This window comes from Turicibacter sp. GALT-G1 (assembly GCF_025594995.1).
In the GTDB taxonomy this organism is placed as follows: domain Bacteria; phylum Bacillota_I; class Bacilli_A; order MOL361; family Turicibacteraceae; genus Turicibacter; species Turicibacter bilis.
Window position 1 is genome coordinate 1 of record NZ_JAMQUS010000023.1, and the last position, 57,671, is coordinate 57,671.

At 34.8% G+C, this 57,671-nt stretch carries 57 protein-coding genes and 1 other annotated feature; of the genes, 7 read left to right on the forward strand and 50 right to left on the reverse strand.

The window, feature by feature from the left end; genetic code table 11:
* Positions 1-80: 80 nt before the first annotated feature.
* The 19 genes from tuf to ilvA all read right to left on the reverse strand — a co-directional run bounded on the left by tuf (position 81) and on the right by ilvA (position 21,042).
* Positions 81-1,265, reverse strand: a complete 1,185-nt coding sequence (gene tuf / locus NEH74_RS04070; protein WP_055243030.1) for an elongation factor Tu — start codon at positions 1,263-1,265, stop codon at positions 81-83.
* Between the two features lie 125 nt (positions 1,266-1,390).
* Complete coding sequence (gene fusA, locus NEH74_RS04075; RefSeq protein ID WP_055275529.1) at positions 1,391-3,463, reverse strand: elongation factor G; 2,073 nt, start codon at positions 3,461-3,463, stop codon at positions 1,391-1,393.
* A gap of 80 nt (positions 3,464-3,543) precedes the next feature.
* Positions 3,544-4,014: a 30S ribosomal protein S7 gene (gene rpsG, locus NEH74_RS04080; RefSeq protein ID WP_006784426.1), complete on the reverse strand. Its 471-nt coding sequence runs from the start codon at positions 4,012-4,014 to the stop codon at positions 3,544-3,546.
* Between the two features lie 38 nt (positions 4,015-4,052).
* Positions 4,053-4,475: a 30S ribosomal protein S12 gene (gene rpsL / locus NEH74_RS04085; RefSeq protein WP_055243034.1), complete on the reverse strand. Its 423-nt coding sequence runs from the start codon at positions 4,473-4,475 to the stop codon at positions 4,053-4,055.
* A gap of 198 nt (positions 4,476-4,673) precedes the next feature.
* Positions 4,674-8,399, reverse strand: a complete 3,726-nt coding sequence (rpoC, locus tag NEH74_RS04090) for a DNA-directed RNA polymerase subunit beta' (RefSeq protein WP_055243036.1) — start codon at positions 8,397-8,399, stop codon at positions 4,674-4,676.
* A 26-nt stretch (positions 8,400-8,425) separates the two neighbouring features.
* Positions 8,426-11,965 carry a DNA-directed RNA polymerase subunit beta gene (gene rpoB / locus NEH74_RS04095; RefSeq protein ID WP_256637861.1) on the reverse strand — a complete coding sequence of 1,180 codons (3,540 nt, stop codon included), beginning with the start codon at positions 11,963-11,965 and terminating at the stop codon, positions 8,426-8,428.
* Positions 11,966-12,091: 126 nt separating this feature from the next.
* Positions 12,092-12,685, reverse strand: a complete 594-nt coding sequence (locus NEH74_RS04100; RefSeq protein ID WP_055243040.1) for a class I SAM-dependent methyltransferase — start codon at positions 12,683-12,685, stop codon at positions 12,092-12,094.
* Between the two features lie 176 nt (positions 12,686-12,861).
* A complete protein-coding gene (gene rplL, locus NEH74_RS04105; RefSeq protein WP_055243042.1) occupies positions 12,862-13,227 on the reverse strand; it encodes a 50S ribosomal protein L7/L12 in 366 nt (121 codons plus the stop codon).
* 63 nt (positions 13,228-13,290) lie between these two features.
* A complete protein-coding gene (rplJ, locus tag NEH74_RS04110) occupies positions 13,291-13,854 on the reverse strand; it encodes a 50S ribosomal protein L10 (protein ID WP_055305253.1) in 564 nt (187 codons plus the stop codon).
* Between the two features lie 25 nt (positions 13,855-13,879).
* Positions 13,880-14,027 (reverse strand) — a sequence feature (ribosomal protein L10 leader region).
* A gap of 11 nt (positions 14,028-14,038) precedes the next feature.
* The gene (rplA, locus tag NEH74_RS04115) at positions 14,039-14,734 is read right to left on the reverse strand and encodes a 50S ribosomal protein L1 (protein WP_055243046.1); all 696 of its coding nucleotides are present in this window, start codon (positions 14,732-14,734) and stop codon (positions 14,039-14,041) included.
* Positions 14,735-14,813: 79 nt separating this feature from the next.
* Positions 14,814-15,239 (reverse strand): 50S ribosomal protein L11, encoded by a 426-nt coding sequence (gene rplK / locus NEH74_RS04120; RefSeq protein WP_055243048.1) that lies wholly within the window; start codon positions 15,237-15,239, stop codon positions 14,814-14,816.
* A gap of 122 nt (positions 15,240-15,361) precedes the next feature.
* The gene (nusG, locus tag NEH74_RS04125; protein WP_055243049.1) at positions 15,362-15,898 is read right to left on the reverse strand and encodes a transcription termination/antitermination protein NusG; all 537 of its coding nucleotides are present in this window, start codon (positions 15,896-15,898) and stop codon (positions 15,362-15,364) included.
* Positions 15,899-15,910: 12 nt separating this feature from the next.
* Positions 15,911-16,090: a preprotein translocase subunit SecE gene (gene secE / locus NEH74_RS04130; RefSeq protein ID WP_055243051.1), complete on the reverse strand. Its 180-nt coding sequence runs from the start codon at positions 16,088-16,090 to the stop codon at positions 15,911-15,913.
* Between the two features lie 23 nt (positions 16,091-16,113).
* Positions 16,114-16,263 carry a 50S ribosomal protein L33 gene (gene rpmG, locus NEH74_RS04135; protein ID WP_081448230.1) on the reverse strand — a complete coding sequence of 50 codons (150 nt, stop codon included), beginning with the start codon at positions 16,261-16,263 and terminating at the stop codon, positions 16,114-16,116.
* A 71-nt stretch (positions 16,264-16,334) separates the two neighbouring features.
* Complete coding sequence (locus NEH74_RS04140) at positions 16,335-16,937, reverse strand: sigma-70 family RNA polymerase sigma factor (protein WP_055243052.1); 603 nt, start codon at positions 16,935-16,937, stop codon at positions 16,335-16,337.
* Positions 16,938-16,955: 18 nt separating this feature from the next.
* Complete coding sequence (gene rlmB / locus NEH74_RS04145) at positions 16,956-17,810, reverse strand: 23S rRNA (guanosine(2251)-2'-O)-methyltransferase RlmB (protein ID WP_082417956.1); 855 nt, start codon at positions 17,808-17,810, stop codon at positions 16,956-16,958.
* Positions 17,810-18,232 carry a Mini-ribonuclease 3 gene (locus tag NEH74_RS04150; RefSeq protein WP_237297005.1) on the reverse strand — a complete coding sequence of 141 codons (423 nt, stop codon included), beginning with the start codon at positions 18,230-18,232 and terminating at the stop codon, positions 17,810-17,812. The genes rlmB and NEH74_RS04150 overlap by 1 nt, the downstream gene beginning before the upstream one ends.
* Positions 18,233-18,423: 191 nt before the next feature.
* Complete coding sequence (gene cysS, locus NEH74_RS04155) at positions 18,424-19,764, reverse strand: cysteine--tRNA ligase (protein ID WP_055275524.1); 1,341 nt, start codon at positions 19,762-19,764, stop codon at positions 18,424-18,426.
* Positions 19,765-19,827: 63 nt separating this feature from the next.
* Entirely contained in the window at positions 19,828-21,042 is a 1,215-nt protein-coding gene (gene ilvA, locus NEH74_RS04160) for a threonine ammonia-lyase (RefSeq protein ID WP_082411201.1), read from the reverse strand.
* A gap of 176 nt (positions 21,043-21,218) precedes the next feature.
* Here ilvA and NEH74_RS04165 point away from each other — a divergent pair, with 176 nt between their 5' ends.
* The gene (locus NEH74_RS04165) at positions 21,219-21,593 is read left to right on the forward strand and encodes a RidA family protein (RefSeq protein ID WP_055305255.1); all 375 of its coding nucleotides are present in this window, start codon (positions 21,219-21,221) and stop codon (positions 21,591-21,593) included.
* Positions 21,594-21,640: 47 nt separating this feature from the next.
* Here NEH74_RS04165 and NEH74_RS04170 read toward each other — a convergent pair whose 3' ends face one another.
* Positions 21,641-21,781 (reverse strand): hypothetical protein, encoded by a 141-nt coding sequence (locus tag NEH74_RS04170; protein ID WP_172676261.1) that lies wholly within the window; start codon positions 21,779-21,781, stop codon positions 21,641-21,643.
* 183 nt (positions 21,782-21,964) lie between these two features.
* Here NEH74_RS04170 and NEH74_RS04175 point away from each other — a divergent pair, with 183 nt between their 5' ends.
* Entirely contained in the window at positions 21,965-23,152 is a 1,188-nt protein-coding gene (locus tag NEH74_RS04175) for an MFS transporter (RefSeq protein ID WP_055305257.1), read from the forward strand.
* A gap of 22 nt (positions 23,153-23,174) precedes the next feature.
* On the opposite strand, the gene gltX is transcribed toward NEH74_RS04175, so the two are convergent.
* The 9 genes from gltX to NEH74_RS04220 all read right to left on the reverse strand — a co-directional run bounded on the left by gltX (position 23,175) and on the right by NEH74_RS04220 (position 31,240).
* Positions 23,175-24,611, reverse strand: a complete 1,437-nt coding sequence (gene gltX / locus NEH74_RS04180) for a glutamate--tRNA ligase (RefSeq protein ID WP_055243062.1) — start codon at positions 24,609-24,611, stop codon at positions 23,175-23,177.
* A 201-nt stretch (positions 24,612-24,812) separates the two neighbouring features.
* A complete protein-coding gene (gene ispF, locus NEH74_RS04185; RefSeq protein ID WP_055275520.1) occupies positions 24,813-25,298 on the reverse strand; it encodes a 2-C-methyl-D-erythritol 2,4-cyclodiphosphate synthase in 486 nt (161 codons plus the stop codon).
* Positions 25,299-25,316: 18 nt separating this feature from the next.
* A complete protein-coding gene (locus NEH74_RS04190) occupies positions 25,317-25,508 on the reverse strand; it encodes a hypothetical protein (protein ID WP_055243067.1) in 192 nt (63 codons plus the stop codon).
* A gap of 17 nt (positions 25,509-25,525) precedes the next feature.
* Entirely contained in the window at positions 25,526-26,023 is a 498-nt protein-coding gene (locus NEH74_RS04195; protein WP_055275518.1) for a DUF1700 domain-containing protein, read from the reverse strand.
* A 7-nt stretch (positions 26,024-26,030) separates the two neighbouring features.
* Positions 26,031-26,342, reverse strand: a complete 312-nt coding sequence (locus tag NEH74_RS04200; RefSeq protein ID WP_055243069.1) for a PadR family transcriptional regulator — start codon at positions 26,340-26,342, stop codon at positions 26,031-26,033.
* A 142-nt stretch (positions 26,343-26,484) separates the two neighbouring features.
* Positions 26,485-27,255: a PepSY domain-containing protein gene (locus NEH74_RS04205; RefSeq protein ID WP_055243070.1), complete on the reverse strand. Its 771-nt coding sequence runs from the start codon at positions 27,253-27,255 to the stop codon at positions 26,485-26,487.
* A 185-nt stretch (positions 27,256-27,440) separates the two neighbouring features.
* Entirely contained in the window at positions 27,441-28,118 is a 678-nt protein-coding gene (gene ispD, locus NEH74_RS04210) for a 2-C-methyl-D-erythritol 4-phosphate cytidylyltransferase (RefSeq protein ID WP_055243073.1), read from the reverse strand.
* A gap of 60 nt (positions 28,119-28,178) precedes the next feature.
* Positions 28,179-29,189 carry a class II fructose-bisphosphatase gene (gene glpX / locus NEH74_RS04215; protein WP_055243076.1) on the reverse strand — a complete coding sequence of 337 codons (1,011 nt, stop codon included), beginning with the start codon at positions 29,187-29,189 and terminating at the stop codon, positions 28,179-28,181.
* Positions 29,190-29,659: 470 nt separating this feature from the next.
* Complete coding sequence (locus tag NEH74_RS04220) at positions 29,660-31,240, reverse strand: FUSC family protein (protein WP_055305259.1); 1,581 nt, start codon at positions 31,238-31,240, stop codon at positions 29,660-29,662.
* Positions 31,241-31,508: 268 nt separating this feature from the next.
* On the opposite strand from NEH74_RS04220, the gene NEH74_RS04225 reads away from it, so the two are divergent.
* The gene (locus NEH74_RS04225; RefSeq protein WP_055305260.1) at positions 31,509-32,729 is read left to right on the forward strand and encodes a cation:proton antiporter; all 1,221 of its coding nucleotides are present in this window, start codon (positions 31,509-31,511) and stop codon (positions 32,727-32,729) included.
* Positions 32,730-32,761: 32 nt separating this feature from the next.
* Here the strand turns inward: NEH74_RS04225 and NEH74_RS04230 are convergent, their stop codons facing one another.
* The 3 genes from NEH74_RS04230 to radA are packed head-to-tail and all read right to left on the reverse strand — an operon-like array spanning position 32,762 to position 36,051.
* Complete coding sequence (locus NEH74_RS04230) at positions 32,762-33,781, reverse strand: DUF3221 domain-containing protein (RefSeq protein ID WP_055305262.1); 1,020 nt, start codon at positions 33,779-33,781, stop codon at positions 32,762-32,764.
* Between the two features lie 15 nt (positions 33,782-33,796).
* A complete protein-coding gene (locus NEH74_RS04235) occupies positions 33,797-34,630 on the reverse strand; it encodes a DUF4349 domain-containing protein (RefSeq protein ID WP_055305264.1) in 834 nt (277 codons plus the stop codon).
* 32 nt (positions 34,631-34,662) lie between these two features.
* On the reverse strand, positions 34,663-36,051 hold the full coding sequence (gene radA / locus NEH74_RS04240; RefSeq protein ID WP_055305266.1) for a DNA repair protein RadA: 1,389 nt from the start codon (positions 36,049-36,051) through the stop codon (positions 34,663-34,665).
* Between the two features lie 232 nt (positions 36,052-36,283).
* Here radA and hflX point away from each other — a divergent pair, with 232 nt between their 5' ends.
* A complete protein-coding gene (hflX, locus tag NEH74_RS04245) occupies positions 36,284-37,549 on the forward strand; it encodes a GTPase HflX (protein ID WP_055275505.1) in 1,266 nt (421 codons plus the stop codon).
* Between the two features lie 39 nt (positions 37,550-37,588).
* Here the strand turns inward: hflX and NEH74_RS04250 are convergent, their stop codons facing one another.
* The 10 genes from NEH74_RS04250 to lysS all read right to left on the reverse strand — a co-directional run bounded on the left by NEH74_RS04250 (position 37,589) and on the right by lysS (position 47,499).
* Positions 37,589-38,146, reverse strand: a complete 558-nt coding sequence (locus NEH74_RS04250) for a hypothetical protein (protein WP_262941117.1) — start codon at positions 38,144-38,146, stop codon at positions 37,589-37,591.
* A gap of 3 nt (positions 38,147-38,149) precedes the next feature.
* On the reverse strand, positions 38,150-38,659 hold the full coding sequence (locus NEH74_RS04255; protein ID WP_055305270.1) for an RNA polymerase sigma factor: 510 nt from the start codon (positions 38,657-38,659) through the stop codon (positions 38,150-38,152).
* A 404-nt stretch (positions 38,660-39,063) separates the two neighbouring features.
* Positions 39,064-39,393, reverse strand: a complete 330-nt coding sequence (locus NEH74_RS04260) for a hypothetical protein (protein ID WP_055243496.1) — start codon at positions 39,391-39,393, stop codon at positions 39,064-39,066.
* 96 nt (positions 39,394-39,489) lie between these two features.
* The gene (locus NEH74_RS04265) at positions 39,490-41,727 is read right to left on the reverse strand and encodes an EAL domain-containing protein (protein ID WP_055305272.1); all 2,238 of its coding nucleotides are present in this window, start codon (positions 41,725-41,727) and stop codon (positions 39,490-39,492) included.
* A 545-nt stretch (positions 41,728-42,272) separates the two neighbouring features.
* Positions 42,273-42,506 (reverse strand): LUD domain-containing protein, encoded by a 234-nt coding sequence (locus NEH74_RS04270; RefSeq protein ID WP_237252772.1) that lies wholly within the window; start codon positions 42,504-42,506, stop codon positions 42,273-42,275.
* A gap of 82 nt (positions 42,507-42,588) precedes the next feature.
* A complete protein-coding gene (locus NEH74_RS04275) occupies positions 42,589-43,302 on the reverse strand; it encodes a CBS domain-containing protein (RefSeq protein WP_055305273.1) in 714 nt (237 codons plus the stop codon).
* Positions 43,303-43,305: 3 nt separating this feature from the next.
* The gene (thpR, locus tag NEH74_RS04280) at positions 43,306-43,842 is read right to left on the reverse strand and encodes an RNA 2',3'-cyclic phosphodiesterase (RefSeq protein ID WP_055243493.1); all 537 of its coding nucleotides are present in this window, start codon (positions 43,840-43,842) and stop codon (positions 43,306-43,308) included.
* Between the two features lie 124 nt (positions 43,843-43,966).
* Positions 43,967-45,268, reverse strand: a complete 1,302-nt coding sequence (locus NEH74_RS04285; RefSeq protein WP_055275499.1) for an alpha-amylase family glycosyl hydrolase — start codon at positions 45,266-45,268, stop codon at positions 43,967-43,969.
* Positions 45,269-45,400: 132 nt separating this feature from the next.
* Positions 45,401-45,772, reverse strand: a complete 372-nt coding sequence (locus tag NEH74_RS04290) for a hypothetical protein (RefSeq protein WP_055305275.1) — start codon at positions 45,770-45,772, stop codon at positions 45,401-45,403.
* Between the two features lie 239 nt (positions 45,773-46,011).
* Entirely contained in the window at positions 46,012-47,499 is a 1,488-nt protein-coding gene (gene lysS, locus NEH74_RS04295; RefSeq protein WP_055305277.1) for a lysine--tRNA ligase, read from the reverse strand.
* Between the two features lie 348 nt (positions 47,500-47,847).
* Between lysS and NEH74_RS04300 the strand changes: the two genes are divergently transcribed.
* Positions 47,848-48,096, forward strand: a complete 249-nt coding sequence (locus NEH74_RS04300; RefSeq protein ID WP_055305278.1) for a TIGR03905 family TSCPD domain-containing protein — start codon at positions 47,848-47,850, stop codon at positions 48,094-48,096.
* Positions 48,097-48,123: 27 nt separating this feature from the next.
* Here NEH74_RS04300 and NEH74_RS04305 read toward each other — a convergent pair whose 3' ends face one another.
* From NEH74_RS04305 to hcp (NEH74_RS04335), 7 genes are all read right to left on the reverse strand, one after another.
* Positions 48,124-48,306, reverse strand: coding sequence for a hypothetical protein (locus tag NEH74_RS04305; RefSeq protein ID WP_055305279.1), 183 nt, complete (start codon positions 48,304-48,306; stop codon positions 48,124-48,126).
* Positions 48,307-48,422: 116 nt separating this feature from the next.
* Positions 48,423-49,637: a DUF438 domain-containing protein gene (locus tag NEH74_RS04310; protein WP_055305280.1), complete on the reverse strand. Its 1,215-nt coding sequence runs from the start codon at positions 49,635-49,637 to the stop codon at positions 48,423-48,425.
* 13 nt (positions 49,638-49,650) lie between these two features.
* Positions 49,651-49,878, reverse strand: coding sequence for a DUF1858 domain-containing protein (locus NEH74_RS04315; protein ID WP_055305281.1), 228 nt, complete (start codon positions 49,876-49,878; stop codon positions 49,651-49,653).
* 35 nt (positions 49,879-49,913) lie between these two features.
* Positions 49,914-50,216, reverse strand: a complete 303-nt coding sequence (locus tag NEH74_RS04320; protein ID WP_055305282.1) for a cupin domain-containing protein — start codon at positions 50,214-50,216, stop codon at positions 49,914-49,916.
* A 23-nt stretch (positions 50,217-50,239) separates the two neighbouring features.
* A complete protein-coding gene (locus tag NEH74_RS04325; protein ID WP_055305283.1) occupies positions 50,240-50,995 on the reverse strand; it encodes an FAD-binding oxidoreductase in 756 nt (251 codons plus the stop codon).
* A 19-nt stretch (positions 50,996-51,014) separates the two neighbouring features.
* Complete coding sequence (locus NEH74_RS04330; RefSeq protein ID WP_317452425.1) at positions 51,015-52,406, reverse strand: NADP-dependent glyceraldehyde-3-phosphate dehydrogenase; 1,392 nt, start codon at positions 52,404-52,406, stop codon at positions 51,015-51,017.
* A 347-nt stretch (positions 52,407-52,753) separates the two neighbouring features.
* Positions 52,754-54,427 (reverse strand): hydroxylamine reductase, encoded by a 1,674-nt coding sequence (hcp, locus tag NEH74_RS04335; RefSeq protein WP_238581274.1) that lies wholly within the window; start codon positions 54,425-54,427, stop codon positions 52,754-52,756.
* A gap of 319 nt (positions 54,428-54,746) precedes the next feature.
* On the opposite strand from hcp (NEH74_RS04335), the gene hcp (NEH74_RS04340) reads away from it, so the two are divergent.
* Both hcp (NEH74_RS04340) and NEH74_RS04345 read left to right on the forward strand, forming a co-directional pair.
* Positions 54,747-56,393 (forward strand): hydroxylamine reductase, encoded by a 1,647-nt coding sequence (gene hcp / locus NEH74_RS04340; protein WP_055305285.1) that lies wholly within the window; start codon positions 54,747-54,749, stop codon positions 56,391-56,393.
* A gap of 92 nt (positions 56,394-56,485) precedes the next feature.
* A complete protein-coding gene (locus NEH74_RS04345) occupies positions 56,486-56,650 on the forward strand; it encodes a ferredoxin (protein WP_202966276.1) in 165 nt (54 codons plus the stop codon).
* Between the two features lie 137 nt (positions 56,651-56,787).
* Here NEH74_RS04345 and NEH74_RS04350 read toward each other — a convergent pair whose 3' ends face one another.
* A complete protein-coding gene (locus NEH74_RS04350; protein WP_055305286.1) occupies positions 56,788-57,483 on the reverse strand; it encodes a Crp/Fnr family transcriptional regulator in 696 nt (231 codons plus the stop codon).
* Positions 57,484-57,671: the final 188 nt, after the last annotated feature.

Consider the following 57,671-nt stretch of genomic DNA (forward strand, 5'->3'; position numbering starts at 1 on the left):
CAGTTGACAAAGAGCCAAAATAAAAAAAGTCCTAGAGAATATATCTCTAGGACAAAAAGATTCAAATATTAGAATATCGATTATTCGATGATGTCTACTACTGAACCAGCACCTACTGTACGTCCACCTTCACGGATAGAGAACTTAGTTCCTTTTTCAACAGCGATTGGCGCGATTAATTCTACAGTCATAGCAACGTTGTCACCTGGCATAACCATTTCTACACCTTCTGGTAATTGGATAACTCCAGTTACGTCAGTTGTACGGAAGTAGAATTGAGGACGGTAGTTTCCGAAGAATGGAGTATGACGTCCACCTTCTTCTTTAGATAATACGTAAACCTCAGAAGTGAATTTTGTATGAGGTTTTACTGATCCTGGTTTAGCTAATACTTGTCCACGTTGGATTTCTTCACGAGAAATACCACGTAATAAAGCTCCGATGTTATCTCCAGCTTCAGCTTGGTCTAATAATTTACGGAACATTTCAACACCTGTTACAGTAGTTGATTTTGTTTCATGGTAACCGATGATTTCAACAACGTCACCAACTTTAACAACCCCACGCTCAACGCGTCCAGTTGCTACAGTACCACGTCCAGTGATTGAGAATACGTCCTCTACTGGCATTAAGAATGGTAAATCAGTTTGACGAGCTGGAGTTGGGATGTACTCATCTACAGCAGCCATTAATTCGTTGATTTTTGCTTCCCATTCAGGTTGTCCTTGTAATGCTAATAATGCAGATCCGTGGATTACTGGAACTTCATCACCTGGGAAATCGTACTCAGATAATAAGTCACGAACTTCCATTTCAACTAATTCTAATAATTCTTCGTCGTCTACCATGTCACATTTGTTTAAGAAAACAACTAAACGAGGTACACCAACTTGGCGAGATAATAAGATGTGCTCACGAGTTTGTGGCATTGGTCCATCAGCAGCAGATACTACTAAGATACCACCGTCCATTTGAGCAGCACCAGTGATCATGTTTTTAACGTAGTCAGCATGTCCTGGGCAGTCAACGTGTGCGTAGTGACGGTTGTCAGTTTCGTACTCAACGTGTGCAGTTGAGATAGTGATTCCACGTTCACGCTCTTCTGGAGCACCATCGATTTGGTCGTAAGCGCGAGCTTCTGCTTTACCTGATTTAGATAATACAGTTGTGATAGCAGCTGTTAATGTAGTTTTTCCGTGGTCAACGTGACCGATTGTACCGATGTTAACATGCGGTTTAGTACGTTCGAATTTAGCTTTTGCCATGCTAATATCCTCCTCTAAGTTACATTTTTTGTATTCAACATTTTTATTTTACAATACCGCTAATAAGAATGCAAGTATTACATTCTTATTAGCAGCGGATATATGAACACATCAATTAACAACGATTATCCACGATGTTTTTTGATGACTTCATCAGCGATTGATTTTGGAACTTGCTCATAGTGATCCATTTCCATTGAGTAGTTTCCGCGTCCTTGTGTGTTAGAACGTAATGCAGTTGCATATCCGAACATTTCAGATAATGGAACATATGCACGGATAACTTGCGCGTTACCACGAGCTTCCATTCCGTCTAAGCGTCCACGACGTGAAGTGATATCTCCCATTACGTCTCCTAAGTACTCATCTGGGATAACAACTTCTACTTTCATAACTGGTTCTAAAAGAACTGGTTTACATTTGTCATAAGCATTTTTTAATGCCATAGAAGCTGCGATTTTGTATGCCATCTCACTTGAATCGACATCATGGTAAGAACCATCGAATAATGTAGCTTTAACGTCAACTACAGGGAATCCTGATAATTGTCCATTTTGTAATGCATCTTTTAATCCTGCATCTACAGATCCGATGTATTCACGAGGTACAACCCCACCAACTACAGCGTCCACGAACTCGTATCCAGCACCTGGTTCTTGTGGTTCAAATTTGATCCATACGTGTCCGTATTGTCCACGTCCACCAGACTGACGTACGAATTTACCTTCAACGTCTGCAGCTTGAGTGAATGTTTCACGGTAAGCTACTTGAGGAGCACCAATGTTAGCTTCAACTTTGAATTCACGACGCATACGGTCAACGATGATGTCTAAGTGTAACTCACCCATACCTGAGATGATAGTTTCACCAGTTTCTTCGTCTGTATGAGTACGGAAAGTTGGATCCTCTTCAGCTAATTTTTGTAAAGCGATACCCATTTTATCTTGGTCTGCTTTTGATTTTGGCTCAACTGATAAAGAGATAACTGGTTCAGGGAATACCATTGATTCTAAGATAACTTCGTGATCTGGATCACATAAAGTATCTCCAGTTGTAGTATCTTTTAAACCTACAGCTGCAGCGATATCTCCTGCGTATACTTCAGAGATTTCTTGACGGCTGTTAGCGTGCATTTGTAATAAACGTCCAACACGCTCACGTTTACCTTTAGTTGAGTTTAATACGTAAGTTCCTGATTGGATTGTTCCTGAGTAAACACGGAAGAATGTTAACTTACCTACGAATGGGTCAGTCATAACTTTGAATGCTAATGCTGCGAATGGTTCTTCATCAGAAGCATGACGCTCAACTTCAGTTCCATCTTCTAATGTTCCTTTGATTGCAGGAATATCAGTTGGAGCTGGTAAGTAGTCAATTACAGCATCTAACATTAACTGAACACCTTTGTTTTTGAAGGCTGATCCACATAATACTGGGAATAATTCAACGTTGATTGTAGCACGACGGATCGCAGCTTTTAATTCTTCGATTGAAATTTCTTCACCTTCTAAGTATTTCATCATTAACTCTTCATCTAAGTTAGATACTGCTTCAATTAATTGATCACGATACATTTCTGCATCTTCTAAGTGAGCTGCATCGATTTCTCCAACTTGGATGTCAGTTCCTAAGTCATTTGTATACATGTATTGTTTCATTTCAACTAAGTCAATGATACCTTCGAAATCATCTTCAGCACCGATTGGTAATTGAATTGGAAGAGCGTTAGCTCCTAAACGATCATGTAATGTTTTTACAGAGTATAAGAAATCTGCACCTGTTTTATCCATTTTATTTACGAATACAATACGTGGAACTCCGTAAGTAGTAGCTTGGCGCCAAACTGTTTCAGTTTGAGGCTCAACTCCTGATTGCGCATCTAATACTGCTACCGCACCATCTAATACACGTAATGAACGTTCAACTTCTACTGTGAAGTCTACGTGACCTGGTGTATCGATGATGTTTACACGGTGACCATTCCAAGCAGCTGTTGTTGCAGCTGAAGTGATTGTGATACCACGCTCTTGCTCTTGAGCCATCCAGTCCATTTGAGAAGCACCATCGTGAGTTTCTCCGATTTTGTGGATACGACCAGTGTAGTATAAGATACGTTCTGTAGTTGTCGTTTTACCAGCATCGATGTGTGCCATGATACCGATGTTACGAGTGTGATTTAAAGAGAATTCTCTTGCCATGTTCCGTTACTCCTCTCATAGTGAAATACTAAACTTTTAGGATTACTAGAAATCCAGTAATCCTAAAGTTATTTAAAATATTACCAACGGTAATGAGCGAATGCTTTGTTAGCTTCAGCCATTTTGTGAGTATCCTCACGTTTCTTAACAGATGCACCTGTGTTGTTAGCTGCATCGATAATTTCGTTAGCTAAGCGTTGCTCCATAGTTTTTTCTCCGCGAGAGCGAGAGTATTGAACTAACCAGCGTAATCCTAAAGTGATTCGGCGCTCAGGACGAACCTCTACTGGTACTTGGTAGTTTGCCCCACCGATACGGCGAGCTTTAACCTCTAATACAGGCATGATGTTTTCGATAGCTTCTTCGAATACTTCCATTGGTTCACGACCAGTTTTCTCAGCAATGATATCGAATGCATTATATAAAATAGTTTGTGCAGTACCTTTTTTACCATCTTGCATGATGTTGTTGATTAAACGAGATACTAATTTAGAGTTATAAATTGGATCTGGCAAAACGTCGCGTTTTGCTACATGTCCTTTACGTGGCATAATTTAGCCTCCCTTCCATTTTATCGAAAAAAGTTAGATTATTTTTTAGCTGCTTTTGGTTTTTTTGTTCCGTATTTAGAACGACCTTGCATACGTCCATCTACACCTGTAGCATCTAAAGTACCACGAACGATATGATAACGTACCCCTGGTAAGTCTTTTACACGTCCACCGCGAATTAAAACAACGCTGTGCTCTTGTAATTTGTGTCCAATACCAGGAATGTATGCTGTTACTTCTAAACCATTTGTTAAACGTACACGGGCATATTTACGTAAAGCCGAGTTTGGTTTTTTAGGTGTCATTGTAGCAACACGAGTACATACCCCACGTTTTTGTGGAGAGTATAAGTTAGTTTGTTCTTTCTTTAAACTATTGTACCCTACATTTAAATGACGAGATTTAGATTTTGTTTCTTTACTTTGACGTCCTTTACGAACTAATTGGTTAATAGTTGGCATATTAGTCCTCCTCTCATAAACTTAGTCCACTTATCCAGGTGGTTCATTTTAGTTAGAAAAAGTAAGCTTTGCCCGAAAGCAAAACTCACTTTGTTTTTTTAAAAGCCTTTATTAATCTAACATTTTTTTAGAATAATGTCAACAGTTCAAAAAAGTTTTTAATATTTTTCAACAGTATTATTGGCTTTTTTTGATATCTTATTCATCTTCAGCGTCTAAAAAATCAGTTTCATCGAAATCTAATTCGATATCTAATTCATCTAAATCGTCTTCTAATGAAAGATTTACTAAATCATTTGATACTTTTGAATCCGAAGTTAAATCGAATGGTAAAATATCCTCTTCAACTTCATCTTCAATCTTATGTACCGGTTGAATATGATCTTCTCTTAAAACACCTGTTCCGGCTGGGATTAACTTACCAATGATAACATTTTCTTTTAATCCGATTAATTCATCCACTTTACCTTTGATTGCAGCATCTGTAAGAACGCGAGTTGTTTCCTGGAATGATGCAGCAGATAAGAATGATTCTGTTTCAAGAGATGCTTTTGTGATACCTAAGATTGTTGGAATACCTACTGCAGGGCGTTTCCCACGCATGATTGCAGCAGCATTTACACGCGTATAATGAGTCATATCAATTAATGATCCTGGTAAAATGTCAGTATCTCCACCGTCGATAACTTTAACTTTTTTCATCATTTGATGAACCATGATCTCAATATGCTTATCTGATAATTCTACCCCTTGTGCACGGTATACATTTTGTACTTCTTTTAAGATGTATGCTTGTACAGCGGCAACATCTTTAACACGTAATAATTCTTTAGGATCGATTGACCCTTCAGTTAACATGTCTCCAGCTAATACTTCATCACCTTCAGCTACTAATGGTTGTACCCCGTAAGGTAATAAGTAGTTACGGCTTTCTAATTTATTTGTTAATGTAATTTCATAACGGTTTTTAGTATTTGCCTTAATTGTAGTAATTACACCATCGATTTCAGCAATGATTGCACGTCCTTTTGGATTACGCGCTTCGAATAACTCTTGGATACGAGGTAAACCTTGTGTAATATCGGCTCCGGCTACCCCACCTGTATGGAATGTACGCATCGTTAACTGAGTACCTGGCTCACCGATTGATTGAGCAGCCATGATACCAACAGCTTCCCCAACTTCAACCTCTTTACCAGTTGCTAAGTTTTGACCATAACATTTTTTACATACACCTTTTTGAGCATTACATGAGTAAATAGTACGGATATCTACTCCTTCAATACCAGCATCGATGATAGCTTTACCTAATTCATCTGTAATATATACATTGCGTTCTGCAATCTTTTCTTTTGTTACCGGATGATAGATAGGTTTTGCTGTATAACGTCCAACGATACGATCAAATAATGTTTCTACTGTTTGACCACGTTGTTTTAATTCAGTGATATATTGTCCTTTATCTGTACCACAGTCATCTTCACGAACGATTACATCTTGTGCTACGTCTACTAAACGACGAGTTAAGTAACCTGAATCGGCTGTTTTTAAGGCTGTATCGGCTAATCCTTTACGGGCACCATGGGTAGAGATGAAGAACTCAGTTACTGTTAAACCTTCACGGAATGAAGATTTGATTGGTAACTCAATTGTTTTACCAGATGGGTTGGCCATTAATCCACGCATACCGGCTAACTGCGTAAAGTTCGATGCATTACCACGGGCTCCTGAATCACTCATCATGTAAATGTGGTTATCAGCAGGTAACTCATTCATTAATACGTGTTGAATTTCATCTTTTACTTTCGCCCAAACATCGATAACTAAACGATAACGCTCATCATCAGTTAATAAACCACGGTTATAGAACTCTTGGATTTGAGCAACTTTATCGTCACCTTGTTTTAATAAATCCTTTTTCTTAGAAGATACGACTACGTCAGCAACCCCTACAGAAATTCCGGCAACAGTAGAATACTTAAATCCTAAGTCTTTTAAGCGGTCTAACATACGTGATGTTTCAGTTGTTTTATAAATACGGAATACTTCAGAAATGATATCTCCTAAGAATTTTTTCTTGAATGGAGAAACAATTTTAACATCCGCTAAGTGTGCTTTAATATCTGTTCCCTTTTCAACGAAGTACTTAGTTGGTGTAGCACCTTGTAAGTTCGTCATTGTTGGCTCATTTAAGTAAGGGAATGTTTTAGGTAAAATACCATTGAAGATAACTTTTCCTAAAGTTGTGATGATATATTTGCTATTTTGCTCTTCAGTGAAAGTCATGTTATTTAATGCTTTAGCATCTAATGCAATACGAGAGTGTAATGTTACATATCCGTTTGCATAAGCCATCATTAATTCATTTGTATCTTTATAGATATTACCTTCACCAATTGCTCCTGCTTCCTCCATCGTTAAGTAGTAGTTTCCTAATACCATATCCTGAGATGGAGTAACGACTGGTTTACCATCTTTCGGGTTTAAGATGTTGTTTGCAGCAAGCATTAATAAACGAGCTTCAGCTTGTGCTTCTTGAGATAAAGGAACGTGAACCGCCATCTGGTCACCATCGAAGTCGGCATTGAATGCTGTCGTTACAAGAGGGTGAAGACGAATTGCGCGTCCTTCTACAATTTTAGGTTCGAACGCTTGGATACCTAAACGGTGTAATGTTGGGGCACGGTTTAATAATACTGGATGCTCACGAATTACGTCTTCTACAACGTCCCATAATGCATCATCCATGCGCTCAATCATTTTCTTAGCACTCTTAATATTTTGTGCTAAATCACGTTCTACTAATTCTTTCATAACGAATGGTTTGAATAACTCAAGAGCCATTTCTTTTGGTAATCCACATTGATACATCTTTAAGTCTGGTCCTACTACGATTACAGAACGTCCAGAGTAGTCAACACGTTTACCTAATAAGTTTTGACGGAAACGACCTTGTTTACCTTTTAACATGTGAGAAAGTGATTTTAATGGACGGTTTCCTGGACCGGTAACTGGACGTCCACGACGACCATTATCAATTAAAGCATCTACTGCTTCTTGAATCATACGTTTCTCATTGTTAATGATAATATTAGGCGCACCGATTTCTAAATAACGAATTAAACGGTTATTACGGTTAATAACACGACGATATAAGTCATTTAAGTCAGATGTTGCAAAACGTCCACCATCTAATTGAACCATTGGACGTAATTCTGGTGGAATTACCGGTAATACGTCTAAGATCATCCAATCAGGACGGTTTCCTGAATTACGGAATGATTCCACAACTTCTAAACGTTTGATAACTTTCCCACGTTTTTGACCTTGTGCAATTTTTAATTCAGAACGTAATTCTTTCGCTAATTTATCTAAATCTAATGATTCTAATAACTTTTTAATGGCTTCAGCACCCATACCTACTTGGAATGCATTCCCCCATTTTTCATATGCTTCACGATATTCTTTTTCAGTTAATACTTTTTGTTTAATTAAATCAGTTTTACCTGGGTCAATTACAACATAGTTTACAAAGTAGATAACTTCTTCAAGCTCACGAGGAGACATATTTAATAATAGTCCCATGCGGCTTGGAATACCTTTTACATACCAAATATGTGCAACAGGTGCAGCAAGTTCGATGTGACCCATACGTTCACGACGAACTTTTGCTACTGTTACTTCTACACCACAGCGATCACAAACGATCCCTTCGTGGCGAATACGTTTATATTTACCACAAGCACACTCACAGTCTTTTTGTGGACCGAAGATACGCTCACAGAATAATCCATCTTTTTCAGGTTTTAATGTACGATAGTTGATTGTCTCAGATTTTTTAACTTCACCATAAGACCATTTACGGATTGTATCTGAAGATGCTAAACCGATCTTCATATACTTAAACTTGTTAACATCTACCAAGGCGATTCCCTCCTTGCGTCTAATTATTATTCAACTGTTTCTGGAACAACGATTTGATGAGTTTTTACATTCTCAAGATCGCGGATTTCAATTTCATCTTTGTCATCAGATAAGATTTTAACATCCATACCTAATGATTGTAACTCTTTAACTAATACTCGGAATGATTCAGGGATACCTGGTTCAGGAACATTTTCTCCACGTACGATAGCTTCGTATGTTTTAACACGTCCTGTGATATCATCTGACTTAACTGTTAAGATTTCTTGTAATGTGTATGCCGCACCGTATGCTTCAAGTGCCCATACCTCCATCTCACCGAAACGTTGTCCACCGAATTGAGCTTTACCTCCAAGCGGCTGTTGAGTTACTAATGAGTAAGGTCCAATTGAACGGGCATGTAATTTGTCATCAACCATGTGGGCAAGTTTAATCATATACATAACCCCAACTGAAATTCGGTTATCGAATTTTTCACCTGTACGTCCATCATATAATACAGTCTTCGCATCTGGGTCCATACCAGCTTCTGCGATGATTGCTTCTAAGTCTTCAGTTTTAACACCATCGAATACTGGAGTTGCAACGTGAATTCCTAATTTTTTAGCAGCCATACCTAAGTGAATTTCTAAGATCTGACCGATGTTCATACGTGATGGTACCCCTAATGGGTTTAACATGATATCCACTGGTGTTCCATCTGGCATATATGGCATATCTTCTTGAGGTAAGATTTTAGAGATAACCCCTTTATTACCATGGCGTCCGGCCATTTTATCTCCCTCAGAGATTTTACGTTTTTGAACAATGTAAATACGAATTACTTCGTTTACACCTGGTGATAAGTCATCACCGTTACGACGAGAGAAGTATTTAACGTCATGTACAATTCCGTCTCCACCGTGTGGTACACGTAATGATGTATCACGAACTTCACGTGCTTTCTCACCGAAGATAGCATGTAATAAACGTTCTTCTGCAGTTAATTCAGTCTGACCTTTAGCAGTTACTTTACCTACTAAGATGTCATCTTCTTTAACTTCAGCACCGATACGGATAATTCCACGCTCATCTAAGTTTTTAAGAGCGTCTTCCCCAACACCTGGGATATCACGTGTAATTTCTTCTGGGCCTAACTTAGTGTCACGAGCTTCTAATTCATATTCTTCAATGTGAATTGATGTATACACATCATCTTTTACTAAGCGTTCACTCATGATGATGGCATCCTCATAGTTATATCCGTTCCATGTCATGAATGCTACAACGACGTTACGTCCTAAAGCTAATTCTCCGCTTTCCATTGATGAACTATCTGCTAATACTTCACCAGCATTAATATGATCACCTAGGCGAACGATTGGACGTTGGTTTAATACAGTACTTGAGTTTGAACGAACAAACTTAATTAATGGATAACGATCTAATCCTCCATCAGCATCACGACGAACACGGATTTGTTTTGAATCAACGTATTCTACTGTTCCGCTGTTGTGAGCAACTACTGCTTGCCCTGAGTCTTTTGCCGCTACATATTCCATACCTGTACCAACGAATGGGGCTTCAGGAATTAATAAAGGAATGGCCTGACGTTGCATGTTGGCTCCCATTAATGCACGGTTGGCATCATCGTGCTCTAAGAACGGGATACATGCTGTGGCAACAGATACAATCTGTTTTGGTGATACGTCCACGAAGTCAACACGTTCAGCAGGAACGATTAAGTTTTCACCACGATGACGAACAATTACTTTTTCAGGTAAGCAATCATTTGCATCTAAATCTAATCCAGCTTGTGCTACTACATAACGATCTTCTTCGTCAGCAGTTAAATAACGGATTTCCCCAGTTACTTGCATTTTTGTTTCTCCAGTTGCTTCATCAATAACTGGGATAACTTTACGATATGGAGTCTCAATGAATCCAAATTCGTTAACTTTTGCATAAGATGATAAAGAGTTGATTAACCCGATGTTTGGTCCCTCAGGCGTTTCGATAGGACACATACGACCGTAATGAGAGTAGTGAACGTCACGTACTTCCATTCCAGCACGTTCACGTGTTAAACCACCTGGCCCTAAAGCAGATAAACGACGTTTGTGCGTTAACTCTGATAATGGGTTAGTTTGATCCATGAACTGTGATAACTGTGAGCTACCGAAGAACTCTTTAATTGCAGCTGTTACAGGACGAATGTTAATTAAGCTTGAAGGTGTGATTCCTTCACTTTCTTGAATTGACATTCTTTCTTTAACAACACGCTCCATACGAGATAACCCGATACGGAATTGGTTTTGTAATAATTCACCTACTAGACGTAAACGACGGTTTCCTAAGTGATCGATATCATCTAAGTAACCTACTGAATCTAATAAGTTGAAGAAGTAACTTACAGATGCAAAGATATCTGAAGTAGTAATGTGTTTACACTCATCTTCTACATTTCCGATAATTTTTACAACTTGATCCCCTTCATTTACTCGTTGTGAATAAACTTCGAATTCTTGAACATAAGTTTGTGTTTCTTCTAAAGGATTCACTAATTCGACTTTTTTAATATTTAAACGATCAATTTTATCAGCTAATACTTCTTCAAAGATACGACGAGTAATTACTGTACCTTCTTCTACTAGTACTTCACCTGTCTCTGAATCAAAGATATCACTAGCTAATTTTTGATTTAATAAACGTTCTTGTGCACTTAATTTTTTGTTGAATTTATAACGTCCAACATGAGCTAAGTCGTATCGTTTAGGATCAAAGAAACGAGAAACGAATAAAGTTCGAGCACCATCGATCGTAGCATGCTCACCTTGACGAAGTTTTTGGAAGATTTCCATTAATGCTTCATCAGAGTTAACAGTTTGGTCTTTTTCTAACGTATTTAAGATATACTGATTTTCACCAAACATTTCGATGATTTGTTCTTTTGTTGAAAGTCCTAATGCACGTAATAAAACTGTAATTGGAATTTTACGCGTTCTATCGACACGAACATAAACAATGTCTTTTGCATCAAGTTCATACTCTAACCATGCACCACGGTTAGGAATTACTTGTGCAGCATATTTTTCTTTACCGCTCTTTTTATCAGTCTCTTTATTGTAGTAAACACCTGATGAACGGACTAATTGTGATACGATTACACGTTCAGAACCATTGATAACAAATGTTCCTGTTGGGGTCATTAAAGGGAAGTCCCCCATGTATACTTCGCTTTCCTTCACTTCCTTAATTGCGTGTGTTTCTTCGTCTTTAATGTGTAAACGAACCTTAACACGTAAAGGGGCAGCATAGTTAGCATCGCGTTCTTTAGCTTCTAAAACAGAATATTTTGGTTCTCCTAAGCTATATCCAACGAATTCAAGCGCTAAATTACCGTTATTGTCTTCAATTGGAGAAATGTCTTTGAACATTTCACGAATACCTTCATCAAGGAACCACTGATAAGAAGCAGTTTGAATTTCAATTAAGTTAGGGAGTTCGAGTGCAACATCAATTCTTGAGTAATTACGACGTTGTCTCTTTTTACCATATTGAACAATTTTCCCTGCCACGCGTTTCACCTCTTTGTTTGTTTATGTAAACTTTTGTTGTTTTTTTTATTCAACACCTAATGTATTTGACTTAGCACATGTAAAATACAAGCAGTATTAGGCATTTTATAATAATATCAAATTTTTTCAATAGTGTCAACGTCTGATAGACTTTAATATAAAATATCCTTTATCTTTGTCGACAACTTCACAATTCCCATAGACTTCTTCCATTTTCGCTTTAGCAGATGGAGCGCCTTGTTTTTTCTGTATTACTATCCAAAGTTCACCATTCTCAACCAAATATTCTTTAGCTTCTTCAATAATGGCGTGAACAACTTTTTTCCCTGCACGGATTGGAGGATTCGATAAAATAGCCGCGAATTCACCTTCTACACCATCATAGCAAAAGCTTTCATACATTGTTGCATTTGAAATTCCATTATCCTGTGCATTCTTTTTTGATAGTTCTAACGCTCGTTGATTAACATCTACCATATGAATATTTCGATTTACATAACTTTTAGCTAAACTCAAACCGATAGGTCCGTAACCACAGCCAACATCTAAAATATTCCCATCTACTTCTGGAACAGTAAAGCTTTCTACTAAAAGTCTAGAACCAAAGTCAACATCTCTCTTCGAAAAGACCCCAATATCTGTTGTGAATTTGAGTTTATGCCCTCTAAGTGTGTAAGCAAAGTCCTTTTCGTCCGAACGAGCATTAACATTGTTAGTATAATAATGCATGATCACAACCCCTTTTGATTTTACCTAAAAATTAGAGAATATGAACATTTTTACATGCTCTATTATTGCCATGTTAAAGTAAATTATTACATTATATGTTTATGAAATAAAAACCTGAGGCGATAAACACACTCAGGTTTTTATTTATATTTCAGCGAAACTTATATTAAAGTTAATTATTTAACTTCAACAGTAGCTCCAGCTTCTTCTAATTTAGCTTTTAATTCTTCAGCTTCTTCTGGAGAAACTTTTTCTTTGATTGGAGCAGGAGTTCCGTCTACTAATTCTTTAGCTTCTTTTAATCCTAATCCAGTGATTTCACGAACTACTTTGATAACACCGATTTTTTTAGCTCCAGCGTTTGTTAAGATTACATCTACTTCAGATGGTCCAGCAGCAGCTTCAGCTCCACCAACAACAGCTACAGGAGCAGCAGCAGTTACACCAAATTCTTCTTCGATAGCTTTAACTAATTCGTTTAATTCTAAAACTGACATTTCTTTGATCGCTTCGATCATTTCAGCAGCAGTTAATTTTGCCATTTTATTTTCCTCCTTCAAATTAGGGATTTTTCCCTTTTAGGTTAATTTTTTAAATTTCAAAAATTATTCAGCAGCAGCTTCTTCAGCCACTTCAGTTGTTTCAGCAGCAGCCTCAGCTACAGGTGCTTCAACACCAGCTTCTTTTTGTTCAGAAACAGCTTTAACAACACATGCCATATTGCGCATTGGAGCTTGTAATACAGAAAGTAACATAGATAATAAACCTTCGCGGTTTGGTAATTTAGCTAATTCCATAACTTGCTCTAATGAAGCAACAGATCCTTCGATTAAACCAGCTTTTAATTCTAAAGCTTGGTGTTCTTTAGCGAAGTTGTATAATACGCGTGCAGGTGCAACAACGTCTTCTTTAGAGAATGCAACAGCAGTTGGACCAACGAATGCTTCACCTAAACCTTCGAATCCAGCTTCAGTCACAGCACGACGAGAGATATTGTTTTTTAATACTTTAAATTCAACACCTTCAGCACGTAATTGTTGACGTAATTCAGTTACTTCAGCAACAGTTAATCCGCGGTAATCAACAACTACTAAAGAAGCTGATTCTTTGAATTGCGCTGCGTACTCAGCAACTAATTGAGATTTCATTTCGATTGCAGTAGCGCTCATTATTCACACCTCCTATGTTCGTTCTAAGTCCGTAGAAAAACCCTTTTACCCACTAAAATGTGGACAGAAGGGTGTAACTAAGGCATGAAAATAAATAATATATATATCCAAAACCTCGGTAGGATCATTAAGCCAAAGGCCCCTACTGTCTACGGTAATTCTATTCAATTATCAATAAGAAAAATTATTTTTCTAATGATTCAGATGCAACTTTGATACCAGGTCCCATAGTTGAAGAAACAGCGATGTTTTTCACGTAAGTTCCTTTAGCTGCAGATGGTTTAGCTTTTAAGATAGTATCAAAGATAGCTTTGAAGTTTTCAACTAATTTTTGGTCTTCGAAAGATACTTTTCCGATTGGAACATGTACGTTACCAGCTTTATCAACGCGGTATTCTACTTTACCAGCTTTGATTTCATTAACAGCTTTAGTAACATCCATTGTTACAGTACCAGTTTTAGGGTTTGGCATTAAACCACGTGGTCCTAAAACGCGTCCTAATTTACCAACTTCAGCCATCATATCTGGAGTAGCTACAACTACATCGAACTCCATCCAACCTTGTTGGATTTTGTTGATCATATCGCTATCTCCTACGAAATCTGCTCCAGCCGCTTCAGCTTCTTTAGCTTTTTCACCTTTAGCGAATACTAATACTGAACGAACTTTCCCAGTTCCGTGAGGTAATACCATAGCTCCACGAATTTGTTGATCCGCTTTACGTGGGTCAACTCCTAAACGGAAAGCTACATCTACAGTTGCATCAAATTTAGCAACATTAGTTTTCTTAACTAATTCAACAGCTTCTTCTACAGAGTATAAAGTAGTAGAATCAACTAATTTTTTGGCTTCGATGAATTTTTTACCTTTTTTAGCCATTCTAAGTACCTCCTAAATTGTGGTTAACGGAATCTCCTCCCACAGATTTAGGTTGTAATCTACAACCTAAAACGGTAGATTAGTCTTCTACAACGATTCCCATTTGTCTTGCAGAACCTTCAATAATACGCATTGCAGCTTCTACTGTATTCGCGTTTAAGTCTGGCATTTTTTGCTCAGCGATAGCACGAATTTGATCTTTAGTTAAAGTAGCAACTTTTTCCTTGTGAGGTAAAGATGATCCACTTTGAATTCCAGCAGCTTTCTTTAATAAGTCTGATGCTGGTGGAGTTTTTGTAATGAATGTAAATGAACGATCTTCATAAACTGTGATTACTACTGGGATAATACTTCCCATTTGTTCACGTGTACGTTCATTGAATTCTTGACAGAATCCTTGAATGTTCGCACCTGCTTGTCCTAATGCTGGACCTACTGGTGGAGCTGGATTTGCTTTTCCTGCAGGAATTTGTAATTTAACAATACTTTTTACTGCTTTTGCCACGCGACACACCTCCTCTAAGTCCGTGATGTGGTTATTTGGGTGTTTCACCCTCCCACTTGATATGAATCTCATATCAACTACGATAGTTTATCACCTTTTTTTATATTAGGCAAGATTTTTTTTTATTCGACTTCACAAATTTGTCCGAAATCTAATTCGACTGGTGTTTCGCGTCCAAATAAATCCACTAACACACTAACTTTACCATGTTCTTTGTCGATTGATTCGATTTTTCCAACTTGTCCTGAGAATGGACCAGCTGCAACTAATACTTGTTGTCCAACTTCGATATCTAATGATACTTCGACACTTGTAACACCCATCTTCTTAAGAATTGGCATAATTTCTTCTGTTGGAAGCGGAACTGGACGAGTTCCTTTACCACTTGATCCTAAGAATCCAGTTACACCTGGTGTATTACGAACCATGTACCAAGAATCATCTGTATCGATCATTTCTACTAAGACGTAACCAGGGAAAGTTTTCTTTAACTTTTCTTTACGTACACCGTCTTTGATTGTTACTTCTTTTTCTTCCGGAATCAATACTCGGAAGATTTTGTCTTGCATATTCATTGTTTCAATACGTTTTAATAAGTTAGTCATTACTTTATTTTCATAACCAGCATACGTTTGAACAACATACCAACGTTTTTCCACTATCATGACCTCCTACCCTAGTAAACTCATTACTTGGGAAATCACTAAGTCAACAGCAAAGAAGAAGATTGATAATACAACTACGAAGATTAACACTTGTAATGTATATGTTTTCATCTCTTTTTCTGTTGGCCAAGCAATCTTCTTTAATTCAGCAGACACACCTTTAAAAAACCCTTTTACCTGACTCATCATGTAGCCCCCCTATACTATTCTTATTTTGTTTCCTTATGCATTGTATGTTTTCCACAACGCTTGCAGAATTTTTTAACTACAAGACGCTCGCTGTGTGTTTGTTTATTTTTAACCGTTGAATAGTTGCGACTTAAACATTCGTCACAAGCTAAAATTACTTTTGTGCGCATTATTTGACCTCACAATTTTTATATCTTAACTTCATCTACTCTATCAAAAACAACCATCATTGTCAATAAAGCTAGCAACATTGCCCAGAAGATGAGTTTATTTTATTTAAATTCTTTAACTTACTTTTGCATCGACTCAAAGCATTATCTACTTTTTTAGGGGGCACACTCAGAATCGTTGCTATCTCAATATAATTATTATCTAATAAATAGTATTTCAAACACGTTTTTTCAAATTCAGATAAAATCCCCTTTTCTCTTAAAGCAAATTCGAGAAGTAGACGTTCATTCAAGGTGTTATGGTCTCTATCTAAATAATAATAGACTTGTGCCTCAGAAGCTATTGGTAAAACCGGATCACTATAATCAGTTAACAAATCTAAACCAGCGCTTCGTTTAGCTTTACGATATGCAGTCGTAATCGCATTTCGTACACATGTCATCGAATAAGAATAAAAACTAGCAATGGATGTTTCATCAAATGTATAAATCGATTTGATAAATGCCATTCGTCCTTCTTGAAAAAAGTCCTCGTAATCGAATCCAACTCCATAATAAGAAGAGGCGATTTTTCCAATTAGCGGCGAATATTTCTGGATGAGGATATCTAAAGCTGCTTCATTTTGTTCACGAACTAAGTATACCAACTCATAATCATTATATTCAACCTTCACCGTATTCCTCCTAAGACACTATTTAATAGGATTGCGTTTATTATAAATTTCGTACATTAATAAGGCAGCTGCCACTGATGCATTTAACGAAGTAACGTGACCACGCATTGGAAGATAAACTTTGAAATCACACGCTTCACGTACTAAACGACTCATTCCTTTTCCTTCACTCCCGATGACTAAACCTAACGGTAAACTAGCATCTAGTGTGCGGTAATCTTGTGCTTCACTCGCATCAGTTCCAGCAATCCAAAGTCCCGCTTCCTTTAACTGGTTAATTGCTACTGTTAAGTTAGCCACACAAGCCACTGGGACGTGCTCAATAGCACCCGTTGATAATTTAGCAACAGTGCTTGTTAATCCAACTGAACGGTCTTTACGAATAATAATTCCATCTACACCTGATGCATCAGCCGTACGTAAAATCGCTCCTAAGTTATGTGGATCCTCAAGACCATCTAAAATCAGAATGAACGCGGGTTCTTCTTTTTGAGTGGCCTTTTTGATTAAATCATTTAAAGGCATGTATGCATATGGCTCAACGATTGCTAAGACACCTTGATGATTTCCTTTAACATCATATTTATCTTTAGCCATTTGCTCAAATTTTTGCTTAGGTAATACTTTGCAAGAAATGTTTTGTTTCTCCACTAATTCCATTAATCCCGCATCATGTTGAGCAACCGCATCAGTAACAATCACTTCAAAGACTTTACGTTTTGATTCTAATACTTCATTCACCGTATTTTTTCCGTAAATAACTTCACGATTGCTATCTTTTTTAGAAATAGCTTTTCCTTCTTTTTTAGGAGCTTGTTTGTAATCACGTTTTGATGCTTTATCTTTTTTCGCACCTTTTACTGGTTTCGCCATTAGTTTGTCACCCCATCTTTAAATTCGATACTATAAGACACGATTTCATCTAATCGTTGTGCTTGTTCCGTTAAATATAAATACCCAATTAACGCTTCAAACGCTGTTGAATGGGTATAAGTTAACACATCCGTATTTTTAGGAACGGAACGACTTTTCGTATTACGTCCTTTTTTAACCACTTCTAATTCCTTCTCTGTTAAGAGATTTTGTTCTATTAAATAAGCTAAAGTCGTGGCTTGTGCATGAGCAGAAACATATTTGACTGCTAATTGATGCAGACGATTTGGTTTATTAATCCCACGTCTACAAAGCATCTCACGAACTTTTAAGTCATAGTACGAGTCTCCCACAAAGGCTAACATCGTACTATTCATTTGATTTACTTCCATCTTCTCACGCGCCTTTTCTAATATCGTCATTATTATACACTAAATCATTATCTTTTAACGAAAAAGCCAATTCAAACCGTGACTTTCACGAATTCGAGTCATTTCTACGAAAAACTCTAATCTTCTCTTCTAATAAATGGCACTAAACATGAACTCTTTTCTTAAATTCAATAAAAAAGACTCCATCCTTTCGAATGGAATCTTTATTATCATATCTCATTTTATAAAACATTTAAAGCCTGTAATTGTGCTCTTAGCTCATCTGCTTTCTTAAAGTCTTTCGCTTTGCGTGCTTCTTCCCAAGCTTTCATTAACTCGCGCTCTTCTAAAGTTAAACGTTTCTTACTTAAATCAAATCCAAAAATATAAGCCATATTTTGAAGTGTCATTAAGGCATATTTACAAGCTGCATCACTTGCTTTTGCACGCGTCATTTTATTAATTTCTTTAATCACACCGTATAAACTTGTAATCGCATTTGATGTATTGAAGTCATCTTCAAGTGCTAATGTAAATTGTTGCATTAAATTTTCAATCTCAGGAACGACCTCTCCTTCCACATCTAATGCTTCGGCTAAATCAAGTTTTAAATGTAATTGTTCAAACGTTGATTTAATTTTTTGCCACTCTTTAACTGCTAACTGAATATTTTCTTCTGTATAGTTAATTGGTTGACGATAATGAACTGATAACATGAATAAACGGAAGGCATTCGCATCAATTGCTTCAATTAAATCTTTAACATTAATCACATTTCCTAAAGACTTACTCATTTTTTCGTTATTTAAACCTAAACGTCCCACATGCATCCAGTAATTTGCTAAGCTATGACCATTCATACAGATTGATTGAGCAATTTCATTTTCATGATGAGGGAATTGAAGGTCTGTTCCGCCACCATGAATATCAATCTTACCGCCAAATTCTTTTCCGATCATAACCACACATTCCGTATGCCAACCTGGGCGTCCCGCACCCCAAGGCGAATCCCATGTGATTCCTTTATCAGTTTTTTTCCATAACACAAAGTCTAATGGGTTCTCTTTTTTAGAATCTTCTGCGATACGAGCTCCAACTTCTAACTCTTCAATTTTCTTTCCTGATAATTGACCATACTCACGTACTTTATCAATACGGAAGTACACATCTCCATCAACCGCATAAGCAAATCCACGCTCAACTAATTCATGAATGAACTGAATCATCTCATCCATATTTTCAGTTACTTTTGGCATTGAAGTGAATGGTAAAGCATTTAATAGCTGATTACATTCTAAAAAGTAATTTAAATATTTTTCAGCAATCTCTGCTTCAGTTACTTCTTCTTCAATGGCACGGTTAATAATTTTATCATCCACGTCTGTTACGTTTGAAACAAACTCAACCTCATATCCTAAATATTTAAAATAACGATGAACTAAGTCGAAAAATAATACAGGACGTGCATTTCCAATGTGAATATAGTTATACACGGTTGGTCCACAAATATACATTTTTACCTTATTTTCTTCAATCGGTTTAAATTCTTCTTTCTCACGCGTATACGTATTATAAATTAACATTGTGAGTCCAACTCCTATCTTTCTAGATGTTATCTTCATTTTAATATATTTCGATTAAAATGGCTAGTTAGTATACTCAATCTCATATCCTGTTTCAATCAGTTTTTGAATTAAGCGTTGTTTATGCTCAACATCTAGTGTTTCAACCACAACTGTCACTTCTAAGTCATACATTGATACACCTTCTCGATGACGACTTTGACGAATGACTACCACATTCCCTAATTCTTCGGCGATTGTGTTTAAAAAGGCACTTAATTCTCCGGGCTTATGATTAATGGACACTTTAATTTCTGTTCGTCGTCCAGTCGCAATCATTGCATGATTAATGATACTTTCAATTAGGTTAATATCAATATTTCCTCCAGAAAGAACAGCACCCACTTTCTGACCTTTAAGATCTAACTGACCTGAAAGCATAGCAGCAACTGAAACAGCACCCGCTCCTTCACAAACAAGGTTACAATTCTCGAGTAACAATAAAAAGGCTTGCGAAATTTCTGTTTCTGATACAGTCACAATCTCATCAACGTATTGTTGAATTAAAGGAAACGTTAAATCACCGGGTCTCCCAACCGCAATCCCATCTGCAATCGTCTTATTTACAGGAATTGATTCAATATGACCACTTCGAACTGACTCATACATTGAAGGGGCATTCTTTGTTTGAACACCAATGACTTTAATATTTGGATTAATGCTCTTAACGGCTAAAGCAATCCCTGACGCAATCCCTCCCCCACCAATTGGTACTAAAATAACATCTAAATCAGGTTGCTCCTTTAAAAGTTCAAGTCCAATCGTTCCTTGACCTGCAATAACATAAGGATCATTAAAGGGATGAACAAACGTTGCCCCAGTTGCTTCTTTAATTTCTAATGCTTTTTGATAAGCCTCATCGTAAACTTCTCCTTCTAAAACAACCTCACCCCCGTATTTACGTGTCGCATAAATTTTTGCAAATGGCGCACTCTTAGGCATGACAATCGTTGATTTAATTCCTAGCTTAGTTGCACTAATCGCAACACCTTGTGCGTGATTACCCGCACTTGACGCAACAACTCCACAAGCTTTTTCTTCATCTGATAAATGAATCATTTTATTATAAGCGCCTCGAATTTTAAATGATCCTGATTGTTGAAGATTTTCTAATTTTAAATAAACTTCTCCTCCTGTTAAATCGCTTAAAGATTCAGAGTAACAAAAATCAGTCTCTTTAATAATATTTCTAAAGTTTCTTGCCGCCTCTACTATCATTTGAAATGTTACAGTTTCCACTTCAATTCCCTCCATTAAACCACTTATCATTCATCCTATATTTTCCACTTATAATTTATCTTTATTGTATCACACAATATATCGAATCATAACTCTTAAAACCATTATATGGATATGTTATAATGAAAATGATAAGTGCATTTAAAAATCCCAATCATACTCAAGGAGGAAATCAAATGAAAGTTATTGCAACACCAAATGCCCCTCAAGCCATTGGACCTTACTCTCAAGCCATTGAAGCAAATAGAACATTATATATCTCTGGTCAAATCCCACTTGATCCACAAACGATGGAATTTGTATCTGATGAGATCGAAGCTCAAGCACATCAATGTTTAAAAAATATTCAAGCGATTCTAACAGAAGCGGGATATGGTTTAGAAAATGTTGTGAAATGCGGAATCTTCTTAGCAGATATGAATGATTTTGTTGTGGTTAACACGGTTTATGGGCAATATTTCTCTGAACATAAACCTGCTCGTGCTTGTGTTCAAGTGGCTCGTTTACCACGTGATGCCAAAATCGAAATTGAAGCAATTGCTGTTAAATAATTTAAAAGGAACCGTCAAACGGTTCCTTTTTTGGTTCTGTGGATAACTTATTTATTCTTTTCAATATATAGTTTTAATGCTTGATTAGCTCTGACTAAAGCCGTAAAGACTAACACCCAAAACCAAACAATCAAACCTAATACTCCTAATCCAATGATAGAGGTAAACAGTCCACCTATTAAATTCATCTTATTCTCTCCCCTCAATTTTTTTAAAACTACCTCATATATACTCACCCTTCTAATAAGATATTCACTTTTGATAAATTAAAAAAGAATTTTCAATGACATCCCTTACTTTTAGATGTTTTCTACATAAATTCCCTCCAAGAATCTAATCCTAATGAAGACACTAGATTTGGAGGTTAATATATGTCAAATAGACTTAAATTTCGTAAATATCTAGTCTTAGCCGCTTGTTTTTTAATCATGGCTGTTTCATTCAGTATTATCAATAACATTACGTCTTTATTTATCGATCCTGTGACAAAGCATTTAAGACTTTCGATTTCATCGTTTTCCTTTGTGTTTACGATTGGTGCCATTACAACAGCCTTGATGTCTCCTGTCATTGGTCAACTAATTTCGAAAGTTCCACTTAAAGCCATCATGTCACTAGGTGCGATTCTAGCCGGTGGCGGCTTTTTCTGTTATTCGTTGGCCACTGAGATTTGGATGTTCTATGTGATTGCTGTTATTGTTGGAATCGGAACATCGTGTTTAACAGTCATTCCTATTTCGACTGCTATAACACACTGGTTTGAAGATAAAAAAGGGATGGCACTTGGAATTGCGATGGCAGGTGCGGGAACAGGATCATTCATTTGGATGCAAATTGTTTCAAGAATGCTAACTGATCTTTCTTATCAAGAAACTTATGCCATCTTAGGTTTGATTATTTTAGTTGTTTGTCTCCCACTTACCCTTTTTGTGATGAAAATGCCCCCTGATACAACGATAGAAGCTAAAAAGAAAGAGAAAATCTCCTATAAGGATATTCACTGGAGCATGCAATTGATTCTATTCGCTTTGGGCTTATTTTTACTTGGCGTCAATATTTCAGGAACTAAAATGCATATCCAACCTTATTTAACTCACCTCGGTCACCCCTTAACGTTTAATGCAAATGTCGGTTCAACACAAGCCATTTTTGCTTTATTAGGCAACTTAATTGGCGGGTATGTTTTCGATAAATTAAACTTACGCAACTCTATTATCATTTTTGTATCAATGAGTCTTTTGAGTTACATTTGTTTAATTTATGGTGCATTCGCACCTTTATTGTTTGTTTTCGCAGCTTTGTTTGGACTGTGCTTATGCCTTCCCTCAATGCTTCCATCTTATGGAACCAGTGCTTTGTTTGGTAAAGAGCACTATGCGATGCATCTAGGATTTATTAATATGATTTTCACATTTGGTGGCGCACTAGGGCCAATGATTTCAGGATTTATTGCTGATCACTTAAACTATACCTTAGTTTGGGTAACGTACTTTGCTTTAACCGTTCTCTATTCGATTTTCTTATTAATTTCTTTAAGGTCAAAAAAACCTCAGACTTAATCTGAGGTTTTTTTGTCTTATATTAGATAAATTTCTCAATACGAGAAATAACTGTGTCTTTTCCTAATAAGGCTAAAGCTTTTGGTAAATCTGGACCATGCATTTGTCCTGTTGTTGCAATACGGCAAGGCATGAATAACATTTTCCCTTTAGCTCCGCTTGCTTTTCCAGCTGCTTTAACAGCTGCTTGGATTCCTTCAGCAGTGAAATCTTCTAAAGCTTCTAATTGTTCTTTGAATGCTTTTAATGTATCAGCAACACCTTCTTGAGCAATAAATGCTTGTGCTTCTTCATCTAATGTTAATTCTTCTGAGAAGAATTCATCGTATAAGTCAACGATTTCAGCACCGTATGATAAACGATCGTGGAATAAAGAAACTAATTCAACAGCCCATTGATGTGTGCGTCCTTCTAAAATTCCCGCTTCAACTAAGTGAGGCATACATAATTCTAATAACTCTTCCGCTTCTAAAGCTTTGATATAACGGTTATTGATGTAAGCTAATTTAGCTTTATCAAATGTTGAAGGTGATTTAGATAAACGTTTTTCATCGAATAATTCGATTAATTGTTCATGAGATAAAATTTCTTCTTCGATTCCTGGAGACCATCCTAATAAAGCAATGAAGTTGAATAATGCTTCTGGTAAGTATCCCATGTTTGCATATTGCTCAATGAATTGAACAGTATCTTTATCACGTTTTGATAATTTCTTACCATTTTCATTAACGATTAATGTCATGTGAGCAAATGTTGGTACATCCCATCCAAAAGCACGATAAACCATCATTTGTTTGGGTGTATTTGTAATATGTTCTTCTCCACGGAACACGTGAGTGATTTTCATTAAATAGTCATCCACAACAACGGCAAAGTTGTAAGTTGGGATTCCATTACTTTTCATAATGACCCAGTCACCGAAGTCTTCTGAGTTGAATGAGATTTCACCACGAACGATATCATTGAACGTATAAACTTCATTTTCAGGAACTTTAATACGAACAACATATTCTCCACGTGCCTCTAACTCAGCTAATTCTTCACCTGTTGCATTTAAACAACGACGAGAGTAATGAATATTATCATGGCCATGAGTTGACATTGCTTCGCGTTCTGCCTCAAGCTCCTCACTTGTACAATAGCATTTATAAGCTAATCCTTTTTCGATTAACTCATCTACATATTTACGGTAAATATCTAAACGCTCTAATTGGCGATATGGTCCATACTCCCCACCAACATCAAATGATTCATCCCATTCAATACCTAACCAACGTAAGTAGTTCATTTGAGATTCTTCTCCACCTTCTACGTTACGTTCAATGTCAGTATCCTCAATACGTAAGATAAAATCTCCACCGTGGTGTTTAGCAAATAAATAATTGTATAATGCCGTTCTAGCATTTCCGATATGTAAAAATCCTGTTGGACTTGGTGCATAACGAACACGAACTGTCATAATCTTGCCTCCTAATTAAAATACTACTTTTATTCTTTTCATATTATATACGATTGAAACAAAATATTAAATATTTTCACAGAAAAAAAGCTAAAGTCAACCTTTAGCTTTCAATCTCTTATAAGGAGTTTCACCTCTTTAGTATAACAGGCACTAAACATTAAAAAATGAAGTTCTTGTTAAAATCATGTTAAACCTTGATTAATTGGCACCTTTTTTAAATAATAAGACCACGCATTCAGCTGCAATTCCCTCTTCACGCCCAACGAAGCCTAATTTCTCACCACGAGTTGCTTTAACATTGACTTGATCCAAATTAGCGTCTAAATCTATTGCCAAATTTGCACGCATCGCATCAATGTGTGGTCGCATTTTAGGGCGCTCTGCATAAATCGTCGCATCTAAGTTTCCAAGAACATATCCAGCTTCATCCATCATCGCTTTCGCCCCGCGAAGTAAGACACGTGAATCAGCTCCTTTATATTGTGGGTCAGTATCTGGAAAATGCGCACCGATATCACCTCTCGCTAAAGCACCAATAATGGCTTCTGTTACCGCATGACAAAGCGCATCTGCATCACTATGACCTAGAAGTCCTTTCGTATGCTCAATTTCAACTCCACCTAAAATTAGCTTTCGTCCTTCGACTAGTTGATGAATATCCGTTGAATGTCCAATTCGAATCATCCTTATCTCTCCTTCCTGTTAATCAAATAAATCCTCTAAATCAATTAAACCTAGTGAATATTGTTCAATTAACTCAGAAACAGCCCCATATTGAAGACTTTGTTTAATTGTTGGATTATAAAAAGTGGCTGATACAAAGCTAACTACAATAATCACAATAGATGCAATACTAGAAATAATTAAATAACGTTCTAAACCCTTCTTTCGCATGTAAGTCACCAACTTTCTTAATCTAATTTTTCACTAATTCGCTTATATCCCAAGTAACCAATATAGATTGAGGCAATTCCAATATTTAAAAACAATAAACCTAATCCTAATATCGCAATCATAAGTCCTGCCGATAACTGGAATAGTAAAAAACCTCCAATAATTAAGCGAAGAGCAGTAATTAAAAAGAATAGTGAGACAAACAATGAGATAATGCAAACAACAATAAAAATTGCCTTTTTAATTACATCATCGTTTGTTTTCTCTCTTATATTAAAAACAATCTGCTTGTTTTGTGCGGATACAGTCTCTGTATCAGTAAATGATTGTTTAATCTCCTGTGCAACTTTTTTAGGTGACCCTAGTTTAGATAAGATTTCACGTTCATTGATCTTTAAGTCAATCATTTCATTAATTTGTTCCTCGTAAGATTCTAAAATATCTTTACGATCATCTTCTGAAATTCCCTGTAACTCTTGATATAACTCTTCTAACCATTGATTAAGAACATTCATTAATTAATCACACTCCTTTCAATAAACGTTGAACAGAATCTACCATCTGATCCCATTCTCTTATTAATGTTGCCAAATAAACTTCCCCTTCAACTGTCATTGAATAATATTTACGTGGAGGGCCTTCATTCGATTCTCTATTATACGTACTTAAATATCCTTCTTTCGTTAATCTTCTTAACAATGGATATATCGTACTTTCTGTGACCTCTATATAAAATGAAACTTTCTGAACTGTTTCATAACCATATAAATCATCTTGTTGAATTAATTTTAAAACACATAGCTCTAAAACACCCTTCTTATACTGTGCATTCATAATCCATCTCCTAACAACAATAAGCTGCTATTCTAACCTCCCTTTGAATAAGTTATCTATCAAAAAGACTTGTGATATGATAACACAAGTCCATTAAATTTAAAATATTTTTTCATTTTTATATCATTATTTTATATATTTATTAGTCTAATGTTGAATCCATACTTCTTGAAATAATACTTCCATCAACACCACTGATTTCAAAATCATATTCTGTTGTTCCTTCAACAACCGTCACATCATACACTAAAACACCCATTTCATAGTCAAATGAAATTTCAATAATAGTTCCATTTGGGACTTGACTTAAAGCAATTTCTCTCGCTTTCGCTTCATCAATTGTTACTCCTTGCGTATTCGTTGAATTAGAAACTTGGTTAATTAACTCTTTATCTTGACTTACAATACTACCATCAACAGCACTAATTTCAAAGTCATACTTATATGTCTCATCAACTACTGTCACATCATAAACTAAGCGAGCATCATCGTGATCTAGTTTGATACTAACAATTGTTCCTTTTACTTGATTATTTACAATTTCTTTAACCTTTGCTTCATCAATTGTCACCGTGTTCGTTCCTGTTGGATGATTTTCTAAACTTCTTTTTAAGATACTTCCGTCAACAGCGCTAATTTCATATTCATATTCAGTCGTTCCATTAAGAACCGTAATATCATAATTAGGCGTATAATCATCCATATCATATGAAAATTCAGTGACTTGACCGCCACCGGCTTCTTTTAATGCGATTTCTTTTGCTTGTTGTTCATCAATTTTTGCTTGATTCGTTGTATTAATATTCGTATTAGGATTTGAATTTGTTGTTGGATTAACCGGTTGGTTGTTTGCTGAGCATCCAAATAAAACAAATCCAGTTAATAACATTGAATATAACGCTGTCTTTCTCATAACAGTCCTCCTTATAAATTGAATTATTATTATTTTTATAAAATTTACCTTTTTTATGTATTAAATAGTTATGTATTTTATAATTTATCCTCTAATTATAAATTAACTATTATGCATTATACACTAGTAGTATAACAAACACTACTGTATATTGTCTAGTAGTGTGTTAAAAAAAGTAGCTGTATCTATTCAGCTACTAATAATTGTTCAGCCATTAATAAATCTTCTGGTGTCGTTAACTTAATATTTGTATAAGCACCTTTAACGACACAAACTGGTATATCCGTATACTTTTCGATTAAACTCGCTTCATCTGTTCCTAAGAAATGTGTTTTTTTTGCAGCTTCATGAGCCTTTTTTAGTAACTCAGTCGGTGCGGCTTGAGGCGTTTGAACACTGTACATCTCATCACGATTTGGCGTTTCAACAACTACTCCATTTACGACACGCTTCATCGTATCTTTTACTGGAACAGCAACAATTGAAGGATGACCCTTTTTCGCTAATTCAAAGCATTCTGAAATCATTTGTTGTGTCACAAATGGACGTGCTCCATCATGAACTAACACCACTTCTTCACGAACAACCTGTAATCCATGATAGACACTATATTGTCGTTCTGACCCACCTGATACGATTTCAATACGAGGGTTCTTTACCCCGGCATCACTTAAAAGTTGTTGCATCGTTTCAATTTCTAATTCATTGACAACTAAAACAACTTGTCCACATGTTACATCATTTAAAAACTTTTTTATCGTATGAACAACAACTGGTTGTCCTTTGATTTGATGTAACATTTTATTATATCCAAGTCCCATACGACTTCCAATTCCCGCTGCTAAGACTATTGCACTATACATCTTTACACCTCTGATAATAAATAAGCCCCCATTTCAGTGGGGGCTCTTTCATTTTAAAAATTATAAAATAATCTCTTTAATTTGATCATCTTTACGATCTAAATAGTGAACTGATTGAATACGACGAACAGTACGAGATTTCCCACGAATTAATAATGTTTCTGTTGTTGCCATTCCATCTTCACAAATAATTCCTTCTAATAAATCACCTTTTGTGATTCCTGTTGCTGAGAACATCACGTTATCGCTCTTTGCCATATCTTCTAATTTTAAAATTTGACCTGGTTTAACACCCATTTCATCGCAACGACGTGCTTCATCTTTACTCATACGAATATTTTCTTCTGTTTCACCTTTAACATCTTTACGTAAAACTAAACGTCCTTGCATATCTCCATCTAAAGCACGAATAACAGCAGCTGAAACAACACCTTCTGGTGCTCCACCAATTCCATAAACCATATCAACTTCACTAAATGGCATACAAGTTAAGATTGAAGCAGCAACATCTCCATCTGGAATCGCAAACACACGTACACCTAAAGCTTGCATTTGTTTAATTTGCTCATCATGACGTGGTTTAGCAAGTGTCATCACTGTCAAAGCTGATAATGGCTTGTTTACTGCCTCTGCTACACGACGAATATTTTCTTCTAATGATAAATTTAAATCAATAACACCTTTTGCTTTTGGACCAACAATGAGTTTTTCCATGTACATATCTGGTGCTTTTAAGAATGACCCTTTCTCTCCAACGGCTAACGTTGTCATCGCATTTGCTTGTCCCATTGCTGTCATACGTGTTCCTTCAATTGGGTCTACTGCGATATCGACATCATCACCAAATCCAGTTCCAACACGCTCTCCGATATATAACATTGGCGCTTCATCGATTTCACCTTCACCAATGACAATCTCACCGCGAATATTAATCTCATTTAATACGTGACGCATCGCAAGTACGGCAGCTCCATCTGCTGCGTTCTTATCTCCGCGTCCTAACCATTTATACCCTGCTAAAGCAGCTGCCTCAGTGGCACGAGAAAACTCAATTGCTAATTCACGTCTCATGTTGAAACCCTCCTAAATGATAAATTTCCTCTCTCATTATATCAAAAAATGTTAATTATTGCTGAACTTTCGATGATTTCTGAAACAATTTTCACTATCTTACCGCAGTCATCTTATCCATCAAAAACACTAAACTGTCTTACAAATGGCTGACCTTCGCAACTACTTAAAATTTCCTCATTTTATAGAAGCCTAATTAATTTTCGCTTCCTAAAACATTTAGCAAAACTTTAATCTATCAGATGTAGCCATAGAGAATATCTTTTTAACAAACTAGTAGAACACTATTTATCTAGTTTTTAACGAATCAAAGATATCTGTTACGGCATATAGAACCTCTTTTAAAAAATTCAGACAATTAAAATTTATGCTAAAAAGGTGAAAAAATGATCAGTTTCTATATAACTTTTACTTCTTCCCTGTCTTTCATACAAAAAAATCACCTCTAATAAATTAAGAGGTGATTTTTTTTAAATAGCTTTAGATAATGCATCAAAACTAATCGTTAACCATTCTTGGTATTTTTCTTTTTCTATTTGTCCAACTTGTAGAAAATGATAAGCTTCAACAATCATTGAATGAGGATAATCTTTTGGCTCGAGTAATAAATGCTTTTTATCTTTTTCATATAAGTCCAAATAATGTTGACTAACTTCCTGTTGATGAATAGTAAACAAGAATTTATTCCCGATATATGCCACAAAAGCCCCAATGATAAGATAAAAAACACGATTTCCAATCACAATAGATCCTGTTGTTCCAATAATAGCGGCTCCTAAAGCTTGAACGGTTATAAAAGTCATCTTCAAATCATAACGATTCATATACGTCCCAATATAAGAAGCAACCAAAACAATCATTGCTAGCTGGGACTCATTTTTAAATACGCTAATTAAAATAATAAATAAAATAACACCAACAAAGGTCCCAATGAATCGATAAATTGTTTTCTGACGACTCTCCTCGAATCCCGGCTGAACAAGGGCAAGAATAGTAAAACAAAACCAACGTCCATAAGTCAGATTAAATAGTTGAACAATAAATAACGAAAATCCAACTAAAATAGCTAATCGAAGTGAAAATTTATAAGCATATGACTCTTTATCAATTCCCTTTACAAATTGCTTAAATAATCCCTGCTTATAAAGAGGATATTCTTGCTTTTTGGCACTCTGTAACACTTGAACTGCTTTTTTAAAATTAATGATTGAAACGGGCATTGCGTCCTTTTCCCACTTACTAATTAATTTGTTGGCATCTGATAAATCTCCTTCTTGTAGGTCTTTAATAAAGGTATAAAGTTCATTAAGCACTGTTTTATCAATATGCCCTGCTTTATAATCTTGGGCTACATCCTCTAATAAATAATACATTTTTTCAAATGCAATTATTTCCGTTATGCGATACATACTTTCCGGCGTTAACGGCCCTTTAAAACTTCGTCTATCGTATGTCACTTTCATAAATCGACTGACTCCATCTTGAAGCGACATCGCCTCTTCTGGATAGCTACGATTATCTCCTGCAATGATTCGTTCCATTCGCTTATGCAAACAGGTTAGTACCCTATCTAATTGTGTATTTAAAATCTTAGTGTAAGTATTTCGATTAAATACCCATTGTAATCCAACAATCATAAACGTCCCGCCAGTTAATGCAACTAGACGTCCAGGTAATTCACTTAATGTTGGAGGAGAATTCAGGGTTAAAAATAAATAACCTAAAATAAAAGAAAAATGATACGGCTTTTTATTTCCTGCTACGGTACCGTAAGTCACATAAAAAATAAAGAAGAAATTAATTACTAATCCTAGAATAGGATTTAATAAGGTTAAATAACTTAAAATTCCCATCAATAAATTAATGATCAATAATTCAATAGTTAACACGCCTAAGTTTTGTGTTAAGTCTTTTTCAGTAATAGCTAATCCAATGATTAAAACAACAATTCCAACCATCTTATTAGTCACTCCAAAAATATTTTGAAAAAACATGACAAAGACCAAATTTAAAATAAACATAATTGTCTTTGAAATAAATTTTTGTTTCACTAGACCACCTTCCCCCAAAAAATTTAATATTGAATAATTTAACAGACAACAATTAGAAAGTCAAATCATTTTTAAACTCTGAAAATTAATGGTTCGCCTATTTTTTTTTTTTCATAAAAATTATAATCATTAAAGCAAAAATTAATTATATTGAATAACGGTAAAATTTTCAAAATAAAACCGCTTTTAATTTGTCTTTTTAATTGTAAATTATTGTATATAAGAGTATAATTTGTCAATGTGAAAAAACTAGGAGGGAGTAGAAACGATGTTGTCTTACGAATTTCTATTTGACATTGCTTTAATTTTAATGAGTACAAAGCTACTCGGATTACTAACTAAAAAAATTCAATTACCACAGGTTGTAGGTGCCTTGTTGGCAGGATTATTACTCGGCCCGGCTTGTTTAAACATTTTACATGAAACAGACTTTATTCTCCAAGTTGCTGAACTAGGCGTGATTGTTTTAATGTTTACGGCAGGGCTCGAAACAGATATTAAAGAATTGAAAAAGACAGGAAAAGCTTCGATTGTGATTGCTATCCTAGGGATGATTATTCCCCTAGCTGGTGGATTCGCTCTTGCTTCAATATTTAATAAAGGCGGAATCTCAGATGCAACTGCTGCACCGCTATTACAAAATATCTTTATCGGAATTATTCTTACTGCGACATCGGTGAGTATTACGGTTGAAACATTAAAAGAACTCGGAAAATTAAATACTCGTGCTGGTAATGCAATTTTAGGTGCCGCCATCATCGATGATATTTTAGGAGTCATCGCCTTAACTGTCGTAACAAGTTCAACAAGTACAGATGTGAGTATCGGACTTGTATTGATTAAAATCGTATTATTCTTTATTGTGGGTGGATTTGCCGGATTCTTATTCTCTAGAGCAATGGAACACAGCATGAACCGATATAATATGGATCTCAGACGATTCGTTGTTTTATCATTCGTCTTCTGTTTATTATTATCATTCTGTGCTGAACATTTCTTCGGAGTAGCTGATATTACTGGAGCATTCATGGCAGGGTTAGTTTTATCAAACACACCTCGTAAACATTACATCATGAATCGTTTTGAAACGACGGCTTATATGTTATTATCACCTATCTTCTTCGCAAGTATCGGAATTAAAGTTGTTATTCCAGAAATGACACCGGCTTTAGTCGCCTTCTCAGTTGCTTTAGTTATCATGGCTATCTTAACAAAAATATTAGGTTGTGGACTTGGTGCTAAGCTGTGTCGCTATACTACTAAAGAAGCCATTCAAATTGGAACAGGAATGGTTTCAAGGGGAGAAGTTGCCCTCATCGTGGCTAGTAAAGGTTCAGCCTTTGGATTAATGGGAACTGTCTTCTTTGGACCAATCGTAATTATGGTTGTTGTGACAACAGTTATTACTCCCGTCCTACTTAAAATAGTCTTTTCTAAAAAATCTAGTGTCATTAACAACGAACCAGCTTTTGAACAGACGATTGCTTAATCAAAAACGACCAAGGTCACTTGGTCGTTTTTTTATTCTTCAATAATAATATTTTCAGCCGATAATGAATAACCAAAAAGATATAAATCTTCTGCCTGCTCGAAATCTTCATCATCCGTGCCTGTTGATTCAAATGCAAAGAAACTACTAAACGAGGTCATCCCGCTACCGGTAGTAAATACTCGAGTTTCTTTATAACATCCATTATAATCTCCCTCTATACCTGCTACGGTTGTCAATGTTTCATACGTTAATTTTCCATCTTCATTCGTGTCAATCCGAACAATCTCTGTCATTGCTGTATACTCTTTCTCCTGATAACTGAATTTTTCTGTCCAACTATTTCCGACTTCAAGCGGTAATTTTAATAAAACTTTATTAGGTATAATCGAATTTAATAGTCTTTCATCTTTTAGCTGATTATACGGATCTTCATTATAAATGTGTTCAATAACGGCTTGATTGGTAATTTCATAAGTTAATTGGAATACTCGAGATTCGCTTTCTCCATATCCATCCGTCATCATCCCATCAAATATGATCTGAAAGACAGAACCACATTCTTGAGCTGTTTTCAGTGTTTGAAAGTGGCCATATTCCGCATATCCATTAAATAATTGATACATATCGACCATTTTAGGAAAAATATCAAGTAACTCTTGATTATACGAATTTTCTGGAGCCATGATCATCTCATCAGATTCATCTGTCGGAATTTGAAGCTGATTTAAAATCTCATATGATTTAGCTTGGGTCTGGGCTGGATAACTTGTTGTCATCGTCTCTTCAATAATCACACGTAATATCATTCCAACTTCAACACCTTCGACATTTGAAACAAAAATGACATCATAGTCCCCATCCATCCATTCCTCATACGTCTTTACTAAGTCTTCTGAGCTAATCTCCTTTTTTTGAGATAATAATACCGAATTTGGGTCAACTTGAAGAACCAATCCCTCTATCGTCATAGAATGTTTACCTTGCCAGATTTGTAAACATCCAAATAAGATGATGAGTAGTACACACCCACTAACCAACCATTTCTTCACTCTTTACCACCTCTTTCATGGTTTTCGTTTACGCCCCTTAAATAAACATCGCATGATAAGGATCAACACGAATAAAATGACGCCATACGGAACTAGCCCAAGTAATTTAACTACTAGCCATCGTGTCACTTGAATAATTCGATTTAATTGAACCGAAAGCTCATTTTGAATCATAACTCCCCATCTTGAATCATCATAGATTTCTCCCTCTTTCAGTTCAAAGACTATCGTCACCTTATTTCTCGCAACTTCATCTTGAGCTTTCAAGGCAGACCATTTATCCATCTCTACTTGAACTCGTGCTAATTCTTCTTCCAGTTTGATAATGTCGCTAACGGTCTCTGCCTCCAAAAGGAGTGTCTGATATTTTGATTGCTGCATACTTAAATTTGACAACCAACTGTCTATATCTTCCGTTACTAAGACTTCACCATTAGTATATGTCTCCATCTGAGTAAATTGTCCTATGAGCTGAACCTGCTGTAAAAATGATTCCACCTCTGTTGATTCCATTTCTAAGACACATGCCCCCGTATAGCTCTTAAGCGTTTCATCGATGGCGACTAAATGAGAAGACACCACCGTTCCTGATGCCTGTTGCACCCAAACATTTAACTGTGATAAACTCTCACTAATCTTTGAAACATTCATTTCAATTAAAATATTAAAATACGTACGAGACGATTCATCATTTATTAATGACAACGAAAGCGATGGGATTACCTCATCGCTTTCCTCACTTTCTATTCTTTCCTTAAATAATAATGGAATTAAACTAACAAAAATCAGCACAGAAATTGCTATTATCATCAACCCAAAGACACGCTTAAAAAATTTCCATATTCCCAAATCCGTCGCCCCCTTAAATGAGCTGACTACGACTAGAATTTCAAATCATCTTTGAACATTGCTTTAAGTGCATCCGAAATTGTATCAACCCCAACAATCTCAATTCCTTTTGGAGCTGTCCATCCACCAATATTTTTCTTTGGAATAACTGCACGTGTAAACCCAAGTTTCTTCGCTTCTTTCACACGCTCTTCAATACGAGACACACGTCGAATTTCACCCGTTAATCCAACCTCTCCCATATATACATCGCCACTTGGCGTCATCTTATCTTTATAACTTGAAACAATACTTGCCACAATCGCTAAATCGACAGCCGGTTCATCTAACTTTACACCACCAGTTACTTTTACATATGTATCTTGATTTTGTAAGAAGAATCCCATACGTTTTTCAAGCACAGCTAAAATCAAAGATACACGATTATGATCCACTCCAGATGCCATTCGTTTTGGATTACCAAATGAAGTCGGCGTTAATAATGATTGAATCTCAACTAAGATTGGACGTGTTCCTTCAATTGATGCCATAATCGCCGTTCCTGGTAATCCTTTCGTGCGATCTTCTAAGAAGACCTCTGAGGCATTCGTCACTTCATCAAGCCCCTCTTCTTTCATATCAAAGATTCCAATCTCATTCGTTGAACCGAATCGGTTTTTAACCGCTCGTAAAATACGATACGTATGATGACGATCTCCTTCAAAATATAAGACAGTATCCACCATATGCTCGAGTAAACGTGGCCCAGCGATATTTCCATCTTTCGTCACATGTCCGACAATAAAGACTGAAATTCCACCAATTTTAGCAATTTTCATCAATTGGGCCGTACATTCACGAACTTGCGAGACACTCCCAGGTGCCGATGTTACCTCTGGCATATGAATCGTCTGAATCGAGTCGATAATGACAAACTCTGGTTTTAACTGTTGAATTTGACGTTCAATTAAAGTTAAATCTGTTTCTGCGTAAATATATAAGTGCTCGCTACTTACTCCTAAACGCTCAGCACGAAGTTTAATTTGACGAGCGGATTCTTCTCCTGAAACATATAATACTTGAACATTTTTATGCGCTAAATCTTGTGCCGTTTGTAAAAGTAGCGTTGATTTCCCAATCCCAGGCTCACCCCCACACAGAACAAGTGATCCACGAACAATTCCACCACCAAGAACACGATTAAGCTCACTCATTGATGTCTGAATACGTGCTTCCTCTTTTGTTTCAATCTCTTGTAGACGTTGAGGTTTTACCATACTTTCACTTGCTACAAAGCCACGACGCTGTTCTGCCTTTGTAGGCTTTAATTCCTCCACCATCGTATTCCATTCGCCACAACCTGGACATCTTCCGACCCATTTTAAACTTTCTGTCCCACATTGCTGACAGAAAAATGATGTTTTTGTTCTTGCTTTCGCCATAAAATGCCCTCCTTATAAACTATATTAATTTCTATCTTTAATTATCACATAACTCAATCAGATATCCTAGCAAGAGATAAATCTTTTTCATCCAAACGCATACAATATAATAGAGCGATATCAAACTATATGAGGACTAGTAAACTCACTTAAATTTACGATAATATTTCTATTTTACCTTTTTTCTAGTAAACTTATAGTAGTTTTTGAAAATATGACCTGAGGTGATGAAATGGAAGAAATCATTCAACGCGCCATCTTAGTTGGAGTCGATTTAAATAATGATAAAAATTTCGACTATAGCGTGGAAGAATTAAAAAATCTAGCTGAAGCATGCTCCGTTCAAGTCGTTGGCGTTCTAACGCAAAAACTTGAACGTGTGAACCCAGCTTGCTATATTGGAACAGGAAAAGTTGACGAGGTTGCTTTACTTGTTGAACAAAATGATGCTAATCTTGTCATCTTTAATGATGAATTATCCCCATCGCAAATTCGTAACCTTGAGCATGGACTACAATGTAAAGTCATCGATCGTACGATTTTAATTTTAGATATCTTCGCAAGCCGTGCTAAAACGCGTGAAGCACAACTTCAAGTTGAAGTGGCCCAACTTAAATATATGATGCCTCGTTTAATTGGACTTAATGCTTCCTTATCGCGACAAGCCGGTGGAATCGGATCGAAAGGGCCAGGGGAAAAGAAATTAGAACTTGATCGTCGTCGTATTGAAGAACAAGTTCATAAACTAAACAAAGAATTAGACTCTCTCGTTCTTGCCCGTCAAAATCAACGTAAACTTCGTAAACGCAACTCAACGCCTGTCGTTGCTTTAGTTGGATATACGAATGCCGGTAAGTCAACAACAATGAATGCTTTACTGACTGTTTCAAATGCTCAATCAGAAAAATCAGTTTTCGAGAAAAACATGCTGTTCGCAACACTTGAAACATCAACTCGACACATTCAACTACCAGATAATAAACAATTTTTATTAACAGATACGGTTGGATTTGTTAGTAAACTGCCTCACCAGTTAGTCAAAGCATTCCGTTCAACACTAGAAGAGGTAACAGAAGCTGACTTATTACTTCACGTGGTAGACTTATCACATCCAGAGTTTCAAACTCAGATTGAAATCACGAATAAAGTGCTTGATGAATTAGGAGTTAAAGAAACTCCAATGGTGTATGTCTACAATAAGGCTGATCTTGTTGAAGATGAATTCACACCTAGTACAAAAGAGGCCGTTCGTATTTCAGCTAAAAACTTAACGAATATTGATACCTTAATCGATTGTATTAAATCACACATTTTCCAACACTATGTAAAAGCTAGCTTTTTAATTCCTTACGATCGCGGAAATCTCGTTTCTTACCTAAATGAACATGCGAATGTTTTTGACACAGAGTATTTAGAAAATGGAACGTTAATTACCGTTGAATGTTCTGAGCATGATGCACATCGCTTAGCTGAATATAAAGTAAAACCACTCAACTAGTTGAGTGGTTTTTTTGCTCTTGTGGATTTGTGGATAACCCTATCTACAAAGAATGGTGTAATTTGCTATTAATGATTCAACCAGTTCATCCTGCATATCAGCATACAAGAATAAACTTTTTTCACCTAATCGAATGACTTGCAATGAAGTTTGAGAACACACATCAAAGTTATCCACAGTTGTGGATAATTCAACATAGTAACCTTTAACATCATCCACGATGATTGGTGTTACGGTATAAGATGTTTCAATATGTGGGGTTCCAATCCTATAAGTTAGATTTAGTTGCTCCATAACCATTTTTAGTGTGTCAAGTGGAGTTTCTACCTGACGAGTATTGACACTCAAGTCATCATTTAAGGTAGAAATAAGGGTTAATGAATGATTGGTTGATTCCACTTTTGGAATTAAAATAAATGCCATCAAACAAACAGCAACGAATCCTAATCCACTATTCATCCATCTCCAGCTTAATCGAGACGTTAGCATTGGTTTCTCATTCATAATATAACGCAACGTCTTTTCTTTTAGTTGTTTATCCATTTCAAGTGAATCGAGTTGTAACTTCATCGCTGATTTAATCTTCTGATCATCCATACCTCACACCTCACTTTCATTCATCATTTTTTTTAATTTTTGACGTGCTCGAGATAAACGACTACGTACTGTTCCTTCAGAAATTTTTAATATTTCAGAAATCTCTTCATATGATAACTCTTTATAATAAAACAATAAAATAACTTCTTTATATTTTGATGGTAGTTTTTGAATTAATTCATATAACTCTCGATTCGTCTCTTGTTGCGCTATATCAAAAGGTTTTTCGTAATCATTCTTCGAATCTTGATAAACTCCAAAGGTGGTGACTCGCTTAATCCAACTCGTTCTCAACATATCTTTACACGTATTGATTGTAATTCGAATGAGCCATGTTTTTTCACTGCTTTGATGTTGAAATTTATCATAATTTTTCATGACCTTATAAAAGACTTCTTGAAAAACATCTTCTGCTAATTGCGTATTTTTCATATAGAAATATGCAATTTTATAAACTTCTTGCCCGTATGTTTCAATAAGTCGTTCCACTGGTTCATGGGTGCTTAAACTCACTCATTTCACCTCTTTCATATATTAGACGTTTCATCCTATGATTTCATTCCCATATGACTGAATAAATTATAACTAAAAAAACGACAAAAAAAATATTTTTTTGTCGTTTTTACTACTTTTACTCATTTTAAAAGCGACTCCCAAGAGTCGCTTAATTTAGATAGAAATGGATAAAAACTTTAAATAAACGTCTTAATCGACCTTGAAAACAGGCTAGTAATAAAAACGGTCAAATGTTAACAGTACAAAAAATCACTGCTTCTTATCTATATAAGTCCAGATAAGTTTTTTACATCGTAAAAAACTTTTAGCTGGACTATAGTCTGCCTTTTACGGCATAACTATCAAACATTTAGTGTGTCGTGATAAATGTAGATTTTATTTCTGTTTATATATAGTTAAAATTATGATAACAATGTAGAATCTACATCAACTAAGTGATCCTTATCTTTATCTTTTTGTTTTCGATCACGTTTCCCATCCATAACCACTTGAATGACAGCTGGTCCCCCATCAGTTGGTAAGGCCATATTATCAGCCCCAACTAATTGTTCAATTAATTCTTTGAAAAAACTAAACTTATGATCCTCATATTTTGAAAGAATTTGAACTAATAATTCACTCGTTAAATGAATGCCTTCCCCTTCTAAATGTTCACATAGTTCTTCAATAAAATCAGAGTCTGGTTCTAAAAATGACTCAATTCCTAAGTCCATATTCATATCCTGCTTCATCTCGTGTCACCTCTTCATACTAAAGATTAACATTTCGTGCGTATTGAATTATCGCCTACTCGTTTTATAATCTCTATTATGACGCATTTCATTTAATTAAACAACTAATTTTCTTTGATAATAGCTTCCACTCACAACATCAATTCCAAAATCCCTAATCAAATGAAGACTAGATTCATTTTCAATTTCTGAACAACAAATCTTTACATCTTTACTCATACAAACATTAATTAACGAATTCATCATACTTAAACAATTTTTCGAAGACTTAAGATATTGAATAAAACATGAACTAATTCTTAAATAATCAATACTTAAATTACGAATAGACCCTGTTAAAGCACCAGCACCATATTCATCTAATGCAATATTAACGCCAAATTCACGTAATCGTTTAATTGCCTTTTGAATTAAAACATTTTGTTCAAATAAGATATCCTCATTCACACTAATAATCACTTGATTTGGATCAATGCCATCTTCTTTTAAATGAGTTAAAATACGAGAACACAAACATTTATTTAAGAGTGTTTGACGGGAAAACTTAATAAATAGTGATAATTTAACTGAATTTTTTTCATCGTAATCCTTTAAATAATCACAACCTAATTTAAATAAATAAATCTCTTTTTCAATATTTAAAAAAGGTGATGCCTCTTCACGCTCTTCGACAGGTAATTGATTTAAAATACTATAATCATCTAAAATATTGTGGCACTCAATACCAAATAACTGATGTCCATCTCGATAATATAGAGGACTATAATTTAACGTAAATTCACCTATGTGATTAGCCTTCTCTAATAATTGATGAATTTTAACTGAAAAATTATACCGTGTGAATTTTTCCTGACAAAAGTTAACTTCATATGAGAGTTTAGACCTTGATTTTAAAATCATTCCATAAAAACTAGATTTAACGCGTTCAATAGTTTCTTCAAATGAATCTGTCGTTGATTGGGGTAAACAAAAAGTAACAAAATAAGACTGCCCAAGCTTTTCATACCATCGTTCGACTAAGCGATTGAGCTTTCTCTTAAGTTTGATTTCACTACAACACGCTTTAAAATAAAACCATAATCCTTCTTTCTCTACTGAAAAAGTAATACTTTCTCCAATAAACTCATCAATCATTTCAATCACTTGTTTCAAAAGGGATGTGTTGAAGTCACTATAGAAACAATGATCTAATTTAAAATAACCAACGACAGTTTTAGACGTATACTCGTATCGATAAGAAATAGGAAGTTGCTTCCAACTAACTACTTTATATTTTCGTTTATTTCGAATTAAATGAATCCCGTTATAATATTGTCGATAGTTATGATATATCCCTTGCATTCGATGTTTTAATCTTTGTTCTTGATAAGAAACTTGTTGAGTTAGCTTATTTAAACTATCTTGAAATTCACTCCCCTCTACTTCATTTAGTTTACCTTCACAAGATTGAGATAAAAATTGATAAACAAATCTCAACCAACCATTTTGTTGTTTACCCTTTAAATTATTGGACAGTTTTGTAATATAATCATATAATTGCTCATCATTATCATGAACGAGATGATAAGTTAAATGATAAATTAAGCAATAAACATCAGATTGTTGAGAGGCCACCAACTCTAGAAGGTTCAAATCCCACTCAATCTCATCACTACGATTTAATTGAAATAACGAATGAGCGCATATTGCCTTTTTCATTAACAAGGTATTCTCTTGAGTTTCATCCACTGGTTCTATATTTAAAATAATCTCCTCATAATTTTCAGATAGATATAACCTTAATAATTCAATTTGATATTTTAAATAATCTGAAATATCCTGATTTTGATAATCAGCAGTAAATGTTTGAAACCTCTCGATGCTTTTACGGTGACATGAAACTAGAATAATATAAATTAACCGTTCCAAAGCATACGTCGTTAATAAAGGAATCTTTTTATCACTACCAAAAGAAGCTGCCGACATATAATAAAAGTCTGCCTCTTTAAATACACCTTTCGTTTCATAAATATAGCCTAACTCAGCAAAAATGTAACCTTTTAAGAGATTATCAGTTTCTAAATTTTCTAAAATACACTCACATTCAATTAGATACTTAAGTGCCACATTATTGGCTTTCTGTTGAGAATAATAACGTGAAGCAAAAATCAACATCGGAATTAACCATTCAAAACTTTGATTTTCCCGATAATCATTTAGTATATTCTCTAATTCTAACTCATCCTTTTCTATCTGCTCATATAATATTCCCTCGACTTTTCTGTAGTTTTCTAACAGATAACATGAATCAATAAAAAAACTTAGTAACGCATCTCTTGTTACTTTCTCGGCCATCTATAGCCCCCCTCTATATTTGTTAACCGTTTTCACATAACAATAATTATACTAACTCGTCATAAAAAAATACATAGGATAAATTGTGAGATTAAGACGAATCATTGATAGTCCATATAAAAGTACATCACTGTCCTAAATACAACTCTTTTATCTTAAAAACCTAGCTCATCATTTACTAAAATAATATTAATTTATTCTTGATCAGCTTGTGGCCACATAACAACATAATTGCAATAAATACAATCTGGACTCTTACAATCACAACATTTTAACGTCTTTGTGCAAGGCATTTTTTATTTAGACGAAGTGTATTAGCAGGAGCTACAACTTCCCCATTTCACTTAATCAGCTCATCTAAATCACGAACAATCTTATTAATTACCGCTACAATCATAACCAGATTAGCCCCCTATAACAATAATGCTATTCGATTGTTACAACCATCTAAATTATATAAATCCCCATGTTCAGTAATCAAATAAACATCCGCAAAAATATTCTCGGTATAATTAATGACACTCACTCTGTGTCAACCCTTCCACCTATGTTTGAATGAAACGATAGTCATCCTTTTGAAATTCATCTAATAACCTAACTTCTTTGAACGTCATTGAACCACCAACTCCGATTAGCTTTCCCTTCTGAACTAATGATGTAACAAGGGAAAATGCGTCTTCCTTAGAATTGGCAAATGTCGCATTAAATCCATGGCGTTTCAAGGCTTCCACTGTACGTTCTACTTTTTTATTGATGACCGTCTTCACATACTCCCTCATCTTACACTCCCCCTCAATGGACACTATTACTCCTAACATATTCACTAAGTGCTAGAATAGCAACTCAAAATTTTAAAAGTCTTTAATTAAAAACATATTGATCGTGCGTATAAATATACTTCAAAAGATCGTCATATGTAATAACAGCTTCTATCACGTCCTCTTGACGGCCACTTTCAGTTAACAATAACGCATCTAATTTTTTAGGTGACGCTTGAAAGAGATGCCAAGCCTCATAAACCGTCATCGATGAAGCGATAAATTCATACTGTGATTTTTTTTCAAAGTCTAATAAATCTTTTACTGTCCCTGAAAGCTCAATTGTATTATTTTGAATATGTTTTTGTAACCATTTCGCAATCGCTCTTGAAGTAACTAACCCTATAAACTTATTATTCTCGTAAATAGGAAGTTTCAAAATTTCCTTTTCTCCAGAAAGTTTTAAAACATCTTCAATAGAATCAGTAGCATTAAATTTTATCACTTCCGCTTTAAATACACCTACTGTCGATGGGTCCACTAATTGTTGTTCAATAAATTTAATTCGTTCGACCACTTCATCACTTGGTGTTGCAATCAATTTCTCAAAGTCATCGGTTTGATGCACAATAATATTTCGTAACTTACGGAATAAATGTAACTCATCTAAATAAAGATGAATCATGGGATGCGCCTTTGCCTTATAAAGTAAATCGCTAAACGACACATTGTCATCTGAGTCCGTATATTTCTTCAGATATTTATGTATATGATTAAATGATTCAATGAATACTAGATATCCTTCTTGTTCTACCATTTTTTACACCTCCCGAATATACAACGGTTGATAAGTTAGCACTCCGTTAATATTCGTACTTTCATATAATGTAATATTATCAAGCATCATTTCCTTTTGAATATCAATCCCTCGAGATAAATCAACTGATGGAACTAACAACTTTGCATTTCGACAAAGTGTCACATGAGGCGTATAAATAAACTCCTCTTGAGTCACTAAACGGGCTTCAACTAAAGCATCATGCAAATCCATTGCCACTTTCGTCAACGCTTCATTCGGATGCGTTCCCATATAAATAACGTAACGATTTTTCTTTTTAAAGAAGCCAATATGATCAAGCATCAAGATTATTTTCTCAACATCAATTGAATTGATGATTTCGATCAACTGATTGACACTCGCCTCCTCCATCATCCCTAGAAACTTGAGCGTCAGATGAAAATTATCATAACTCGTATACTTTGCTACTTCACAATATTTCTCCACCATTAACTGAGCATGTTTAAAATAATCTTTTAGCTCCGTGGAAAAACTAATACCAATAAACAATCGTTTCATAACTTCACCTAATTATCTTGTTTTTTATTAGGATACACTAAATCAACTAAAACTATTTGTCATTTTTGCACCAATCTACACTTTCTTTACAAAATTAAAAAAATCTACTTATAAAAAGTAGACTTTATTGATTCGCTTCAAAAACAATAGGTTCTGCTGTTAGCATAACTTTCCCAGCTTTCACTCGAATAACTTCATTGGTTAGTAAATTTTTATATTCACCATCCACTGTATCAACAGAAACCTCTCCTGACTTTAAACCAAAATTAAAAATTGCAATTCGTTTTTTCACCTTTGTATGATACATTAATCGAACCGTATCTAAGACTTCCCCTAATTCAATCGTATAAAATCCATCACGCATAATATCATCTTTTTTTAAAGAAGCTAACTGACACATTAAATCAGCCATTCCTGCTTCATTATAACGTAACCAATCCACCTTATCGATATCAAACAAACTTGGAGTATGCGTACAAAGTGCCTCTTGTCCCGCATAAATCATCGTGGCCCCTTTTTGTAGATACACAAATGCGGTCCACATTTTTAATTGCTCTACCGATTTAACTAGCGAAGCGATCCGTGCCTGATCATGATTCTCTAAGCAACGCAACTTCACATAATTCCCCGGATAAATAACCTCCTGCATTTGCACGCGCTTAATATATTCCCCTAATGGGGCACGTCCAAGTAAATAATCCTTATAGAAAGCAAACACATCATAATCATAACAAATATCAAACGCCTGATACATCTCACAATCACTATGCACCTCAAAACCTTGCGAACGAATATAATTAATAAATCCACCATCGACACTTTCTGCTAGCCAAATGAAGTCGGGATTAATCTCTGCAACCTCACGTCTAGCTCTTAGCCAAAACTCTACTGGTACAAACGATGCCACATCACATCGATATCCATCTACACCCAGTGCTGCCCAGTATTTTAAAGTCTCAATTAATTCATCCCATAACGCGACATCCTTAGAATAATCCAAATCGGTAATATCAGACCAATCACCCACACGGTTTGCGAATTGCCCGTCCTTATTAAGATAGAACCATTCAGGATGCTGGTTTAATAAATAAGAATCTCGAGACGTATGATTATAAACGACATCAATCATTAATTTCATTCCTTGTTTATGCGTTGCTTCAATTAACGCCTTGAAATCTTCAAGTGTTCCATACTCAGGATTAACCTCACGGTAGTTTTGAATCGAATACGGACAACCTAACTCACCTTTCTTATCTTTCTTGCCAATCGGATGAATCGGTAACAAATATAAAATATCTACTCCTAATTGCTTAATTCGCTCTAAATCTCCAATCAGTTCACGAAACGTTCCACTTTCATTATGATTACGATTATATACTTGATAAATCACCGACTGACGTAAAGATAAATTTGTATCCTTTGCCATCTTCTATATCCCTCCTATCATTAACTACTTCTAATTTATTCTCTCGAAAGTCCTTCATGTAAAAAAACATTCGACTTCTTTATGAAGAATAACTCATAAAATATAAAAAAACTCAGGAAAAGTCCTGAGTTTCTAATAAATTAACGTTAAGATATATTGAATTGAAAAACAAGCTGTCATCATCACACAAATTAATGCCACCATCGTAATCCCACGACCTATTCCACCAGCGATTGGAAATCGATTATTAAACCATCCATAAATATTTTGCGTCAATAATCCAACAAATGCAAATGCTAAATAAATTCCCACATGTAAAAGTGCCATTTGTACAAAAAAAGGAATCGTCATAAATAAAGTTGCACCATTTGCCACCACTAAAGCAATCATCGCAGTCATCATATTAACGAAAACAAACTCCGCAGGCTTATAATATGGACGAAATACCTTAAATAAAAAACCAATCATAAAAAATAACATTGGAAAAATCACTAATCCTAACATAAATCTCATCCCCCATAAAATCAATAAACTTTATTCCATCATATCATAACGTCTTCCAAAATAAAAGGGCTACCAAAAAAGGTAACCCGTTAACTAATTGTTATAAAATATAAAATTGTGGATAAGTAAAACATTATTTACAAAGAAAGATCTAACTATTTAAGCTAACGTAAAAATATACTTTTCTCATTAATTGATGCTATAAAAAATCCCGCTATGTGTAGCGGGATTCTCATTTATTATTTTTTACGCATTGTTGGGAATAATAATACGTCACGGATTGTTGGAGAGTTAGTTAATAACATAACTAAACGGTCGATACCAATTCCAAGTCCTCCTGCTGGTGGCATACCATATTCTAATGCTTCGATGTAGTCAATATCCATTTCAGATGCTTCATCGTTTCCTAATGCTTTCTCAGCAAGTTGAGCTTCGAAACGTTCTTTTTGATCGATTGGATCATTTAACTCAGTGAAGGCATTTGCGTACTCACGAGCATCGATGAATAACTCGAAACGATCAGTGAAACGAGGATCTTGAGCATTTTTCTTCGCAAGTGGAGAAACTTCTACTGGATGTCCATAAATGAATGTTGGTTGAACGATTTTTTCTTCAACGAATGTTTCGAAGAATTCGTTGATGATATGTCCAACACCTGTGAAGTGAGCAGGCACTTCTACATTATGTTCTTTAGCGATGGCTTTAGCTTCTTCAAATGTCATTTCTTTGAAGAAATCAACACCTGTAATTTCTTTAATAGCTTCAACCATGTGCCAACGTTTCCATCCAACTGCTAAGTTGATTTCATGTCCACCGTAAGGCACAGTCGTTGTTCCTAAAACTTCTTGTGCGATATGAGCAATCATATTTTCAGTTAAATCCATCATTGTTTCCATATCACCGTAAGCTTCATATAACTCAATTGAAGTGAACTCAGGGTTATGACGAACTGAAATCCCTTCATTACGGAAGATACGTCCGATTTCATAAACTTTTTCTAATCCACCAACTAATAAACGTTTTAAATGTAACTCAGTTGCAATACGTAAATATAAATCCATATCTAATGTATTATGGTGAGTTTCGAATGGACGAGCTGCAGCTCCACCTAATGTGGTATGTAAAATTGGAGTTTCAACTTCTAAATATCCTAAATTATCTAAATAACGGCGCATTGCAGTAATTACACGAGTACGTGTAATGAACGTTTGTTTACTTTCTTCGTTCATGATTAAATCAACATAACGACGACGGTAACGCTCTTCAACGTCAGTTAATCCATGATATTTTTCTGGTAATGGGCGTAACGCTTTTGTTAATGGTGTATATTCTTTAACTTTAATTGATAACTCACCAACTTTAGTTTTGAATACAACTCCGCGTACCCCAACAATATCACCTAAGTCAGCTTTTGTGAAGAAATTATAAGCTTCTTCACCAACTGCATCTTGGCGTACATAAATTTGAACTTGACCTTTAACGTCTTGGATATGAGCAAAACCAGCTTTCCCTTTTCCGCGTTTTGTACGGATACGTCCAGCGATTGCTACTTCAATTTCTTTTTCTTCTAATTCTTCTTTAGAGAACGCCCCAAACTCTTCAACTAACTCTGAAGATAAATGAGTACGATCGAATCGTTGTCCAAATGGATCAATTCCGTTTTGACGTAAATCTTCCATTTTGTCACGTCTAACTTGTAATTGATCGTTGATTTCAGTTGTCGACATCTGAATCACTCCATCTATATAACTATTTTTTCATTTTTTCATTATAACATGTTAAAGCACATTTTGTCTTAATTATTGTCTATTTAGGCAAAAAATATTCAGTTCATATTAAAAAGGCAGTGTCAAATACTGACACTACCTACTCCTCAAATAAATAACCACTTAACCTCAAAAAATCGACACCCTCAATAATCGAATATCACATGGTTATTCAACCTCCATTATAAAACTAAATATCTAAAAAAACAACCCCAAACAGGAAGCGTTTACCAAAAATAGCAAACTTGTTTTAGAGTAGGTGAGCTGCTATAATACTTGTAATAAAATGGTAATTCAGGAGGTTGTTTAATGGAAACATACAAAACAACAGGCGTCTGTGCCAAAGAAATTCAATTTGAAGTTGAAGATAACAAAATCAAAAGTGTTAACTTTATCGGGGGATGTCCAGGAAATTTAATTGGAATCTCACACCTTGTAAAAGGAATGGAAGTGGAGGAAGCAATTAATAAGCTAAAAGGCATTCCATGCCGTACAAAAGAGACATCATGTCCAGATCAACTTGCACAAGCCTTAGAAAACTATTTACAACAAAAATAAAACCAGTCTCTAGGACTGGTTTTATTTTTATTTCTTTTTCTCAAAGTAATTAATCATTTGAAATGAAACAAACATAGAAAGAATAACTCCAAAAAACAGGACATTATTTCGCGCTAAATTAATTACCCCATTAATATCAAGTACAACAATAACAATAGAAGCAACTAACCAAAATAACGCTAAAATCCCCTTCATCCTTTTAAAACTCATCTTCACATCCCCCTTTTCCTTATTATATCAATAAAAAAGCAGCATCACTCAGACATTGCTTTTGAAACCCTTTACTGATTCTAAAAATTTCAGAAATTTAGATATCCATGATAAGTTTATTCAGATACTAATCGCTTTTCTCCTACAATTTGCTGAATTTCTTTAATATCCTGTGTCACCTCTAATACTCCTAAATATTCTCCCTTATCATTACGAACAGCATAATAGCGGATTAAAACAAATTTATCACCTAATTTAATCCAAAAATCTTCTTGATCTTTACGACCTGTTTTAAAATCATTGACAATTTTCTCTACAATATGAACACTTGCTGGTGGATGACAGTTTGATACATTTCTTCCGATAATCGATCTAGTACGAATAAATGTTCTTTCTTTTCCTTCTGAAAAATATTTTACAAAATCATCTTTATCCACAAAAGTAATATCAAAAGGAAGTGTATTTAACATACACGTTAATTGTTCAGTAGTAAAAATTCCAGATGGCAATTTAATTAGTCCTTCTTGAACGTTTTCTTCTTCTTTTACTACAGCATCTTTAGTAGGAATAACAGGATTCCATTCAGATACCTTCTTAATTAAAAATCCAATTTCATGGCTTTCATCTGCGATTTTTTTCCATTCCTCTTGTGTTAAATGATCTAACAACATTGGAGCCATAATATTTTCTTCTTTAAAAATCATTTCCTCCACTCTAGTCATAACATCTTCTATTTTTTGAGTTATAACAGAGTCTACTTTAGAATCTTGCTCAAGTAACGTTTTAATTTCTTTAATATCTGCACGAATTTCATCATCAACTCCCCACATAACTTGTGGAGGAGCAACAATACCGTATTTCTCCATATACGGGAAAAATAAATTTTCCTTCTTCTGATAATGAAGTTCTATTTGAGAAAGATGATTAACTCCCTCTAATAAATATTTATAACTTTCTTCACCATCTAAATTTTTAAGATAAGGTTTAATTTCTTGATTCATAATTCGACTAATCGCTAAATTTTCTCTCATTAAAGTATTTAATGGATGCCCAGGAATAAGAATAGCATTTGATGGATGTTGGTGAATTTCTTCAATTGTTCCTTTAAAAACAGATGCATGAACATCACAAAGTCGTTGAATTTCTGAAGCTGAAACCCCCTCTGCAATTAACGCAGCTTCTGCTGTGGTAATTTCTGAAGCTGAGACATCCTCAAATGCTTCTTCAAACTGTTGTTTAACTTCTTCAACAGTTTTTCCCTCATGTAACTGCTTAATAATATTCTTAATTGTTTGTTTTCTCATTTCACTATTATTGATAAATTCACTCATATAAGGCCTCCTTTTAACGATGTAATAAATAACCTTTATCTAATAACGTTTGTTCAATTACTTCAAAATCAATTCTTTTCATAGTAGCGCCCTTACGAAGTGTCATGACTTTGCCAACTGTATTAATCATTCCTGGCTTTACAATATCATGAAGTCCTAATTGATATAAAATATCTAATATTTCTGGATACTTCATATATATTTCATAAACTGGTTCATTTAAATCAATTATTTTGTTCATCATTTCCCTCTATTCTTGAAATACTTCATCTAGTTTTAATTATTTACAATCGTAACAATGATCTTACTTTCTTCTTTAGCCATAACTTGATGTTTAATTTTCGCATCAAAGGGTAAAATATCGCCTTGATTTAATAAATAGTTATCTCCGTTATCAAAACTAATTTCAACAACACCATTTACAACTTGAATAAATGCAGATGCTTCATGGGAATGTTTAGGAATTTCATCACCTGCTTCTAATGCGAAACACACGACTTTAAACTGACTATTATTAATTAATAATTCTTTTGAATTTACCGCATTAAGATTTTTAACTTTAGATTCTTGTTGACTCATAATAAACATACCTCCTGATTAAATTAAATTGACTTAGTAATATCTTGTCCTGGTGCAAATAACTCATAATGAATATTTTCAGGTGTAACCCCTAATTCAATTAAATAATGATATATACTTCTCATAAATTCCACAGGTCCACAGAAATAAAACACCGAATTAAGATTCACATTTTCTTGTAACCATTCTTTTGATAAACGTCCCTTTAAATCAAATCTCCTTTGTGCTTCATCTGCTAATAACGGACGTGTATAAACGGTTGTAATCTTTAAATTTTCATGATTATTAGCTAATTTTTCAATTTCCTCTTCGAACGCATGGTAGTTTGAATTTGGTGAGCTATAGATTAAATGCACAGCTGGATGTGACTCAACAGCTTTATATGCCATTGTCAGCATTGGGGTAATTCCAATTCCGCCACCTATTAAGACAACAGACTTTCCATCATCTTTTAAAACAAACTTTCCTGTTGGAGCTGAAATCTTTACTAAATCTCCTTTATGAACCGTATCACATAGTTTTTTACTTACATCACCTTCAGGCTCTCTTTTAACACTAATTTTAAAATATTTACCATTCGAAACACTTGATAGCGTATATTGTCTTGGTCTTGACCAAGTTCTATCTTCATTTTGCACACGAATAGCAATAAACTGTCCTGGTAAATAATCTGGTAACTTCTCATCATCTGGTGAAGTTAAATAAAATGAATAAATATATTCATTTTCTGCTACTTTATCACTTACAATAAATTCTTTAAAACCTTTCCATACACTCATTTTGTATGCTCCTATTCTCCTATAAATTAATAACAGTTGATTTAATATGTGTCATCGATTCAATCGAATAAGCGATTCCTTGGACTCCAACACCTGAATTTTTAATACCCAAGAATGGTAAATGATCAGGACCACGCTCAGTACGGTTATTAACTTGAACTGTTCCAACCTCAAGCTTTTTGGCTACTTCAAATGCTTTATTCAGATTTACGGTAAAGACTGAACTTTGTAATCCGTATTCGGAAGCATTAGCAACTTCAATTGCCTCTTCTAGTGATTTAACACGAATAATAGGTAGTACAGGACCAAATGGTTCTTCCCAAGCAATTCTCATATCTAGAGTAACAAAATCAAATAATGTCGGTTGAATAAGATTTGCATCACGTTTACCACCATAAAGTAGCGTTGCACCTTTTTCTTTTGCATCCTCAATAAGTCCCCATACAAAATCAGCTGAACTATTATCAATAAGAGGAACAACATCTAAATTCTCCTCATCTAAAGGATTTCCTATTTTTAATTTTTTAATATGATTCATCATTTTAGAAATCAATTCATCTGCGACATCTTCTAAGACTAGAACACGCTTAATAGCTGTACAACGTTGACCTGAATAAGAAAAAGCTCCTGAAATAATTTGACTAGCTGCTAATTCTAAATCAGCGTCTTCTAATACAATGGCAGCATCTTTTCCACCTAACTCCATTAGTAAAGGAATCATCTCCACTTGTTTTGCAATATGTTTACCAATCGCTGTACTTCCTGTAAAATTAATAAAATTAATATCAGGATGTGTCACAACATAATCGCCAATCTCACTGCCTTTTCCCGTTACAATACTTACGACATGATCTGGTAATCCTGCTTCATTAAACAGCCTCTTTAAGAATGTTCCACATAAACTTCCTTGAGTAGCTGGCTTAAATACTACCGTATTTCCACCCATTAAAGCTGGTGCGATTTTCGAAATAGCTAAGTTAATTGGATAATTAAACGGTGAAATAGCAAGTACAATCCCTATTGGCTCTCGACTTGTAATTGCAAATTTCCCTTTTTTAGCCCCTTCTACAATATCAGCTGGAATTGCTTGTCCATATATATTTTTAGCTGTTTCAATCGTATATCGAATTAAATCCGCCGTTCTTAAAACTTCTGATTTAGCACTTTTTCGATCTTTCCCAACCTCTTTCATCAATAAATTGACTAACTCGTCATGATATTTAATCAATAAATGGGCTACCTTATATAAATATTCACCACGTTCATATAATGAAGTTTGTGCCCATTGCTTTGATACTTGTTTAGTCTGCTTAATCACTTCATCAACTTCAGCTTTTGATAAAGCTGGAACCTCACCAATTACTGCGTTATTTAAAGGTGATGTTATCTTTATAACTTTGTTTGAATTCATTTTAATCATCTCTCTTTATAATTTAAATTTGAATCTACTTTGCTGATAACCGTATTATAATCAAAATCAAAATTCAAAAATATGATTCAAATCAAAATTTAATTAACTCTCCTAAATTCTGAAGTTCTATTGCTTTAGTACAAAAGTATATAATTATAAGTTTTATACTATTTGGTATTACAGTATAAGTAACACCTTGTTTCATGACATAAAAAAAAGAGGCATCAAGTCTCTGTCCTGTTAAAATATTATCGACTAACCAAGACTGAAAAGATAAGATTTGATGTCTCACTCGTATTTATTAGAAAACTTTTAACTATTAAAGATATAAATATATTTTTCAATGATTAGATGCCTTGTTGCAAGCAAGATTTTAAATCCTCATCTGGAGTACTGATAGGTCTTAAATCAAACGTATCAACTAAATATTGTAGTACATTAGGACTTAAAAAGGCAGGTAATGTTGGGCCTAAATAGATTCCCTTGATACCTAATGATAATAAGGCTAGTAAATCTGCTACTGCCTTTTGTTCATACCAAGAGAGAATAATTGATAAGGGTAAAGCATTAACATCGGTGTCAAATGCATCGGCTAAAGCTGTTGCAATTCTTACGGCAGAATAAGCATCATTACATTGACCTACATCTAGAAGTCGTGGAAGTCCAGCTACTTCCCCAAATTTCAACTTATTAAATCTATATTTACCACAGGCTAGCGTTAAGATGGCACAGTCATCCGGTACTTTTTTCGCAAATTCTGTATAATAATTTCTACCTGGTCTTGCCCCATCACATCCTCCAATTAAGAAGAAATGTCGAATTTTTCCTTCCTTAACTGCATTAACAATCGTTTCTGCATGACTTAAGGTAGCGTGATGTCCAAATCCAACTAAGATTTCATAAGGTTCTTGATCCTCTTCATAACCTCCAAGTTCTAAAGCTTTATTGATTATTTCACTAAAATCCTTTTCTCCGTTTTCATTCTTACCAATATGTTTGACACCATCCCAACCTACTACACTGGTCGTAAAGATTCTATCTTTATAGTTATCCCTCGGTCTCATTAAACAGTTTGTTGTCATTAAAATACAACCTGGTATATTATCAAATTCTTTTTGTTGATCTTGCCACGCACCACCGAAGTTTCCAACTAAATGAGGATATTTTTTCAATTCTGGATATCCATGACTAGGAATCATCTCTCCATGAGTATAAATATTTATTCCTTTACCTTCTGTTTGTTTTAATAACATATCTAAGTCTTTCAAGTCGTGCCCAGATACGATGATAAATGGCCCCTTTTTAAGATGAACATTTACTTTATGAGGTGATGGATTTTTATAGACAGTTGTATTCGCTTCATCTAACTTCTTCATAACAGCAACACTCATATCGCCAGTTCTCATCGTCCATCGAATTAATTCTTCCACCGATAAACTATCATCAGTCGTTGCTTCCAGTGCTCTCACATAAAAGTTATCAACTTCATCATCATAATATCCGAGTTCCCTTGCCTGGTGTCCATAAGCACTGATCCCTTTTAATCCATATATTATTGTTTGTCTTAATGAACGAATATCAGGATCAAGGTTTTGATCATACATAATTCCTGCTTTTTTGGCATCCTTAAGCATTTCTGACCTTGTCTCGCTTAAATTGTAAGTCGCATGCTCTGTATCATTATTAATATTTCCTACCTGTTTTCTTAACTGTTCCTTTATTCTTTGGGATTCTTTTAACATTTCAACATGAACATCAGCATCAAAGTTGACATTAGTTAGTGTTGTAAATAAGGAATTTTCAATAAATGTGATAATTTCTTTATCAACATTTTGACCCTGCTCAATAATTTCTTTTGCATAACAACTGATTCCTTTTATTTGGAATATGAGTAAATCTTGAAGAGCTGCTACTTCTGGTGTCTTACCACATACCCCTAATTTTGTACATCCTTTTCCACCCGCTGTTTGCTCACATTGGTAGCAAAACATAGGGTATTCCATTGCCATGTTATTTTCCACACAAGAACCTCCTTAAATATATACAATTACAGTTCATAGTATTGATTATCTTTGTCTCAACTATCCTTAAGGAGTTAACCCTTTTATAGGCATTGAGAACAGCACTTCTTCTACTAAAAAAATATCATATTTAATACTTCACGTTAAAATTGAAATAAAGAAACCCCATTGATGTGACTTGGGATTCAACACTTTTTACATTTTTATCATGAATAATTCAGGATAAAAAGTATATTTTTTTCTATTTTTGATTTCAATCACATTTATTTTTATTTTACTTCAATAAAATAACGTTGATAAATTAAGAAGAGGTGAAAATATGGATATGTTTTGTAATCAATGTCAAGAAGCGGCAAAGGGAATTGGGTGTACAGTATTTGGCGTTTGTGGAAAATCACCTGAGCTAACTGCTTTAATGGATACATTTATTTATTCATTAATTGGATTATCTAGTTTAGCTCAAGAAGTAAATGCACAAGGAGATCAAACAAGCGAGGTTGATTTATTCGTTACAGAAGGTTTATTTGCAACGATTACTAACGCAAATTTTGACGAAGAAGAATTTGTGAAACGTATTAAAAAAAGCTTCAGTTTACGTAAGCAGTTGAAAGAAAAATTAAACAATCATCACCTTCCAATTTTGTCACATGATATTGTTAACTTTGAAGCTCATGATAAACAAAGTATGATAGCAAAAGCTTTATCAGTTGCTATTCATTCATCAACAGACGATGAAGATATTCGTTCATTACGTGAATTAATCTTATTCGGACTTAAAGGCTTAGCAGCCTATGCATCTCATGCTGAAAAATTAGGATTTATAGATTCTGAAGTGTTTGCTCAAATGCATCGCTTTATGGCCTCATTAATTAATCCACAATTAGATGTAGCTACTTATACAACACTAGCACTTGAATTAGGAACTGTCGGAGTTTCTGCTATGGCACTTCTTGATCAAGCTAACACCTCATCATTTGGACATCCAGAAATGACAAAAGTTAATATTGGTGTTAGAAACCGTCCGGGTATCTTAATTACGGGACATGACTTACACGATATTAAACAATTATTAGAACAAACAAAAGATACAGGAATTGATATCTATACTCATAGTGAAATGTTACCTGCTCACTACTATCCAGAACTTAAAAAATACTCTCACTTAGTTGGGAACTATGGGAATGCTTGGCATGAACAAACAAAAGAATTCGAAACTTTTAATGGACCTATTGTCTTTACAACAAATTGTTTAGTTCCACCTCGTAAAGGATGCACTTATACTGATCGTGTTTATACGACAGGAAATACAGGACATCCCGACTTTAAAGTGATTCCTATGTTAGGAGATGGTTCAAAAGATTTTAGTCTTGTTATTGAACATGCGTTAAAATGCCCGCCTCCTACTCAAATTGAAGAGGGTGAAATTATTGGTGGATTTGCTCACAATCAAGTATTAGCACTTGCTGATTCAGTTGTCAGCTCCATTCAAGAGGGTTCAATTAAGAACTTTGTTGTCATGGGAGGATGTGATGGTCGTCATAAAGAACGTACTTACTATAAAGACTTTGCACAAGAATTACCTAATGACTCTGTCATTTTAACGGCGGGATGTGCCAAATATAAATACAATAAATTAAATCTTGGCGACATCAATGGAATTCCTCGTGTATTAGATGCTGGACAATGTAATGACTCATACTCATTAGTTGTTATTGCCTTAAAATTAAAAGAAGCATTAGGATTAGATGATATTAATGACTTACCAATTGCTTATAATATTGCTTGGTATGAACAAAAAGCTGTTATCGTTTTATTAGCTTTATTATCACTAGGAGTTAAAAATATTCATTTAGGCCCTACTTTACCAGCCTTCTTATCACCAAATGTGATTAACGTCTTAGTTGAAAATTTCGCAATTGGTGGAATTTCAACAGTAGAAGAAGACTTGAAACTTCTATTAAAATAATTTTTAATCGAGTAAATATAGATTAATTTGTTTAGTATCCTAATTAAAGGTGGTTATTTTACATGAAAGCTTTTGTAGATTGAGATCTTTGTATCGGATGTGGTGCTTGTACAAGCATCGCACCAGAAGTATTTGAACTAGATAACGAAGGAATTTCAATCCCTATCGTTGATCAGATTAAAGCAGAAATTATAAAATTTGCTGAAGATGCAAAAGATAGTTGTCCGGTCGAGGCAATTACGATTATAAAATATTAATTTTATCGTTTATCTAGCTAGCTAATTAAAACTCCATATATAAAAAGAAGCAAAATACCCTTAGTTCTTCAACTAGGTGTTCTGCTTCTTTTTATGTAAGTTATAAAATTATATCTATTCTACAGCTCTAATAAAATTTAAATTAATCCATTTAAATACTTTAAATCTAATATTTCAATTTTTTTATGACCGATTATTTTGATAATCCCTTTTTCACTAAACATATTTAACTTTCTACTAATTGTTTCTCTTGTTAATCCTGTATAGTTTGCCATATCTTCTCGTGTAAATGGCAAATTAACAACAATCTTTGATCCCATTTTAATGCCATAGTGATTAGCTAAATCAACTAATAAATAAGCTAACTTAGCATCTGTATCATTATCAGATAAAACAAGTGCTAAGCTCTCTAAATGAATAAGTCGCTGACTAACAACTTCTAATACTTTAAGACTCATTTCAGGCTTTTCTAATATTAATTTTTGAAACTGCTCTTTCGTAATCGTACATACATTACAATCCTCTATTGCTTTTGCATAACATTTAAAGTTTGTTTCCTGCAATAATTGAAGTTCTCCCCAAAAATCACCCTCTTTTAAAATATGTAAAATTTGTTCCTTCCCATCCTTTGTATAACTAAAAATTTTTAACTTTCCTTCATTGATAATATACAACGTATCGGCAAGTTCTCCTTCATTAAATAAAATATCCCCTTTTTTATATTCTTTATGCTCAATAACCTTAAGTAGCTCTTCAACCTCCTGACAATTAAAATGCTTAAAAATCGGAACCTTGTAAGTACAAAATTTATCTACACAACGCGTACAACTCACAAAATCAACTCTTTCTAGCCTATTTTTATTTAGACAAGCATACCACAGATAATAAAAATAACACAATTAATATATAAATTTTAAAACCAACCAAAAAGAAGTATCTTAATTATGGTACCCATTTCCTTAACAAAAGCTCATGATCATTTATGGTGATCTACTAGATCTATAATCAGTATCACTGGATG

Coding starts and splice junctions, on each gene's coding strand:
- tuf (WP_055243030.1), bottom strand. CDS start 1,265: ATGGCAAAAGCTAAATTCGAACGTACTAAACCGCATGTTAACATCGGT.
- fusA (WP_055275529.1), bottom strand. CDS start 3,463: ATGGCAAGAGAATTCTCTTTAAATCACACTCGTAACATCGGTATCATG.
- rpsG (WP_006784426.1), bottom strand. CDS start 4,014: ATGCCACGTAAAGGACATGTAGCAAAACGCGACGTTTTGCCAGATCCA.
- rpsL (WP_055243034.1), bottom strand. CDS start 4,475: ATGCCAACTATTAACCAATTAGTTCGTAAAGGACGTCAAAGTAAAGAA.
- NEH74_RS04100 (WP_055243040.1), bottom strand. CDS start 12,685: ATGCATTATTATACTAACAATGTTAATGCTCGTTCGGACGAAAAGGAC.
- rplL (WP_055243042.1), bottom strand. CDS start 13,227: ATGGCAAAATTAACTGCTGCTGAAATGATCGAAGCGATCAAAGAAATG.
- rplJ (WP_055305253.1), bottom strand. CDS start 13,854: ATGAGCGCTACTGCAATCGAAATGAAATCTCAATTAGTTGCTGAGTAC.
- rplA (WP_055243046.1), bottom strand. CDS start 14,734: ATGGCTAAAAAAGGTAAAAAATTCATCGAAGCCAAAAAATTAGTTGAT.
- secE (WP_055243051.1), bottom strand. CDS start 16,090: ATGAGTCAGGTAAAAGGGTTTTTTAAAGGTGTGTCTGCTGAATTAAAG.
- rpmG (WP_081448230.1), bottom strand. CDS start 16,263: ATGCGCACAAAAGTAATTTTAGCTTGTGACGAATGTTTAAGTCGCAAC.
- rlmB (WP_082417956.1), bottom strand. CDS start 17,810: ATGGCGAAACCAGTAAAAGGTGCGAAAAAAGATAAAGCATCAAAACGT.
- NEH74_RS04150 (WP_237297005.1), bottom strand. CDS start 18,232: ATGACGATATTAGAAAAGGCGCGTGAGAAGATGGAAGTAAATCAAATG.
- cysS (WP_055275524.1), bottom strand. CDS start 19,764: ATGTTAATTTATAATACGTATACGCGTGAGAAAGAAGAATTTAAACCG.
- NEH74_RS04165 (WP_055305255.1), top strand. CDS start 21,219: ATGAAAGTTATTGCAACACCAAATGCCCCTCAAGCCATTGGACCTTAC.
- NEH74_RS04170 (WP_172676261.1), bottom strand. CDS start 21,781: ATGAATTTAATAGGTGGACTGTTTACCTCTATCATTGGATTAGGAGTA.
- NEH74_RS04175 (WP_055305257.1), top strand. CDS start 21,965: ATGTCAAATAGACTTAAATTTCGTAAATATCTAGTCTTAGCCGCTTGT.
- gltX (WP_055243062.1), bottom strand. CDS start 24,611: ATGACAGTTCGTGTTCGTTATGCACCAAGTCCAACAGGATTTTTACAT.
- ispF (WP_055275520.1), bottom strand. CDS start 25,298: ATGATTCGAATTGGACATTCAACGGATATTCATCAACTAGTCGAAGGA.
- NEH74_RS04190 (WP_055243067.1), bottom strand. CDS start 25,508: ATGCGAAAGAAGGGTTTAGAACGTTATTTAATTATTTCTAGTATTGCA.
- NEH74_RS04195 (WP_055275518.1), bottom strand. CDS start 26,023: ATGAATGTTCTTAATCAATGGTTAGAAGAGTTATATCAAGAGTTACAG.
- NEH74_RS04200 (WP_055243069.1), bottom strand. CDS start 26,342: ATGAATGCACAGTATAAGAAGGGTGTTTTAGAGCTATGTGTTTTAAAA.
- NEH74_RS04205 (WP_055243070.1), bottom strand. CDS start 27,255: ATGAGAAAGACAGCGTTATATTCAATGTTATTAACTGGATTTGTTTTA.
- ispD (WP_055243073.1), bottom strand. CDS start 28,118: ATGTATAGTGCAATAGTCTTAGCAGCGGGAATTGGAAGTCGTATGGGA.
- glpX (WP_055243076.1), bottom strand. CDS start 29,189: ATGAGACGTGAATTAGCAATTGAGTTTTCTCGTGCCACTGAGGCAGCT.
- NEH74_RS04225 (WP_055305260.1), top strand. CDS start 31,509: ATGTTGTCTTACGAATTTCTATTTGACATTGCTTTAATTTTAATGAGT.
- radA (WP_055305266.1), bottom strand. CDS start 36,051: ATGGCGAAAGCAAGAACAAAAACATCATTTTTCTGTCAGCAATGTGGG.
- hflX (WP_055275505.1), top strand. CDS start 36,284: ATGGAAGAAATCATTCAACGCGCCATCTTAGTTGGAGTCGATTTAAAT.
- NEH74_RS04250 (WP_262941117.1), bottom strand. CDS start 38,146: ATGGATGATCAGAAGATTAAATCAGCGATGAAGTTACAACTCGATTCA.
- NEH74_RS04260 (WP_055243496.1), bottom strand. CDS start 39,393: ATGAAGCAGGATATGAATATGGACTTAGGAATTGAGTCATTTTTAGAA.
- NEH74_RS04265 (WP_055305272.1), bottom strand. CDS start 41,727: ATGGCCGAGAAAGTAACAAGAGATGCGTTACTAAGTTTTTTTATTGAT.
- NEH74_RS04270 (WP_237252772.1), bottom strand. CDS start 42,506: ATGAGGGAGTATGTGAAGACGGTCATCAATAAAAAAGTAGAACGTACA.
- NEH74_RS04275 (WP_055305273.1), bottom strand. CDS start 43,302: ATGGTAGAACAAGAAGGATATCTAGTATTCATTGAATCATTTAATCAT.
- thpR (WP_055243493.1), bottom strand. CDS start 43,842: ATGAAACGATTGTTTATTGGTATTAGTTTTTCCACGGAGCTAAAAGAT.
- NEH74_RS04285 (WP_055275499.1), bottom strand. CDS start 45,268: ATGGCAAAGGATACAAATTTATCTTTACGTCAGTCGGTGATTTATCAA.
- NEH74_RS04290 (WP_055305275.1), bottom strand. CDS start 45,772: ATGTTAGGATTAGTGATTTTTCCAATGTTATTTTTTATGATTGGTTTT.
- lysS (WP_055305277.1), bottom strand. CDS start 47,499: ATGTCGACAACTGAAATCAACGATCAATTACAAGTTAGACGTGACAAA.
- NEH74_RS04300 (WP_055305278.1), top strand. CDS start 47,848: ATGGAAACATACAAAACAACAGGCGTCTGTGCCAAAGAAATTCAATTT.
- NEH74_RS04305 (WP_055305279.1), bottom strand. CDS start 48,306: ATGAGTTTTAAAAGGATGAAGGGGATTTTAGCGTTATTTTGGTTAGTT.
- NEH74_RS04310 (WP_055305280.1), bottom strand. CDS start 49,637: ATGAGTGAATTTATCAATAATAGTGAAATGAGAAAACAAACAATTAAG.
- NEH74_RS04315 (WP_055305281.1), bottom strand. CDS start 49,878: ATGAACAAAATAATTGATTTAAATGAACCAGTTTATGAAATATATATG.
- NEH74_RS04320 (WP_055305282.1), bottom strand. CDS start 50,216: ATGAGTCAACAAGAATCTAAAGTTAAAAATCTTAATGCGGTAAATTCA.
- NEH74_RS04325 (WP_055305283.1), bottom strand. CDS start 50,995: ATGAGTGTATGGAAAGGTTTTAAAGAATTTATTGTAAGTGATAAAGTA.
- NEH74_RS04330 (WP_317452425.1), bottom strand. CDS start 52,406: ATGAATTCAAACAAAGTTATAAAGATAACATCACCTTTAAATAACGCA.
- hcp (WP_055305285.1), top strand. CDS start 54,747: ATGGATATGTTTTGTAATCAATGTCAAGAAGCGGCAAAGGGAATTGGG.